The following is a 53216-nucleotide window of genomic DNA, read 5'->3' as shown; positions in this document are numbered from 1 at the left end:
CCACCAGGCGCGAATTGACCCGGCTTTGCAGCAGGAACTGCGTGTACTGGTCAATGCTGTCATGGTCCATGCCGCCGCCCGCATGGCGGCCGTTCTGGTAGCGCAGGTAGAGCTGGTAATGCTCTGGCATGAAGCAGAGCTTGAGGATGCGTGCGTGCAGCGTGTGATGCCGGTTCCAGGCGCGGCGCTGGCTGCGGTCCGGGCTGAACAGCTCGACGGGCACCCTCAGCGGCACGCAGGCCTGGCATCCATCGCAATAGGGGCGGTAGGTGAACATTCCGCTGCGCCGGAAGCCGTTGGTCACCAGGTCCGAGTAAGCGTCGTTGTGAATCAGGTGGCTGGGCGTTGCGACCTGCGAGCGGGCCTGTTTGCCTGGCAGGTAGCTGCAGGGATAGGGCGCCGTTGCATAAAACTGCAAGGTTTGCAGAGGCAGGTCTTTGAGGTGCGTCACGGTAGGTCTGTCATTCCCGTCGTCAGAAGCTGATTCCAGTATACGGGTTTGAACTCCCAAAGGGGAGCGGTTTTGCCCACGTTCCGGGCAAGATGGGCGACAAATTCCTGCCGGGTGATTTCGCCCGCCCCCAGCGACGCCAGGTGCCGGGTATTTTGCTGGCAATCGATCATGGCCATCTCCTGGGCGCGGCAAAAAGCAACGAGTGCCGCCAGCGCGACCTTGGAGGCATCGGTCTGGTGGGCGAACATCGATTCGCCGAACACCATGCGGCCCAGGTTGACGCAATAAAGGCCGCCGGCCAGTTCGCCGTCCACCCAGGTTTCCACGCTGTGGGCATGGCCCGCCCTGTGAAGGTTTGCATAGGCCTGCACCATGTCGGGAACAATCCAGGTGCCCGGCTGTCCGGCGCGCGGCTTGCTCGCGCAGGCATTGATGACGCGCTCGAAGGCGCTGTCAAAGCGAATTTCGCAAGCGGGCTGCGCCTGAAAGCGGGTCAGCGTTTTGCGCAGCGAGTGATGCAGTTTGAAATGCCGGGTCTGCAAGACCATGCGGGGATCGGGACTCCACCAGAGCGGGGGCTGGCCCAGGCTGAACCACGGGAAGATGCCGTGGGAATAAGCCTCGATCAGCGTGGGCACGTCCAGCGCGGCGCCAGCCGCCAGCAGGCCGGGGGCAGGGTCATGATGGCCCCAGGCTTCTTCCAGCGGCGGAAAGTTTTCGCCGGCGGCAAGCCAGGGCACGGGACGCGGTAGTTTCCCCATGGCTTAAAAGCGCATCGGCATGAAACGGTGGAAGCGGCGGGCCGGGAAGGGCATGCGCCATGGTAGCCGAGCGGATTTTGGTGGCAAGGCCGGCGAGCGATGGCGCGACCTGAGGCTCGGCTTCGCATGTTCCGGCAGCACAAAAAAATGGGCACTACAAGAGTGCCCATTTTCGGAATTAACTGGCTCCTCAACCTGGGCTCGAACCAGGGACCTACGGATTAACAGTCCGGCGCTCTACCAACTGAGCTATTGAGGAATACAGCCTTAGATTATAGCGTTAATTTTTGCGCTTTTTGAGCCCAGGACATTTCCTCTGATGGCTTCTTGTCGGTCGGGGCATCCCGGTAGCGAGCGTGGAGGTGCAATGGCACTGCCCGACGCCGAGGGCAGAGTGACGTTCTCATTGGTGATAACCTCATGCCTTACTATGCGACCCAACCAGATCGACACTCCGAGCCAGGCCCGGGTAAGCCGCAAAATCACCCATGCGATAACTTTGGCTTGTTGTACGCTCGCACTGGCTTCATGGTCGCTTTGGCAGCGATACCTGGTTGGTGCAGTCATCCTCGCCGGACTTTGCCTCATAGGGGGCGTTTTCCTTGCGATTGTCCATCGTGCAGGAAATCGCCAAACCTCGGCCACCGCTAACGGTGGTGTTGGACGCAATGGGGCGAAGACGGATTCATTGATCTCGGTCATCATCTGCAGCATTGATCCCGTCAAATATGAGCTGGTCTGCGCCAATCTCAGAGATCGTTTTGGTGATTCACCGTATGAGCTGATCGGCATCCATGATGCCAAGTCCTTGTGCGAGGGTTACAACAGAGGTGTCGCGAAAAGTCGGGGCGAGATTCTGATTTTTTGCCATGACGACATCGAGATTATTTCGCCGAGTTTTTCCGGCCTGGTTCGCAAGCATTTACAAGCCTTTGATGTCATCGGGTGCGCTGGTACGACCAAGCTGAAGGACAGCAAGTGGATGAGCAGCGGCGACCCTTATCTCCATGGAGTGATTGCCTACCCGGTCGCCGGCGCGTGGCCCAGCGACCTCTTCCATCTGTCGATGTGGGGGGGCATACAGCTGACGCAGATTAAAGGCGTGCAGGCATTGGACGGAGTTTTTATCGCAGCCAACCGCCATGTCGTCGAGTCAGTGCGATTCGACGAAGAAACTTTTGATGGTTTTCATGGCTACGACACGGACTTTAGCTATTGCGCTTTTTTGCGCGGCTTTGAGCTGGCGGTATGCAAAGACATTTTAATTGCCCATAAATCAACGGTCGGAGATTTTGAGGGAATCTATAAAACCTATGCGAACAGATTCTGGGAAAAATACAAAGATCACCTGCCGGAAAGAGAAAGTGACGGCATGACCGAACAGGCAAATTTCCCCTATGTAAACCGTGCCCAAATGTTGAAGGCCTGGTTTTAGCCATTCGCCAGCGTAACGTTATCGGGGGACGGCGCTGACCACGTATTGAAACGGCATGGCATCATCCACCGAAGTTTGTGGATTTGCACCCGACAGCTTTGCCAGTTGCTCAATAACAGGCAGAAACAGCTCCCTAGGGGGTTCGTAAAAGATTCGGGGGATACAGGCCGCGACAGTGAACCCGGCGTCGTTAAACATTTCCAGAATAGTCTGCCTGGAGAAAAACCGCAAATGGGTTCTGTCCAGAAGGCCGGTGTCTTCGTAGCGAAAATCGCCAATGCTCAATTTGGCTTGTAAGGACCAGTGCTGCGCATTGGGAATGCAAGCGGCAATGCACGCGTTTTTCGGCATGACACTGCGAACCTGACGCAGGACCTTCCAGGGGTCCCTGAGGTGCTCGAGGGTGTCACCGAAGATCCAGCAGTCCCTGTCTGTATTTTCCTTCCAGAAGGCGTCGCCTGCGGTTTCGATGTCAAGGACCTGGCTTTGGTCGCAGTAGCGTAGTGCAAGCTCTGCGTAGGCTGGATCTATCTCAATGCCAAGGTAGTGGCAGTCTGGCGATAGTTTCTTGAACTCCCTTGCCAGGGCGCCCGAACTGCACCCCACCTCAATCAACTTTTTGGCTCCCCAAGGAATAATATCCAGAAGGTCGGGGTTATGGTTTTCGTGAACCGGAGTGTGATTCATAAGTATGGGCTCTAAGTGCGATCAGCTAGCTGGAGGCGAGTTGCGAACAAGCTTTGAAAAGCATAACGCAAAGCCTGGAGGATGTTCATTCTATGTTTTCCTCTCGTGGCTCCACGACGGGATGCAAGCTGTATCCGCAAAAAAAAGACATGCATATTCTCGGCGTTCGTGATATCAACCGGAGCGCATCGCGATGGCCGCAGCCCGCCGAGGAGACAAGCGCCCGCATAACTTGTGGGTCATGCCGCGATAATCGACGGCGCATAGCCTTCATCGGCGCGGCCAGTCACGCAGTACACATGATGTAGCTGGCACGCCTCAACCCGGCTTGAGGCCATGGACAAACGAATGACCGACTCTCTTTTTGACCACGAATATCCCCGCGTTCTGAGCATCGCAGGTTCCGACAGCGGCGGCGGGGCTGGCATCCAGGCCGACCTCAAGACCTTCGCCGCGCTGGGTTGTTACGGCATGACGGCCATCACCGCATTGACTGCTCAGAACACGCGCGGGGTGCGCGCCATCCATGGCGTGCCGCCGCAAATGCTGCGCGACCAGATAGATGCCGTCATCGAAGATATAGGCGCGGACGCGGTGAAGATAGGTATGCTGCATGCGCCCGACATCGTGTTGACGGTGGCCGAGGCGATTGACCGCCACGCACTGCCGAACGTGGTGCTGGACCCGGTCATGGTCGCGACCAGCGGCGCGGTGCTGATCGACAACCCGGCGATTGCCGTCCTGGTGCGCGAGCTGTTTCCGCGCGCCGTCCTGATCACTCCCAATCTCGATGAAGCTTCGCTGCTGGTCGGCCGGCCGCTGACGAACGAAGAGGCTATGCAAGCCGCGGCGCAGGAACTATTGGCCAAAGGCGCGCGCGCCGTGTTGCTCAAGGGCGGGCACTTGCCCGGCGACGTGGTGAGCGACCTGCTGGCCACCCAAAGCGGCGAGCTGCACTGGATGCGCGGGCCGCGCATTCCCAGCCCCAACACCCACGGGACCGGTTGCACGCTGTCGTCCGCGATTGCCGCGCACCTGGCGCTCGGAAAGCCCCTGCTGGAGGCCGTGCAGCTGGCGCGCGACTTTGTGCGCGCGGCGATGGCGGCCGGCGCCAGGGTGCGCACGGGGGCCGGTAGCGGGCCGCTGAACCACGGCTACGCGCCCATCGCGATGCGGCTCAAGCCGCTGCGGTAATTCCTTGGGAATTGGCGCGGGTGAATCGCGCCAAGGCAAAGGTCAACACCAGCGTCGGCAATGCGGCGCCCCAGTCCGGCGCGAACTTCGCGCACAGGTGGTAGCAGGCAATGCCCAGCAGCCAGATCGCGACGGCGCTGACATTCACCTTGCGACCGGCCACCAGCGAGGCGATCTGCGGCGTGCCGGCCAGGCGCGCCAGGATCACGCCGTACAGGGGCACGAACACCGAACTGAGCATCAGCAAAAACGGCTCCAGGCTGTGCATGGGCAGCACCAGCGCCAGCGCGGTGCACAGCAGGGCCAAGCCCACGCCCCAGCGGCGCACGCTCCAGGCCGGCTTCAGGCTGTGGCCGGCCACCGAGCCCGAGTACAGGTCACCGTAGGCGTTGTCGACCTCGTCGATCAGAATCAGTCCCAGCGCGACCAGCCCGCCTTGCGCCAGCAGCAGCGCGGCGACCAGGTCGGTGCTGGGCGCCGTGATGGCCACCAGCAGGCCCAGCGCGTAACACCAGATATTGGCGATGGCATAGCCCAGCCAGGTGCCGCGCAGGGCGCTGTTGCCGTCACGGCCATGGCGCGCGAAATCCGCCACCAGCGGCAGCCACGAGACCGGCATCGCGATTACGAGGTCCAGCGCCGACAGCGTGCTCATGCCGCCTTCGCCGGGCCGGTTCCAGAGCGCTGCCAAGCCCTGCGCATCGGCTTTGGCCAGGAACTGCCAGCTTAGCCACAGCAGCGAGGCAATGACCAGCGGCAGGCCGTAGCGGCCTATGAATTTGCGCACCAGCCTGACCATGGAGCCCGACAGCAGCGCCAGCAGCACCGCGCCCCAGAGCAAGGTCGCCAGCACAGGCCAGACTGCCCCCGCAAAGCTGCCGGACTGGCGCGCAATGGCAACGGTGCCGTCGCGCATCACCACGAGCTCGAAAGTGGTCCAGCCTATGAGTTGCACGATGTTGAGCAGCACCGGCAGGCGCGCAAAGCTGCTGCCGTAAGTGGCGTGCATCAGCCCGGCGCTCGAAAGCCCGCTGTCGCAGCCGATCTTGGCCGTCCAGGCCAACAGGCCCGCGCCCAGGATGGAACCGCAGACGATCACCGCCAGCGCCGTCTGTGTGCCCAGGGCCGGCACCAGGTAGGCGCCTATCTGCATGACCAGCAGGCCCACGCCCAGGCTGAGCCAGAGCGCGGCATGGTCGCTCCAGCCGAACAGGCGGTCGCCCGCGGGCAATGGCGAAAGCGCGGTGTTGCCGGCGGCAGGCGTGGAAAGAGAAGGCGCGGTCATCAGCAGCTCCGATCAACGATGCGAGGTCGGCCTGCCTGAAGCCCGCAAGAACAGCGGGCCTTTGGAACATGCTTCCCTGCGCGAGGATTACCTCAATCAGGTTCAAAGGGACTTTCTCAGCCACCGCCGTTCGCGCTTGCGAACCACAGCAACACCCCCAGCGAAAGCGCCCTTGCGGGCACTGCGTAAATTGTAGGCGGATTCATCCAGGTGGTCTTGACTACGCCCCGGCACGCCACGGCCGCGTGGACAATCAGGCCCATGCATTTTTGCCAATACATGCCATGGCCCCGGTGAACCGCCAGCCTCCGGTGCCGGGCCGGTTTCGCCCGCGCCTCACGCTGCAGACCCTCACGCGCGGCGACGGCCTGCTGGGCATGAAACCCGCCGGCCCCTTCGGCCCGCGAGGCGACAGTGTCACCGTCGCGCGCGTGGACTGGACCTATGCCACCGAAGGCGGCCTGCGCTGGGAAATGCCGGCGCCCAACACCGTGCTCAACAGCCGCGCCGCACCCCTCCAGGCCCTGGAAGACGCGCAGGGCAGGGAAGTGCTCATGCAGCGCGACCTGGCGGCCGAGGCCGAGGCGCTGGACAGCCTCTGGACACTGGGCCTACATCCCGTGCCGGCCGGCAGCCTGCAATGGCGCAGCGAGGAGGCCGCCATCGGCCACGAGCACCTGTGGTCGCTGCTACAGGAAGATTTTTTTGGTGATTTCTGGGCGGATCAACTGCCCGCCCTGCAGGCGCAAGGCTGGGCTGTGGTGGTCCGGCCCGGCTTTGCGCATGAGAGCGTGCCCGTGGACGCCTGGCGCCTGATCGTCAGCCCGGACACCGGCGAGGTGCTGGGCAAGGAGGTGGCGGCGCCCCTGCGCGGCCGCGCGCCCGCCGTGACCGCGCTGGGCCTGCCGGCACGTGAAGGCTCATGGTTGCTGACGCTGGGTGTTGAGGTCGACGGCCAGACCCTGGACCTCGCGCCCATGTTGGCCGACCTGCTGCGGCGCGACCAGCGCTGGCTCAATGCCCGCCAGGTCTTTGCGATCGATGACACGGCCGTGATCCTGCTGCGCGCGCCTGGCGGCAAGCGCATCGAGGCGCCGGCCGCCCTGCTCAAGGCCATTGTGGGCGCCATGCTGGATTTGCTGACCGACCCGCAACGCGGACACGGGGACGGGCCGCTGCGGCTGTCGCCTTGGGACGCCTGGCGCCTTGACGCTGTGGACACTGGGGCCGGGCGTGCCGGCTTGCAGGGCGCCTGGCAGTGGCAGGGCGATGCCGGGCTGCGCACGCTGGCAAAGCGGCTGCAACAGGCGGGCGCGCCGCAGTCCGTGCCGGCACCGGCAGGCCTGGGTGTCAGCTTGCGGCCCTACCAGATGGAAGGCCTGGCCTGGCTGCAATACCTGCGCGCCCAGCAGTTGGGCGGCATCCTGGCCGACGACATGGGCCTGGGCAAGACCGCGCAGGCCCTGGCGCATTTGCTGCTCGAAAAGCAGGCAGGCCGCATGACGCAGCCCTCGCTGGTGGTGGTGCCCACCTCGCTGGTCTTCAACTGGCAGGCCGAAGCCGCCCGCATGGCGCCCGGCTTGCGCCTGCTGGTCTTGCAGGGCCCAAGCCGAGACACGGCGTTTTCACGCGTGGCCGAATACGACGTGGTGCTGACGACCTACCCGCTGCTGTGGCGCGACGTGGAGGCGCTGGAACACCAGCGCTTTCACTTGCTGGTCGTCGATGAAGCGCAATGGGTGAAGAATGCTGCCGGCCGCAGCGCGCGTGCGCTGCGCCGGCTGGACGCCCGCCACCGCCTGTGCCTGACGGGAACGCCGCTTGAAAACCACCTGGGCGAACTCTGGACGCAATTCGATTTCCTGATGCCCGGCTTCCTGGGCGATGCGCGCAGCTTTGCGCGCCAGTGGCGCAAGCCGATAGAAACCAACGGCGAAACGCTGCGGGCCCAGTTGCTGGCGCAGCGCGTGCGTCCCTTCATCCTGCGCCGGCGCAAGGAAGACGTCGCCGCTGAACTGCCCCCGCGTACCGAAGTCATCAAACGCGTGCAGCTGCAGGGCCGCCAGCGCGAGCTGTACGAGAGCGTGCGGGTGGCGGCAGACATCCAGGTGCGGCGCGTGCTGGCGCGCAACAGCTTTGCCGGCGGGCAGATCACCATCCTGGATGCGCTGCTCAAGCTGCGCCAGGTCTGCTGCGACCCCTACCTGCTCAAGGGTGTGAAGCCCGCCAGGACCATGACGCGCGCCAAGCTCGAATTGCTGCGGGGCATGCTGCCCGAACTGGTCGCGGAAGGGCGGCGCGTGCTGGTGTTTTCGCAATTCACCGGCATGCTGTCGCTGATTGAGGCCGAGCTGGACACGCTGCAGCTGCCATGGCTTTCACTGACGGGCGACACCTCGCCGCAAAAGCGCGGCGCGCTGGTCCGCAAATTCCAGGCGAAGACCGTGCCCATCCTGCTGGTCAGCCTGAAGGCCGGCGGTGTCGGGCTCAACCTCACCGCCGCGGACACCGTGATCCATGTGGATCCCTGGTGGAACCCCGCGGTCGAGGCCCAGGCCACGGCGCGCGCCCATCGCCTGGGGCAAGACCAAGCCGTGTTTGTCTACAAACTGGTGGTCGAAGGCAGTATCGAGGAGCGCATGCTGGAACTGCAGGCTCGCAAGGCGGCCCTCGCCGAAGGGGTGCTGGGCAGCGACGGCGAGGGGGCCGGCAAGTTCACGCCCGAGGACTTGCAGGCTTTGTTGGCGCCGCTTGATCCGGCCGGTGCCGTGCCGCCGGCCTGACGGCAAAAAGCCCGCGCGAGGCGGGCTTTCAGGCGGGAGCATTAAAGCGGGCTAGTCGTCAAACACTGGCGATTCGACACCCAGCACCTTGTGCAATTTGGGGCTGGTCGTGGTGTATTGCAGGTGGATTTTCTTGTCCGGGAAGATGAGGGGTGCCGCACCGAAGGCCGCCAGCGCGCACTCGTGGAAGCCGCTGAGAATCAGTTTTTTCTTGCCGGGATAAGTGTTGATGTCGCCCACCGCAAAGATGCCGGGAATGTTGGTGGAGAACTTCTCGGTGTCCACCTGGATCTGTTTGCGCTCGATGTCCAGGCCCCAGCCGGCGATGGGCCCGAGCTTGGGGGAGAGGCCGAAGAACACCAGCAGCACGTCCAGCGGCACCACGCGTGTGACGCCGTCCGGGCCGGTGACCTTGGCGCCGGTCAGCCGGCCTTCTTTTTCCTCGTAGCCGGTGACCTGGCCCACGATGAACTGCATCTCGTAGGCATCGCACAACTCGCGCATTTTGGCCACACTGGCGGGCGCCGCCTGGAAGCCGTCGCGGCGGTGGATCAGGATCACGCTCTCGGCCTTGTTCGGGCCTTCGGCGGCGAAATTCAGCGCCCAGTCGAGCGCGGAATCGCCGCCGCCTACGACCACCAGGTTTTTGCCGGCAAAGTCGGCCGGGTTCTTGACGCGGTAAAACAGCTGGCTGTCGTCAAATTTTTCCAGGCCGTCGACGCGCAGCAGCTTGGGCTGGAAGGCGCCCACACCCGCCGCGATAAAAATGGTTTTGGTCAGGAAGCGCGTGCCCTTGGAGGTCTCGACAAAGAAGCGGCCATCCTGCTGCTTTTCGACAACGCCGACTTCCTGGCCGAAATGAAAGGTCGCGCCGAAGGGTTCGATCTGCCGGAGCAGGTTGTCGGTCAGTTCCCTGCCTGTGCACATGGGCACGGCGGGGATGTCGTAAATCGGCTTGTCGGGGTAGAGCTCTATGCACTGGCCGCCGGGGTAGGCCAGCGAATCGATCACATGAGCCTTGATCTCCAGCAGGCCCAGTTCGAACACCTGGAACAAGCCCACAGGCCCGGCGCCCACGATGACCGCATCGGTTTCGATGGGGCCGTCGTGCTGGGCTGCGGTGTTGATCACTTCTTGGTTCAGTTGGGGTTCCATGGTTCCTGGGGCGCCTGGCAAAGCGCGTCGCGGCCCGGGGAGGGCCTGGGCTGGCTTAGCGGACCAGTTCGGACAGTTTGCCCGTCTTGTCTTTCCATTCCTCGGCGTCCGGCAGGGCGTCCTTGCGCTTGGTAATGCTTTTCCAGCCCTCGGCGCGGCTCAATTCGACATTGAGCTTGATGAAGGCGAGCTGGTCGGCCGGCACGTCTTCCTCGGCATAGATGGCGTTGACCGGGCATTCGGGAATGCAGACCGCGCAGTCTATGCATTCGTCCGGATCGATCACCAGCATGTTGGGGCCTTCACGGAAGCAGTCCACCGGGCAGACGTCCACACAGTCGGTGTATTTGCAGCGGATGCACGATTCGGAGACGATGTGAGTCATGTTTTTCTAGGCTAATCGGTGGAAACCCTTGATTTTAAGAGGTTTCCGCCAACAGGGTTATCAAAGACGCGAAGCGACGGGCGCCCCGCATGAAGACCGGCTCAAATGACCAGCGCGGCGCCCGAGGTCCTGTGCGAGGCGGTATCCACCAGCACCAGCGAGCCCAGGATGCGCGAACGCGCGTAAGGCAGGGTGGCCAGCGGCTCCTGCAGGCTCAGTTCGATGTGGCCAATGGCATTGGGCGGCAGCTCGCTGGCGTCTTCCTCGGCCAGGGTGTTCACGTCGAGCTTGTGCACGATGCGCTTGACCTTGGCCTTGACCCAGCGGTGGCCGTGCAGCGTCCAGTAGACGCGCCCGGCGACCAGCGGCTCGTCGTCCATCCAGGCCACGGTGGCCGAGATTTCGCGCGAGGGCTCGAAGGTGTCCACCGCCAGCAGCCAGTCGCCGCGCGACACGTCGACTTCGCGGTCCAGCACAATGCCCGCGCTGTGGCCGGCCAGGATGGTCCGGGGCTCGCGGGTATGGTCCAGCACCTGGGCCACCACCGCCGTCTTGCCGCTTGGCAGTATGGTCACGCTCTGGCCCGGCTGCACGCCACCGGTGGCGACGCGCCCCCAGAAGACGCGGCGGCCTTGCGAGGTGTCGGACGAGGACGAGAACTTCTCGACCCACTGCACCGGGAATGAAAAGGCTTCGGTGCTCTCGGCGCTCGTGGCCGGCAGGTGCTCCAGCAGCTGCAGCAGCGACAGGCCTTCATAGCCGCACCAGCCGGGTTTGGCGTCGACCACGTTGTAGCCCTTGAGGGCCGACACCGGCACGGTGGCCTTGACCGGGATGCGCGCGGCCTGGGCGAAAGCCGCCAGCGCCGCGGCGATGTTCTTGAAGGCCAGCACCGGGTCTTCCACGGCGTCGAGCTTGTTCACCGCGAACACGATGGACGGCACGCGCAGCAGGTTGACCAGCAGCGAATGGCGGCGGGTTTGCTGCAGCAGTTCCAGCGCGGGGTTTTTCCAGTCGAGCTTGGTGGCATCGACCAGCACCACGGCGGCGTCGGCGCTCGAGGCGGCCGTCACCATGTTGCGGGTGTACTGCTCATGGCCGGGTGCGTCGCCGATGATGAACTTGCGGCTTTCGGTGGCGAAGTAGCGGTAGGCCACGTCGATGGTGATGCCCTGCTCGCGTTCTGCGGAAAGCCCGTCGGTCAGCAGGGCCAGGTCGGTCTCGCCGCCGCGCTGCACGCCGGCCAGGTGGTCCTGCAGCACCGCGCGGCTGTCCACCAGCAGGCGGCCGATCAGCGTGCTCTTGCCGTCGTCGACCGAGCCGCAGGTGATGAATTTCAGCGCCGGCTTCAGGTCGTTCTGGCCGGGAACCGTTACGAGCTTGGCGTCGCCGGCGATCAAATCAGTCGTGCTCATCAGAAATACCCATCTTTCTTGCGCTTTTCCATCGAAGCGTCGGAAGTTTTATCGTCCATGCGCGTGGCGCCGCGCTCGCTGACGTCGGCGGCCAGCGTTTCGATCACGATCTCAGCGGCCGTGGCGGCCGGGCTATCGACCGGGCAGGTGCAGGTGATGTCGCCCACGGTGCGAAAACGCACGGTCTTCTCGACCACCTGTTCACCGTCGCGCGCGGGCGTGAGGTCGGTCACCGGCACCAGCAGGCCCTTGCGTTCGACCACCTTGCGCTGGTGTGCGTAATAGAGCGACGGCAGGGCAATCTTCTCGCGCTCGATGTATTGCCAGACGTCGAGTTCGGTCCAGTTGGAAATCGGGAACACCCGGAAATGCTCGCCGGGCTGCAGCCGCGTGTTGAACAGCGTCCAGAGCTCAGGGCGCTGGGCCTTGGGCTGCCACTGGCCGAAGCTGTCGCGGTGCGAAAAGATGCGCTCCTTGGCGCGTGCCTTTTCCTCGTCGCGGCGAGCGCCGCCAATCAGCGCGTCAAAGCGGAATTCGTCAATCGCCTCCAGCAGCGTGACCGACTGGTGCACATTGCGCGATTCGCCGGGATGGGCCAGGCGCACGGTGCCGCGCTTCATCGAGTCTTCGACGTTGCGCACGATGAGTTCGGCGCCCAGTTCCTTCGCGCGCAGGTCGCGGAAGTCGGTCACTTCATGGAAGTTGTGGCCGGTGTCAATCATCAGCAGCGGGTAGGGGATGCGGCCCACGCCGAAGGCTTTTTCCGCGCACTTGAGCATCACCAGCGAGTCCTTGCCGCCCGAAAACAGCAGGGCCGGGCGCTCAAAGGCGGCGGCCACTTCACGCAGGATAAAGATGGTTTCTTCTTCCAGCGCATCGAGGTGGGAGTTGGACAGCCGCGCGATGGAGGTCGCCGGGTCGGCTGGCAGCAGGTGGGAGGGTGTGCGGGCGTTCATAGGTCAGTCAGTGCGCAAGGTGCAGGCCGCATTCGCGGTTGTCTTCGCCCTTGGTAGGGTCCACATAGTCGAAGTTGTTGGGCAGGCCGTTGATTTCACAGTACTGGTAAAGGTCCTTGGACGACCAGTGCAGCAGCGGCGCGACCTTGATCAGGCCATCGGGGTTGACGCTGACCGGGTCCATCTGGGCGCGCACCGCGGTGTCGGTGGCGCGCAAGGCCGTGAACCAGACCTGGGGCGCGGTTTCACGCAGGGCGCGGGCAAAGGGCTCGAGTTTCACTTCTTCAGTGAAGGCCGCATGGCGTGGATCGTCCAGCGCCGGGGTCGGGCCTTCCACGGCCTCGCGGTGCGCACGGGAGCGGCGCGGCAGGTAAATATGCAGGTCCAGCTTGAGCAGCCTGGTCACCTCATCGGCGAAGCGATAGGTGGCCTCGGTGTTGTAGCCGTTGTCCATCCACACCACGGGAACGCGGGGATTGGCGCGCGTCACCATGTGCAGTATCACCGCCTCGAAGGGACGGAAATTGGTGGTGACGATGGCGGGCCGGCCCAGTCCCACGGCCCAACCCACCAGGCCCTGCGCGTTGTGGCCGAGTTCCGCGTTGATCTTTGCAAGGTCGAGGTTCATGGTGTTCAGGCGGCAGCCGCTTCCTTGAAATGGGGTTGCACGTCTACCGCATCGCCCTGGTATTTGCCCGCGCTGTAACCGGGGTAGGACGCCAGCACACGCTCGGCGATCGCCATATCCTGGTCGGCGCGCAGCACCGCGGTGTCAAAGCCGCTGCGCTCCATCTGCGCCAGCTGGTCCACCAGCACGTCGCCGGTGGCTCGGATTTCACCCTTGAATTCGCGGCGACGGCGCAGCAGGAAAGCCTGGCTGTAGGCGCGGCCGTCGGTGAACTTCGGGAAATGCAGGTCGATACGCGCGATGCCGTCCAGGGAGACTTCAAAGGGATCGCTGTCGTTGGCAAGCACCAGCACGCCGGCCTGGTCGGCTTGGTCTGCGCCAGGGTGTTCGGCGAAAGGCAGTAGTTTCATCGTGGCTCCTTTCAGTGCGCGACGGTGTTGGGGGCAAAGCGCGCGGCCTTGGCGGCGGCCTTGTACGGTTCGATGCCGACGCGGCGGAAGGTGGCTATAAAGGTTTCGCCGTCCTCGCGCAACTGGCGGTAGGTGTCCAGCACCGCTTCGATGACTTCGGGCACTTCGGCGCCCGTGAACGAGGGGCCCACCACCTTGCCGGGCACCGAGGCGCCGCTCAGCGTGGAGCCGTCGGAGCCGCCCAGCGAGACCTGGTACCACTCCAGGCCGTCCTTGTCGACGCCCAGGATGCCGATGTGGCCGCTGTGGTGGTGGCCGCAGGAATTGATGCAGCCGCTGATGTGCAGGTCGATCTCGCCCAGGTCGTGCAGCTCGTCCATGTCCTGGTAGCGCTCGGTGATGGCCTCGGCGATGGGAATGGAGCGCGCATTGGCCAGCGAGCAGAAATCGCCGCCGGGGCAGGCGATCATGTCGGTCAGCAGGTGGATGTTGGGTTTGGCAAAGCCGGCCTTGCGGGCGGCGCGCCAGAGTTCTGGCAACTCGTCGCAGCGCACCCAGGGCAGCAGCAGGTTCTGGTCGTGCGTGACGCGCACTTCGCCGGCGCTGAACTGGTCGGCCAGGTCGGCGGCGATGTCGAGCTGGTCGGCCGTCGCGTCGCCGGGGGCCTGGCCCAGGCGCTTGAAGGACAGCGTCACGGCGCGCAGGTCGGGGTTCTGGTGCGGCGCCACGTTGCGCTGCAGCCAGCGGCCGAACTCAATATCGTCCTCGGCGGCGGCGCGCAGGATGTTGGCGATCTTGGCGTCGGCGCTCTTGCGGTCGCAGTTGAGCGTGGGCGGAACGAAGGAGGCCGTCACGCGGTCGAGTTCTTCCTGCGTGATGGTGTGCGGCGCGCCGTCGTGCTCGAGGATTTGCTTGTACTCGGCCTCGACGTCGTCGATGTAGCGCTGGCCTTCGGCCTTCACCAGGATCTTGATGCGGGCCTTGTAGATGTTGTCGCGGCGGCCGTAGCGGTTGTACACGCGCACCACGGCTTCCAGGTAATTCATGATCTGGTTCCAGGGCAGGAACTCGCGGATCACCGTGCCGATGACAGGCGTGCGGCCCATGCCGCCGCCCACCAGCACCTTGAAGCCCAGCTCGCCCTCGGTGTTGCGCACCAGGTGCAGGCCCACGTCATGCCAGGCCGTGGCGGCGCGGTCTTCGCGGGCGCCGCTGATGGCGATCTTGAACTTGCGCGGCAGGAAGGCGAACTCGGGGTGCAGCGTGCTCCACTGGCGCAGGATTTCGCCGAAGGGGCGCGGATCGGCGATCTCGTCGACCGCAATGCCGGCGCGTTCGTCGCTGGTGATGTTGCGGATGCAGTTGCCGCTGGTCTGGATGCCGTGCATGTTGACGCTGGCCAGCAGGTCCATCACATCAGCCGACTTGTCCAGCGGGATCCAGTTGTACTGGACGTTCTGGCGCGTCGTGAAGTGGGCGTAACCGGTGGTCAGCTTGGAGCTGACCGACAGGCCGCTTTTGAGGTTGACGGGGCCGAGCTGGTCTTGTTTGGCCTGGGCTTCGTTGAACAGCGCGGCATTGGGTTGGTCGTATTCGCGGGCGATCTTTGCCAGCACGCGCACCTGCGCGCTGGAGAGTTCACCGTAGGGCACGGCCACGCGCAGCATGGGGGCGTAGCGCTGCACATACCAGCCGTTTTGCAGGCGCAGCGGGCGGAATTCGTCTTCGGGCAGCTTGCCCGCCTGCCAGCGGCTCAGCTGGTCGCGGTATTGGCCGGCGCGGGCCTTGACGAACTCTCGGTCAAATTCTGTGTATTGGTACATGGCTGTCGGGATTCAAACGTGGGGATTTTTATTGGGAAAAACAGTTTCAGGCGGCTCGGGTCAAGCTCAGATCGAGATCAGTTTCACGCCGGCATAGGCCAGCAGCACCGAAAGCAGTGAGCGGATCACGCGGTCCGGCGTCTTGTGCACCAGGTGCGAGCCCAGCCAGATGCCGGGCAGGGAGCCGGCCAGCAGCTTGATCAGCAACGACCAGTCGACCGACCCGATGGAGGCATGGCCCAGGCCCGCCACCAGCGTCAGCGGCACGGCGTGGGCGATGTCGGCCGCCACGATGCGCGGCAGGGGCAGGGTGGGGTAGAGCAGCATCAGCACGATCACGCCGATGGCGCCCGCACCGACAGAGGTCAGCGTGACCAGCGTGCCGATGACCGCGCCGAACAGCAGCGGCAGCGCCCAGTGGCGCGCGCGCGTGGCCTCGACGATTTGTTCAGGGGCGATGCTGGTGGGGGCGGTCTTGCCGCGCAAAACCTTGTAGAAGGTGGCGCCGGCCGTCAGTAACAGCGCCAGCCCCAGGGTGGTGGTCATGATGGCCTGGGTGCCCGGATTCGCGGGGCCCAGGCGCTGCAACATATAAAGCGTGGCCAGCGAGGCCGGGATGCTGCCCGCGGCGGTCTGGCCGACGATTTTCCAGTCGACCACCCTGGCGCGCGCCAGGCTCACCGTGCCGCCCATCTTGGTGAAGGCGGCGAACAGCAGGTCGGTGCCTATGGCCAGGTGCGGTTTAATGCCGAAAATGAAGATCAGCAGCGGCGTCATCAACGAGCCGCCGCCCACCCCGGTCAGGCCCACCACCAAACCTACGGCAAAGCCGGCAAATACGAAGGCAAATTCATGCATGCCGGAAAATGTAAGTGTGCCGCTTATAAAAACAAACTACACATTTGTTCTGCCGTTATCTGGATAAGCTTATTCGCGAATATTCATGCGGGTTTCCTCGGGATTTGAGGCGTAAACGGCTTAAAGCAAATCCACAATCGCACATCCGGCACCCCGGTATTCACAATGCACTGGTACAGTCCCTGCTTTTCCCGCTGGCCGCTAAGAGCCCGTTTACGGTCTAAAAGGAGCCGCGTTGGGGTGCAATCGGGATGAGTGGGCCGACCGGGAACGCCGCATGGGCTCATGCCCATGCAAGGGCCTGGGTGGCTCAATCGCCCGATTTCACCCCAACCCGGAGGGCAAGCGCCTTCTCGGGCGGTCTGCAGCGTTGCGGCGCTAACCCATAGCTGTGCTATGGGCAGCGCACCGCGCCTTGCATCCCATCCCGAGAAGGGGCTTGCGCGGCCCCTTTTAGACCGTAAACGGGCTCTGGCGCCGGCTCGACGGATGGCATCGCTCACTTTTTGGAGAAAACCGTGAAATTTGCGAAATCTGCCCTGCTGGGCGGTTTGTTCCTGGCTTTTACGGCCGCCCTGGCGCTGGCGCAGGGTGGCTCGAAAGCGCCCATCAAAATTGGCGAGATCAACAGCTATTCGACCATCCCCCAGTTCACCCAGCCTTACCGCCAGGGCTGGCAGCTTGCCGTGGAAGAGATCAACGTCACCGGCGGCCTGCTGGGCCGCAAGGTAGAGGTGATTGCCCGCGACGACGCAGGCAAGCCCGAAGAGGCCCTGCGCCACGCGATTGAGCTGACCTCCAAGGAAAAGGTCGACGTGCTGGCCGGCGGCTTTTTGTCCAACGTCGGGCTGGCGCTGGCCGACCATGCCCAGAAGAACAAAAGGGTCTTCATCGCCAGCGAGCCGCTGACCGATGCCCTGATCTGGGACAAAGGCAACCGCTACACCTTCCGCCTGCGCCCCGGTACTTATATGCAGGCGGCCATGTTGGTCGAAGAGGCCGCCAAGCTGCCGGCCAAACGCTGGGCCGTGATCGCGCCCAACTACGAATACGGCACCAGCGCCGTCGCGGCCTTCAAGGAACTGCTCAAGGCCAGGCGCCCCGACGTGGAATTCGTCGGCGAGCAGTGGCCCGCGCTCGGCAAGCTGGACGCCGGCACCACGCTGCAGGCCGTCATGCAGACAAAGCCCGATGCCATCTTCAACGTGACTTTCGGCGCCGACCTGGCCAAGCTGGTGCGCGAAGGCAACCAGCGCGGCATCTTCCCGAAAACCCCAGTGGTGTCGCTGCTGTCGGGCGAGCCCGAGTATCTGGACGTGCTCAAGGACGAGACGCCCAAGGGCTGGATCGTGACCGGCTACCCCTGGGACCAGATCGACTCGCGCGAGCACGCCAGCTTCGCCGCCAACTACTACCGCCGCTTCAAGGAATACCCCAAGGTCGGCTCGGTGGTGGGCTACGCCACGATGCAAGCGATTTTTGCCGCCATCAAGAAAGCCAACTCCACCGACAACGAGAAGCTGGTGACGGCGCTGCGCGGCCTGAAGTTCTCCACCCCCTTCGGCCCGGCCGAATTCCGCGCCATCGACCACCAGTCCACCATGGGCGCCTACGTGGGCAAACTGGACCTGCGCGGCAACAAGGGCACCATGGTGCAGTGGCGTTACGCCGACGGCAAGGCCTATTTGCCCAATGACGACTATGTCAAGGCCCGCCGTCCGGCCGAAGCCATGAAGTGACCTTTTGGCAACGCGTACGCCAATTTCAGGGGAATCATGAAAAGGGGCGTGCCGAATCCCCGCATAATCAAGCCCAATGACGAATACGGGTGGTGAGGCTGTCAAGCGGATTTTTGTAAAAGTGTTTGGGTTTGATGACGTCGAGCGTCACGCCCTGAACACGGTGTTTCGCCTTTCCGAAACCAGGCCCACGGCTTACGCTTTGTGGACCGCCGCGGCGCCTGAAGACGCTGGCATGGCCCTGATAGACGGCGACAGCTGGGAAGCCACGCTGGAGCTGGCCAACCCCGCCCACGACGAGCTCAAACTGATCTGGATAGGCGACAACGCGCCGGCCCGAGCCAGCCTGGTGGTCAAGCGCCCGCTGCAATGGGCGGCCGTGATCGAAGGCCTGGACATATTGCTCGCGGCCGATTCGTCGCAAACCCCCGGGGCCGACCTCGACCTGGACCTGCTGTCCGAATCCACCGCGCTGCTGGACCTGGACCTCGACTTTGACTCCGAAGCCCCCACCGCACCTTCGCCGCTGGAAGGGCCCCCGACCGAGCCGCCTGAGCAGGCCCAGGTGCTGGTGGTCGACGCCGACCGCGATGCACGCCTTTACCTGCGCGCCCGGCTGGCCATGGCTGGGATGCTGCTCGTCGACGAGGCCGCCACCGGCACCGAAGCGCTCAAGCTCATGGATACGCGGCTTTACAAACTCGTCATCCTCGACATGGACCTGCCCGACATGGAACGCTGGGAGATGGTCAAGCGCGTGGCAGCCACGCGGCCGCCCGTGGAGTTCCTGATCCTGACCGGCAACAGCCTGTCGCCGCTCGATGCGGTACGCGGCTGGTTTGCCGGCGCGCGCGGCAGCCTCAGCAAACCCCTGCATCCCGGCAAACTCAAATACCTGCTGCGCAGCGCGCGCTAGGCATTAACCGGCTGGCACGCGCTGCGGCGCCAGCGCATCGGCCAGCCGCTGCTCCAGCGGCAAAGGCTCCGCATGCAGCTTCGCGGCCAGCACTTCACCGCACAGCGCGGCAAACGTCAGCCCGCGCGATCCCATGCCGCTGCAGACCCACAAGCCCGGCGCCAGTGGCCCCAGCGCGGGCAGGCGGCTGGGCGTGGCACAGCGCACACCGGCCCAGCTCTTGACCTGGCCCGCCCCAAACTGCGGGGCCAGCGCGTGGGCCGCTTGCGGCAGCAGGGCCTGTAGCCGGCTGAAGTTGTGCTGGTCGTCCTCCGGCCGCGTCTCGGGCCTGGTGTTGTCGCGTTCAAAACTGGAGCCCATGACCCAGGCCAGACCGCCGGCTTCGCCAGGCAAAGGCACGGCGGGCGCCAGGCTGCCGTGGCCGTTCACCGGAAAGGCGGGTAGGGCAGCGGCCATACCGGGCTCGTGACGGCCCCAGCTGACCTGGCCGCGTATGGCTTGCAGCGCGAGCTCGCCGGCCCCCCCATCGGCGTCAGCGGCCAGCGCCCGGCTGGCATAACCGGCCGCCAGCACGACCAGTTCGGCGCGGGCCAGTTCTCGTCCCTGCGCATCCAGAACTTGCCATTGGCCTGCGGCGTGGCTCAGGCGGGTCACCCGCGAGCGGCCCTGCGATTGCACGCCTGGGACGGCCAGCCAGGCGTCGACCAGGGCGGCCGGCCGCACCCAGCCGGCCCGCGCATGCCACAGCGCGGGTGCGTCTGCCGGCAGGCCGCACTGCGCCAGCTGCGCCGCGTCGGCCGGCCGTGACCAATCGCCGGCGGCATCGGCCCACTCCGCTTGCCAGGCCTCGGGCCGCTTGCGCGGGTGCTCCACTTCGTGCTCGAGCACGCCGGTGCGGCCCCAGTCGCCGGCTGGGAGCACGGCTTCCGCTTGCTGCAGTGTGGCGCGTATGCCGTGGCGCGACAGGCGTGAGAGCGGGTTGTCGTCGGGCGAGACATGCGGCGCCAGCAGCCCGGCGGGCAGGCCGGATGCACCGGCGGCCGGTTCTTCGGCCGCATCCAGCACCAGCACCTGCCAGCCCCGGCGCGCCAGGCTGGCCGCCACTGCCGCGCCGGCCAGGCCCGCGCCTATCACCACGCAGCTTGAGGGCGCGCGCCGCTGGGGAGAGGGCTGCGCTTTTTTAGGTTCCCAGGCCGGGTTGAACTCGCCCTGCAAGTTGTCACGCTTGGGCGGTATGCCGGGCACCTTTCGGACCACAAAACCGCATTGCGCCAGCGCGTCGCGCACGCTGCGCGCAATCGTCCAGGTGGCGATGCGCGTGCCGCGCCGGCAGCAACGCGCCACGGCCTTGAAGGTGTGCAGGTCCCAGATGTCGGGATTGCGCTGCGGGCTGAAGCCGTCCAGGTAGACCGAATCAGCCTCGAAGGATTGCTCGCGCAGCATGGCCTTGGCGTCACCTATGCACAGCGTCAGCAAGACCCGGCCGCCTTCAAACACCAGGCGATGAAAACCCGGCAGCAGGCCCCAGAGCTGGGCCCGCAGCTGTTCGGCGAAGGGAATCAGCTCAGGATGCGTCTGCGCGCTGCGCAGCACGTCGGCGGCGCTGGCCGGGAAGGCCTCGGTCGAGACGAAATGCAGCAGCAGCGGGCGATTTGGGTCGGCCTTCCAGGCGGCCCAGGTGACTAGGAAGTTCAGGCCCAGGCCGAAGCCGGTTTCCAGCACCGTCCATTGCGGCTGGCCGTCCCAGGCTTCAGGCAGGCCGCAGCCTTTGAGGAAGACCTCGCGGGCCTGGTCCAGCCCGCCCAGTTCGCTGCGGTAGCGGTCGCCGAAGCGCGGGCTGAAGGGGCTGCCGCCAGCCGTGCCGTCGTCCAGCCACTCAATGCGCTCAGGCATGCCGCCAGATCAGGCGGTGGGTGTGGGGGGAACGTAACCCTGGACGGCATCGGCGCCGTCGCCAAAGAAGTGTTTCTCCATCTGGCGCGCCAGGTACTGGCGGGCCCGGGCGTCGGCCAGGTTCAGGCGGTTTTCATTGACCAGCATGGTTTGCTGCTTCATCCATTCCGCCCAGGCTTCCTTGCTGACCTCTTCCCAGAGGCGTTTGCCCAGCGGGCCGGGGTAGGGCGGAAAGTCCAGGCCTTCGGCTTCTTTACCGAGCTTGATGCATTTGACGAGGCGTGCCATGGCGAGAGTTCTTTCGTGTATCGGGGGGATTTAAGAGGAGTCTAAGGATGTTTACAGAATAAAGAACTGAGTTTTTATTCGTTCCGGTTTTCAAGTGCTGCTTCCAGAATCCATTTTGTTCGCATTTACCTGCATTTTTCTGGAAAAGAGAGCAACCATGACTTCACGCCGCAACTTTATCAATGTTTCCACCCGAACCGCCGCCGCCTTGGGTTTGGGTTTGACGCTGGCAGGGTCACTGCTGACGGCCCAGGCCCAGCAGCCGCCCAAGCCGCCCGTCACGCTGCTCAATGTCTCTTACGACCCGACCCGCGAGCTTTACGTCGAATACAACGCCGCTTTCAGCAAATACTGGAAGGCCAAGACCGGCCAGGACGTGACCATCAAGCAGTCGCACGGAGGCTCCGGCAAGCAGGCGCGCTCCATCATTGACGGCCTGGACGCCGACGTCGCCACGCTGGCCCTGGCCGGCGACACCGATGCGCTGGTCAAAAACGGCGGCTGGCTGTCGGCCGACTGGCAAAAGAAGCTGCCGCACAATTCCTCGCCCTACACCTCCACCATCGTGCTGGCCGTGCGCCAGGGCAATCCCAAGGGCATCAAGGACTGGGACGACCTGGTCAAGCCCGGCATCAACGTGATCACGCCCAACCCCAAGACCTCGGGCGGCGCCCGCTGGAACTACCTGGCCGCCTGGGAATTCGCCAAACGCAAATACGGCAGCGACGCCAAGGCCAAGGAATTTGTCGCCAAGCTCTATAGCAACGTCTCGGTACTCGACACCGGCGCCCGCGGCTCCACCATCACCTTCGCCCAGCGCGCCCAGGGCGACGTGCTGATCGCCTGGGAGAACGAGGCGTATTTGCTGGAGAAAGAGTTCGGCGCCAAGTTCGACGTGGTCGCACCCTCGCTGAGCATCCTGGCCGAGCCCGCCGTCGCCGTGGTCGACAAGAACGTGGACAAAAAAGGCACGCGCGCCGTCGCCGAGGAATACCTGAAGTACCTGTATTCCGAGGAAGGCCAGGACATCGCCGGCAAGAACTTCTACCGCCCGGCCGTCTCGCAAAAAGCCATTGCCAAGTACGCCAAACAGTTCCCCAAGCTCAACCTGTTCACCATAGACCAAGCCTTCGGCGGCTGGACCAAGGCGGATAAAGAGCATTTCGCCGACGGCGGCTCCTTCGACCAGATTTACACCAAGAAATAAGCTCCCCCCGAAGCGGCCTCTGGCCGCCTCCCCCCAGGGGGCGCCCGCTGCGGCCCGGCTAAGCCGGTTCCGCGCCGGCACTGGTAGGGAAGATCTCGCACATGTCGCTTGGCCACTAAGGCAGATCAGGAAGAAAACTCAACAATGTCCGCACAACAATCCATTCTGCTGATTGCCGGCAGCCCATCCGAGCAATCGCGCTCGTCAGCGCTGCTTGATTCAGTCAGCCACCGGCTGGCCCTGCGCGGCGGCCTCGTGGTCGAGCGCCTCAATATCCGCGAACTGCCGGCGCAGGCGCTGCTGCTGGCCGAATGGGGCCACCCGGCCATAGTCAAGGCGATTGAGCAGATCGCCAGGGCGCGCGCCGTCGTCGTGGCCACGCCGGTCTACAAGGCGGCTTACAGCGGCCTGCTCAAGGTGCTGCTGGATTTGCTGCCGCAGACCGCGCTGAAAGAAAAAACCGTGCTGCCGCTGGCCACCGGCGGTAGCCCACACCACATGCTGGCGCTCGATTACGCCTTGCGCCCTGTGCTGCAGGCACTGGCGGCCCGCCACATCCTGCCCGGCGTTTACGCCACCGATTCGCAGGTGCCGCAGTCGGCCGACAAGCGCTACGAGGTCGGCCCCGAGATCGCCGTGCGGCTGGACGACGCGGTGCTGACCCTGCTGGCCGAAAGCTTTCGCCAGCCGGCGACGGCTGGTTTTGAGCCGGTGCACTTTTCCCGGGTGCGATGTAGCGTCTGACGCCTCACCGGAGGGCGCAGGCTGAGGTTGGCCTGCACCTCCGAATTCCCAAGACGCAGATTTTTTAAACCGCCTCGCGGGCGGCCGGGGAGAGGCTTTGCCCTGCCGTCGTCGCGTACCCGGAAAAAGACACCCTTGAAATGGACATGAACATGAGCATTACTTCCGACTACGTATCGAACATTGAGCCCAGTGTTTCACCCGGCATTCCGGATCAACGAACGCCCAAGGTACGCACCTGGCTCGACTTCGGCCTGACCCTGCTGCTGGCCGCACTGCTCGCAGGCGTCATCACCTTGCTGAGCCTGCCCGTGGCCCATGCGCAAGAGAAAGTCGAACTACGCATCGGCTACCAGAAGGCCGCCAGCCTGTTTGTGCTGCAAAAAGCCCAGGGCACGCTTGAAAAACGTTTGCTGCCGCTGAACGCCAGCGTCAAGTGGGTGGAGTTCCCGGCCGGCCCGCAACTGCTCGAGGGCCTGAATCTGGGCTCGGTCGACGTCGGCTATGTGGGGGAAGCGCCGCCCATCTTCGCCCAGGCCGCCGGCGCCAAGTTCGCCTACATAGGCTACGACCCGGCCGCGCCTGAGGCCGAAGCCATCGTCGTACCCAAGGACTCGGCCATCAAATCGGTGGCCGAACTCAAGGGCAAAAAAGTCGCCCTCAACAAGGGCAGCAATGTGCATTACCTGCTGGTCAAGCTGCTTGAGAAAAACCAGCTCAAGCTCAGCGACGTCCAGCCCGTCTACCTGCCACCCGCCGATGCGCGCGCCGCCTTTGAAAGCAAAAGCGTGGACGCCTGGGTGATCTGGGACCCCTTCACTGCCGCCGCTGAAAAAGCCATAGGCGCGCGTGTGCTGGCCGATGGCAAAGGCGTGGTCAACAACTACCAGTACTACCTGGCCGAACGCAACTTCGTCGCCAAAAACCCCAAGGTCATCCAGGCCCTGTTTGACGACTCGGTGGAGCGCGGCGCCTGGCTCAAGGCCAACCTCAAAAAGGCGGCCGAGCTGATCGCGCCGCTGCAGGGCCTGCCGGTCGACGTGGTCGAACTCAGCCTCAAGCGCTATGAGTTCAAGGTCCAACCCGTGCCCGCCAGCGTGATCGCCGACCAGCAAAAACTCGCCGACACCTTCTTCGAACTCAAGCTGATCCCCAAGGCCATCGCCGTCAGCGACGCCGCCTACAAACCGGCTCCCTGAAACCAGGACACCGCAGCATGAACACCTCCACACCACTCCAACTGCGCCGCCGCTTTCTGCAGATCGTCGCCACCACCGCCTCGCTGTGGGGCCTGGGCTTTCCGCGCGCCAACGCGCAGTCCGCCGCCAAGGCCGAAAAAGCCCCCGAGCAACTGCGCATCGGCTACCAGAAGTCCGCCGTCAACCTGGTCATCCTCAAGCAGAAAAGCGTGCTCGAAAAACGCTTTCCCAACACCAGGATCACCTGGGCCGAATTTCCGGCCGGGCCGCAGCTGCTCGAAGCGCTGTCGGTCGGCAGCCTGGAGTTCGGCCTGACCGGCGATTCCCCGCCCGTGTTCGCGCAGGCCGCCGGCAAGGACCTGGTCTATGTCGGCGTCGAGCCGCCCAAGCCCGACAGCTCGGCCATCCTGGTGCTGGGCGATTCACCCATCCGCAGCCTGGCCGGCCTCAAGGGCAAAAAAATCGCGCTGCAAAAAGGCTCCAGCGCCCACTACCTGCTGGTGCGTGCGGTCGACAAGGCCGGCCTCAAGTGGGACGACATCCAGCCCATCTACCTGGCGCCCGCCGACGCGCGCGCCGCGTTCGAGCGCAGAAGCGTGGACGCCTGGGCCATCTGGGACCCGTTCTACGCCGCGATCGAACTCGCCATCAAGCCGCGCGTGCTGGCCACCGGGCGCGAGCTGTCGAGCAACAACTCCTTCTACCTGGCCTCGCGCCCCTTTGCCACGCAGCATGTGCAGACGCTGTCCGCCTTGTTTGAAGAGCTGAGCCGCGCCGACGCGCTGGTGCAAAGCGACCGAAAAGAGGCCATCAAGCTGGTGTCGGAGTTCAGCGGGCTGGACGCCGGCGTGGTGAGCCTGTTCATCCAGCGCCGCCCGGTGTCGCCCGTGGGGCCGCTCAACGCGATCGCCATCGCCGACCAGCAGCGCGTGGCCGATGCCTTTCTGCGCCTGGGCCTGATCCCGCGGCCTGTGAAAGTGGCCGACATCGTGTGGCGGCCTGAAGCCACGCAGGTCGCGCGCAAATAAGCCCCCCACAAGACGCAGCACACAAGGAGTTTTTCATGCAGGTTTTCTGGTTCATTCCCACCCATGGCGACAGCCGCTACCTGGGCACCGGCGAAGGCGCGCGCGAGGTCAGCCACGACTACCTCAAGCAGGTCGCCACGGCCGCCGACACCCTGGGCTACGAAGGTGTGCTGATTCCCACCGGCCGCTCCTGCGAAGACCCCTGGGTGGTGGCCTCCAGCCTGTTGCCCGTCACCAAAAACCTCAAGTTCCTGGTGGCCGTGCGGCCCGGCCTGCACCAGCCCAGCCTGGCCGCGCGCATGGCCGCCACTTTTGACCGGCTCTCGGGCGGGCGCCTGCTGATCAACCTCGTCACCGGCGGCGACCAGGCCGAACTCGAAGGCGACGGCGTCTACCTGGACCACGCCCAGCGCTACGAACAGTCGGCCGAATTCATCCGTATCTGGCGCGAGATCCTCGCGCGCAGCCATGCCGGCGAAAGTTATGACTTCCAGGGCGAACACCTGAGCGTCAAAGGCGCCAAGCTGCTGTACCCGCCGCTGCAAAAACCGCATCCTCCGGTGTACTTCGGCGGATCCTCCGCTCCAGCCCATGAGTTGGCCGCCGAGCAGGTGGATACCTACCTGACCTGGGGCGAGCCGCCCGCCGAAGTCTCCAAAAAAGTCGCCGACGTGAAGGCGAGGGCGGCCAGGCACGGCCGCACGGTCAAGTTCGGCATACGCCTGCACGTCATCGTGCGCGAGACCGACGATGAAGCCTGGCGCGCCGCCGAAAGCCTGATCAGCAAGCTCGACGACGACACCGTGGGCCGTGCGCAGGCAGCCTTCTCTCGCATGGATTCCGAAGGCCAGCGCCGCATGGCCGCGCTGCATGCGGGCGGTGGCAAACGAACCAGGGCAGAGCTCGAGATAAGCCCCAACCTCTGGGCCGGCGTGGGCCTGGTGCGCGGCGGCGCCGGCACCGCGCTCGTCGGCGACCCCAAAACCGTGGCCGCGCGCATCGAGGAATACGCGGCGCTGGGCCTGGACACCTTTGTGTTCTCGGGCTACCCGCACCTCGAAGAAGCCTACCGCTTCGCCGAGCTGGTCTTCCCGCTGCTGCCGCGCAAGCTGCGCCAGAAGCTGCCGGGCCGCGTGCTCAACGGCCCCTTCGGCGAAGTCGTGGCCAACGATTACCTGCCGCGCGTCTCGCAAAGCTGAAACCGGAGCCTCGCCATGACAGATTCCCTTCGTGAACTTCAGGTGACCCCGGTGCCCGACACCGTGGACGCCCCCGGCCTGGGCTTTTTGCCGCTGGGTTCGGGTTTTGTATTGCCGCGCTTTCAATGGGCCGCCGTGTTGCGCGACCTCGGCCAGCGCCTGCTGCCCTGGGTGGTGCCGGTCGGGCTGGTGGCCTTGTGGCAGATTGCTTCCTCGCTGGGCTGGTTGTCGACGCGCGTGCTGCCGGCACCATCCGAGGTCCTCAAGGCCGCCTGGACGCTGTCGGCCTCCGGCGAGTTGTGGACGCATGTGAAGGTCAGCGCGGGCCGGGCGCTCGCGGGCCTGGCCATAGGCGGCGGGCTGGGCCTGGCCTTCGGCCTGCTGACCGGCTCCGTGAAGTTTTTTGAAACTTTGCTCGATTCGACCATCCAGATGGTGCGCAACATCCCCGCGCTGGCGCTGATCCCGCTGGTGATCCTGTGGTTCGGCATCGACGAGACCGCCAAGCTCTTCCTGATCGCGGTCTCGGTGTTCTTCCCGATCTATATCAACACCTTCCACGGCATACGCAATGTGGACCCCGGGCTGATCGAGATGGGCCGAACTTACGGCCTGTCGCGCTGGCAGCTGTACCGCGAGGTCATCCTGCCGGGCGCACTCTCGTCCATCCTCGTGGGCCTGCGCTTTTCGCTGGGCCTGATGTGGGTGATTTTGATCGTGGCCGAAACCATCTCGGCGCAGGCCGGCATCGGCTACCTGACCATGAACGCCCGCGAATTCCTGCAGACCGACATCGTGCTGGTCGGCATCCTGCTCTATGCCTTGCTGGGCAAGCTGGCCGACGTCTTCGCCCGCGGGCTGGAGCGCTACTGGCTGCGCTGGCACCCCGGTTACCAATCGGTTGCAGCCTGAACCGGCTGAGGAAACACCATGCTGCATCCCCAAGTCTCTTTTGAATCTTCCCAGGCCTACCTCTCGGCGGAATCCGGGCGCGCCATCACAGCGCCTGACACGCTGCCGCCGCAAGCATCGCTTTCATCGCAAGACCGCGGCGTGCGCCTTGAAATACGCGGCCTGTCCAAACGCTATGGCAAACGCCAGGTGCTGCAGCACACCGAACTCGTGATCGAACCCGGCGAGTTCGTCGCCATCGTGGGCCGCAGCGGCTGCGGCAAGTCGACCTTGCTGCGCCTGGTGGCCGGGCTGGAGGCCGCCACGCAAGGCAGCATCCGCCTGGACGGCCAGGACGTGACCGGCCTGCGCGAAGACACCCGCATCATGTTCCAGGATTCGCGCCTGCTGCCCTGGCGCCGCGTGATCGACAACGTGGCGCTGGGTTTGCCGGCCGACGGCCATGCGGCCGCGGCCGACGTGCTGGCCCAGGTGGGCCTGGGCGACCGCCAGCCCGACTGGCCGGCGCGCCTCTCGGGCGGGCAGCGCCAGCGTGTGTCGCTGGCCCGGGCCCTGGTGCACAACCCGCGCCTGCTGCTGCTCGATGAACCGCTGGGCGCGCTGGACGCGCTGACCCGCATCGAAATGCACCAGCTCATCGAAGGCCTGTGGCAGCGCAACGGCTTCACCGCTTTGCTGGTCACGCACGACGTGCAGGAAGCCGTGGCGCTGGCCGACCGCGTGATCCTGATCGAGGACGGCCGCATCGCGCTGGACGAGCGCGTGCGCATCGCCAGGCCGCGCGAGCGCAGCAACCCGCTGTTCGGCCAGATCGAGAAAAAGATCCTGGACCGCGTGCTGCAACAGCCCGGCGAGGCGATTTCACCGAGCGAGCCGCTGTGGCCCAGCACGCCGGTGCACGGCGTGCGCTGGGCCGTCTGAGTTTTTACCCATTCAACGATTTTTCAACCCAGTTCCAGGAGAACCTTTATGTCCATCCAAGCCATCAACGTCCGCAACCAGTTCCGCGGCAAGGTCAAGGAAATCATCCGCGGCGACGTCGTGTCCGAAATCGATGTTGAAACGCCCTGGGGCATCGTGACCTCGGTGATCACCACGCGCTCGGTCGACCAGCTGGAGCTGGCTGTGGGTAGCGAAGTCGTGGCGCTCGTCAAGTCGACCGAGGTGTCCATCGCCAAGCTGTAGGCAAGCCGCGCAGGCATGCGGGAGGCAAGGCCTCCCTGCCTGGCGGTGCTGACTGGGGATGTCTGATGCTCAAGCCGCGAGCGTCGGATAGTCCGTGTAGCCCTTCGCACCGGGCGTGTAGAACGTGTCCGGGGCAGGCGCGTTCAAGGGCGCGTCCTGGCGCCAGCGCTCGACCAGGTCGGGGTTGGCGATGAAGGGCCTGCCTATGGCGATCAGGTCCGCACGGCCGTCGCTCAGTGCCTGTTGTGCGCTGGCTTTGTCCTGTCCGCCGGCAAGGATAAAGGGGCCGTCGAACGCAGTTCTCAAGTCGGCCTTCAGCTTTGCCGGGACAGGCGGGGCGCCCATGGCTGAATGGTCCAGGACATGAACGTACATGAGGCCGAGTCCGGAGAGTTGCTTCACCAGCGCGAGGTACTGTTCGTCCACGCCTTCGAATGTACCGGTGCTATTGACCACGCCGTGAGGCGACAAGCGGATGCCGATCCGCTCGGCGCCGATTTCCTTCACGACAGAACGGGCGACCTCCAGTACCAGCCGGTTGCGCGCTTCGGCCGTGCCGCCGTAGCCATCGGTGCGGCGATTGACGTTGGCGTTCAGGAATTGCTCAAGCAGGTAACCGTTGGCCGCGTGCAACTCAATGCCGTCAAAGCCGGCCTGGATGGCAAGGCGCGCGGCCCTTGTGTACTCGCCGATCACGGCCTGGATGTCGGCCTCGGTCATGGCGCGCGGCGGCGAGTGCGGCTGGCTGCCTTGCGTATCGGTCCACATCTCGCCGGGGCAGGTCTCGGGTGAAGGTCCGACCACTTCGGCGCCGGCCGGCAGATTGGCCTGGTGGGTTACGCGGCCGGTATGCATCAGCTGCACGACGATCTTGCCGCCCTTGGCATGGACGGCGTCGGTCACCAGCTTCCAGCCTTGCACTTGCGCGTCATTGAACAGCCCCGGGATTCGTGCGTAGCCCAAGCCGTTGGGTGAGGGTGAAGTTCCTTCCGTGATGATGAGGCCGGCGCTTGCACGCTGGGCGTAGTAGGTGGCCATCAGGCTGTTGGGCGTGTTGTTGTCGACCGCGCGGCTGCGCGTCAGCGGTGACATCACGGCACGGTTTTTGAGCGGGATCGCGCGCAGGGGAAATGCATCGAAAAGCATGGGCTGTCCTTGGGGAAATCGAGAAGGGGATAGAAATGGAAGAGCAGCAACGGTCAGCTGGCTGGAGTCAACCGATCTTGTAACGAGGGGCCGGCGCTCCGGCTTGGGTGCCCGCGAACAGTTCGGCGCGGGCCGCATCGTATTTCTCCCACAGCGTTGCATCGGCGACTGAGGGCCACGTGATCGTTTCGCCCTGGTCCAAGCCCGCGAGCGCCGCATCGACCATGTGCTCGGTCGTCATCAAGGTCTCCTTGTTGAGGGCCGCCAGCGGGACGCCGGACAGATCCCAGATCTCGGTGGCTGTCGATGCCGGCAGGACCAGCTGAACCTTCACCCCGGTGCCGGCCAGCTCGTCCTGCAGACCTCGGCTGTATTGCAATACGAAGGCCTTGGTGCCGCTGTAGATCGCGCTGATTGGCAGTGAGTGGATGGCCAGGGCGGAAGCGATGTTGATGATCAGGCCCTGCTTCCTCGCCACGAAGGCCGGCACTGCAGCTTGCGTCAGGCGCGTCAGCGCGGTGATGTTGAGGGCGATCTGCGACAGCGCGTCGTCCGCGGATCTCTGGGCAATGGGCCCCAGCCGCGCAAGACCGGCATTGTTCACCAGGACGCGCACATCGGCACGGGTGGACAGGATCGTCTCGATCCGCGCCAGATCCTCGTCTTTGGTCAGGTCGGCCACGATAGGTTCGGCCTTGATACCGTGCGCTTTTGAGACCTGTGCGCAGAGCGCTTCCAGGCGGTCAGCGCGCCGGGCGACGAGAATAAGATCGTATCCACGCGCGGCGAGGCGGTCCGCATAGACGGCTCCGATGCCGGAGGAAGCCCCTGTGACAAGAGCGACTTTCTTGGAGTTGGGATTTGTCATTGATGGTTTTCCAATAAAATTGAGTACTCAACTAAAAGGTTGAGGGCTCAAATGTATGATTGATTGCATGAAATCCATCAATGGTCTAGTACTCAACCATTTTTCTAGTATGGGAATTACCACAAGCGTCGTTGATACGAAAAGTAGCCCGGATAGCTCCGCCGCAGATGAGCTGGACATCCTGGGTGGACGGGCCTGCACGGTCACGCCACTGCGGCTCGCGACTCGCAGGCTTGAGCAGCTGTATGACGAAGCGCTGGCGCCGTTGGGCCTCAAAGCCACGCAACTCGCGCTCATCGCCGGAATACACAGGCTCACGGGCGCCGATCAACAAGGACCGACGCTACAGGAGCTGGCAGCCCTGCTCGCCATTCAACTTTCCGCGCTGACCCATGCGCTAAGGCCTCTGGTGCGCGACGGAATTGTGGAGTTGCGCCAGGACGCCCAGGACCGCCGGACCAAACACAGCGTTCTCACTTCGCTTGGCAAGGCAAGGCTGTCAGAAGGCATAGTGCATTGGGCAGCAGTCAACGACCAGGTGGAGCTCGTTTTGGGGTCTGCCTCGGCTGCGAACTTGAGGGCTCTGGCCGATCAGGTGGCTTCCGACGCGTTTCTGCTTGCCTATAAGCAGCTATAAAAATATAGCGATTGCAAGTTTGCTCGGCCAGGTTGGCGTTGCCGAAAGAGGTGAGAGGGCAGCCGCGCGCAGGCCTTACTGCAGTTCGACGCCCGCCTTTTTCACCAGTTGCGCATACTTCACCAGTTCGCTGCGAAAGTACTGCGCTGCGACTTCCGGGCTGCCGGGGTTGATGGTGTTGCCCTGCTTTAGCATGGCTTCCTTCACCTCGGGCGTGGCATAGGCCGCTGCCACCGCGGCCTGGATGCGCTTGACATCGGCCGCGGGCAGCTTCGCAGGGCCGATCACCGCGAACCAGCCTTCCATGTTGTAGTTGGGTAAGCCCTGTTCCGCAATGGTCGGGATCTCGGGTGCCGCTGCCGAGCGACTGCTTCCGCCGACACCGATGGCGCGCAGGGCGCCGCTTTTCAGGTGCGCCTGCACGGCGGGGAGCGCCAGCACGCCCATGTCCACCTGCCCGCCGATCATGTCGGCCACCATGGGACCCACGCCCTTGTAGGGAATGTGTTTGGCCTTGACCTGGGCTTCGTCGAGAAACATCTGCGCGGCCAGGTGCAGGATGGTGCCGTTGCCGGACGAGGCGTAGTTGTAGGCATCGGGTTTGGCCTTGAGCAGCGCGACCAGTTCCCTCACATTGGCGGCCGGCAGTTTGGCGGGGTTGACCACCAGCACCATGGGCGTGGTGCCGATCACGGTGATCGGGGTGATGTCGTTGATCGGGTCAAACGGCAGCGACTTGTAGACGCTGGGGTAGATCACGTGGTTGTTGGACACCACGCTCAGCGTCATGCCGTCAGGCGCGGATTTGACCAGCGCCGAGGTGCCGACAATGCCGCCCGCGCCGGGCTGGTTTTCAATCACCACCGGATGGCCCAGCGTCTTGCCCAGCGCAACACTCGCCGCGCGGACGATGGTGTCCACGCCCGAGCCCGCGCCCACCGGCAGGATGAAGCGCAGCACTTTGTCGGTGGTCTGGGCCAGCAAGCTTCGCGGCGAAGCCAGGAAGGTACCGCCGACGAAAAGGGCGCCCAGCCCCCAGAGGGCCTGGCGCCGGGTCGCGGATTTATGGCTCAAGGCCGAGGTATCGCGGATCATCTGTTGGGTCATTTTGTCTCCTTCGTTGTCGTAAGTCGCGCAAATCGGCCGGCAGGTTCAACTCACTGCAGCCTGCCGGTGCAGGTCATCCACTTCAGCGGCGCCGTAACCCAGCCCGGCCAGCAACTCGCGCGTGTGCTCTCCCAGCGTAGGCGGGTGCAGGCGAACCCCCAGCCGCTGGCCCTGCAGGGTGATGGGGAACAGCGTGGTCTTGACCGTCTGCCCGGCTTTCGGGCCGTCGGGCAGGCGCACATCGGCCAGGCCGCCGGTGGCCAGCAAATGCTCATCATCGAACAGGTCTTCGGGCCTGCGGATGGGCGCAAACGGCAGGCCGGCTTCTTCCATCACGGCCGACAGCTCGGCCGCGCTGCGTGTGGCCAGCCGTGCGGTGAGGTCTTTCAACAGGGCCGGGCGCAGCACCACGCGCTGGTTGTTGGTGGCCAGCGCGGCATCGGCTTTCAGGTCGTCGAAGCCCAGCACGGTGCAAAAGGTCTGCCACTGCGCATCGCTGACGGCGGCCAGGAAGATCTGCTCGCCGTCCCGGACCGTGAAGACGTCGTACACCGCCCAGGGGTTTTCGCGCGCCGGCATGGGGGCGGGGTGTTTACCCGTCATGGCGTACTGCAGCATGTGCTGGCCCATCAGGAAGACATTGTTTTCATACAGCGCGGACTGCACTTCCATGCCCTTGCCGCTGATGCCGCGCTGGATCAGCGCGCCCAGCGCGCCAATCGCGCCAAACAGGCCGCCCATGATGTCGTTGACGCTGGTTCCGGCGCGCAGCGGGTCGCCGGGCCGGCCGGTCATGTAGGCGAGGCCGCCCATCATCTGCACGACTTCATCCAGCGCGGTGCGGTGGTCATACGGGCCGGGTAAAAAGCCTTTGTGGCTGACGTAGATGACGCGCGGGTTGACGGCGTTCAACGCGGTGTAGTCCAGGCCGTATTTCGCCATGGTGCCGGGTTTGAAGTTCTCGGCCACCACGTCGGCGCTGGCGCAGAGTTTGCGCGCCACCTCGGCGCCCACCGGGCTGTGCAGGTCAATGCCTATGCTTTTTTTGTTGCGGTTGAACAGCGGGAAAAAGCCGGAGCCGGCGCCCAGCAGGCGGCGCGTGCGGTCGCCGTCAATAGGCTCGACCTTGATGACCTCGGCGCCCATGTCGGCGAGCACCATGCCGCAGGTCGGCCCCATGACCATGTGGGTGAACTCCACGACGCGCAGGCCGGCCAGCGGCTGGGGTGGGGTGGAGGAAGCGGTGTTTTGCATGCGGTGTTCAGGTGAGAAAAACAAGGCGCCGGCCGGATGGGCAAGCGATGAGTTTAGGCCGTGGCGGCGGCCCTTTCAGCCGGCCGCATGGTTTTGGGCAGGCCCGCGCGCCACAGCGTGCCGTGCAGGCTTTCGCCTTCAAGCCAGCCCGCGACCTGGCCGCGCAAGGCCATCAGCTTGTCGAAGTCAATGCCGGTTTTAATGCCCATGCTCGCGAACATATAGGCCAGGTCTTCGCTGGCCACGTTGCCGCTGGCGCCGGGCGCGTGCGGGCAGCCGCCTATGCCGGCCAGGCAGGCGTCGAAGCGCGTGATACCGGCTTGCAGGGCCGCATAGACATTGGCGATGCCCATGCCGCGCGTGTCATGAAAGTGGCCGCAGTTGAGCCGCTCGCCGGCGACAAGGAGGGCCTGCCCGAACAAGGCGCGGACCATTTCCGGGTCGGCGTAGCCCACGGTGTCGGCCAGGCCCACGCAGTCGGCGCCGGCGTCCAGCACCGCTTGCAGCAGCCGCAGCACCTCGGCGGGTTCGACGCGGCCTTGCAGCGTGCAGCCGAAAGCGGTGCTGAAGCCCACTTCGATACGGATGGCGCTGCCCGAGGCATCGCGCAGGTCGCGTATCCGGGCGATCTCCGCAACCACCTCATCGGGCGTCTTGCGCAGGTTGGCCAGGCTGTGGGCGTGGCTGGCCGAGATCGGCAGCAGCATCAGGTGCGCGCCGGATTCGATGGCGCGTTCGGCGCCCTTGAGGTTGGGCACCAGCACCGAGGTCGTGAGGCCGGGCAGCGTTTTCGCAAAAGCCACCAGCTCGGCGGTGTCGGCCAGTTGCGGCAGCAGCCGCGCGGGCACAAAAGAGCCGACCTCGATCTCGCGCTGGCCGGCGTCGTAGGCCTGCTGGATCCACTGCAGTTTGTGGGCGGTGGGCATGACGGCGGCAATGCTTTGCAGGCCGTCGCGCAGGCCGACTTCGCGGATGCTGACGCGCTGGGGCAGGGTGGGTGCGGTATTCACGGGGGCTTGTCTCCGAAGAATTCAGGGGTTCTGCAGGGGTTCTGGCTCGGTGCCTCAGTTTAGAATTTCCCGAAACGTTTGGTTTGGCATTTTTGGAATCAATGGTGTTCCTGTTGGGAATATCTGGCCACCACAAACACCACAAACATCATCAGGAGACAAGGCATGAGAGACCTCGACATGACCACTCTGCGCCTCTTTGCCGCCGTGTGCGACGCCCGCAGCATCGCCCGCGCGGCTGAGCAGGCCAACATCGTCGGCTCGGCCATCAGCAAGCGGCTGGCCCAGCTTGAGGACACGGTCGGCACGCCGCTGCTGCTGCGCCGCCGCCACGGCGTGGAGCCCACACCGGCCGGCGAGAGCCTGCTGGAGCACGCGCGCGCCATTCTAGCCAGCGCCGACCAGATCGAGCGCGACATGGGTGCTTATGCGCTGGGCGTGCGCGGCCAAGTGCGCATCCTAGCCACGGCGTCCGTCATGGCCGAATCGCTGGCCGACGACGTGGCGGCTTTTTTGCAGGTCCAGGCGCACCACGACATCCGCGTCACCATGGAAGAGCGCGTCAGCCCCGAGGTGATAAGCGGCATCAAGGAGGGCGTGGCCTCCGTCGGCATCTGCTGGGACGCGGCCGACCTCTCGGGCCTGCAATCCTGTGGTTACCGCCATGACCACCTCGGCATCGTGCTGCACCCCTCGCACCCGCTGGCCGGCCACGAGAGTTTGAGCTTCGAGCAGACGCTGGACCACGAGCACGTGAGCCTGCCGGCGCACAGCGCGGTGCAGGTGCTGCTGCAGCGCGCGGCCGCGCTGAAGGGCAGGGTCGTGGTGCATCGCGTCATCGTCTCCAACTTTGAGGCGGCGCTGCGCGTGGTGCGCGCCAACCTGGCCATCAGCGTGGTGCCGCGCGAGGTCGCCGAGCCCTATGCAAGCACCTACGGCCTGCGCGTGCTGCCGCTGACCGATGCCTGGGCCAGGCGCCGTTTCGCCATCTGCTTTCGCGACGAAGCGGGCCTGTCGGCCGCGGCCAGGCTGCTGGTCAGGCACCTGGCGGATACCTCGGCGGCCTGAGCGGCGCAGGCCCTTAAAACCCCCTCTCGAGGGGCGGTGAAAGCGGCCGGCCTTCTTTTGCGTTAAAATAAGCCTCCAACCCACGGCAGACAAGCGTCATCAGCTATAGAAAATATAGCGTGCAGGGCTGATCCAGGCTAGGCCCAAACGGGTCCGGCAGCCGCCGCAAGGCCGGCGTCCTGGCCAGCCACGGCGCTTGATTTTGGGGAAGGAAGCCCCAAATTCACTGCATGAACGCCACCCATTCCCATCCCCACAAGACCGACCTCACGGTCACCCACGTGCTGGCCGAGTTGCTCGAGCGCCTGGAGCACAGCGCGGTGCCTGTAGGCGCCGAGCAATACCGCTCCGTCGTGCTGCACCTGGTCAGCGAACTGGGCGACGTGGAGCCGGGTACGGCGCTGGGCGCGCTGCTGGACACCCATCCGGCCGCCGCCGAGCTGTATGAAAACGTGAACTACCAGTACGCAGGCCTGTGCCGGTCCGCGCTGGATGCCTCGCTCGCCGCCGAGCAGCAGGCCAAAGCGGCCATCGACAAGGCCATGAACCGTCCAAACCCCCAACCGAAGGAAGATCCACACCATGGCAAGAGCTGACGCCAAAACCGCTGTCCTCGCAGACGGCCTGCGCTACAAGTCCAAGGTCTCGGGCTCCCCGTTCGCCGCCACCACCTCGTTCGGCGCGGCCACCATGTCGTGCTTTATGTGCGGCAAGCACCGCGCCCGTTCCCTGATGGGCACGCGCAAGGTGCTGGGCAAGTCCCAGGCCGTGTGCTCGCCCTCATGCAAGGCGCTCGACGAAGCCCTCGAGAACGCGGCCAACCAGGGCTGAGCTACACAGACTGTTTCACCGCTTCCTGCCTTTGGCCGGCGTGGCGCCTTGATCACGCCGCGGCCCGGGGCCATACTGTGCCAATACTCCATTGAACAGTTGAAGAAAGGTGATTCCATGGCCTCCCTGCCCACGCCGGACCCGGTACTTGAACCCGACGAAGCCATAGACCACATCCGCGGACGCGCGTCCGCCCCGGTCACGCTGGTCGAGTACGGCGACTTCGAGTGCCCCTCCTGCTTCCAGGTGCACTCGGCCCTCAAGGTCATGCTGCCGCACTTCGGCCAGCAACTTCGTTTTGTCTTCCGGCACTTTCCGCTGCGCGAGGTGCACCCGCACGCCGAGCTCGCCGCCGAAGCGGCTGAGGCCGCCGGCGCCCAGGGCAAGTTCTGGCCCATGTACGAGCTGCTGTTCACCCACCAGCAGCACCTCAAGGACAAAAACCTGCTCGACTACGCCACCCAGGTCGGCCTCGACATGGCGCGCTACCAGAACGAGATGAGCGACCACGTCTACCTGCAGCGCGTGCAGGAGCACATGCAAACCGGCCGCCACCTGGGCGTGCGCTCAACGCCGGCGTTTTACGTCAACGGCGTGTTTTGTGACGTGTCTTTCGGGCTGCAGCATCTGCATGAGGCCATCGACAAGGCGCTAGGGCAGCAAGCCAGCGCTTAGCCGTCGACCGGCTGCAGAGGCGTCGCCAGCGTCTTTTGCAGAAACGCCAAATCCAGCCAGCGGCCGAATTTAAAAGCCGCCTGTTTGATCGTGCCGCAGTGCTCAAAGCCCAGGCGCTTGTGCAGCTCCATGCTTGCCGTGTTGTCCAGGTCTATCGCGCCCACCAGGATGTGCATGCCTTGCTCCTCGGCCTTGGCGACGATGGCCTCCAGCAGCCTGCGCCCCAGCCCCTGGCCTCGGTAGCTTTTTTCGACGTAGACGGAATGCTCCACCGTGTACTTGTAGGCCGGAAACGCGCGAAACGTCCCATAGCTCGCAAAGCCCAGCAGCTTGCCGCCGTCGTCCTCCAGCCCTATTACCGGAAAGCCGTTCGCGCGCTTGGTGGCGAACCAGGTAACCATGCTTTCGGGCGCGCGCGGCTTGTAGTCGTACAGCGCCGTGGAGTTCACGATGGCCTCGTTGAAGATAGCCAAAATCTGGCCGGCATGGCGTTCTTCGGTGCACAGGACGGGATGCATGGGAAGCTCCTTTCGGAAAGAGGGGATCAGGATTTGTCTACTATAAGAGATTATTTGTCCTTTATGATAGACGAATGCTTTTACTCAAGGACCGCCATGACGATTGACGCCCTGATCGCCTCCCGGCTGCTGGCCCTGCGCCAGGCCAAAGGCCTGAGCCTGGCCGCACTGGCCGAAGTCTCGGGCGTCAGCAAGGCCATGATCTCCAAGGTCGAGCGCGCCGAAAGCAGCCCCACCGCCATGATCCTGGGCCGCCTCGCGGCCGGCTTGGGCGTGCCGCTCGCGCAGCTGCTCACGGAAGAAGACAAGGAAGCTGGCCGCCGGCTGCGCAAAAAAGCCGATCAGGAAGTCTGGCGCGACCCCGAAGCCGGCTACCTGCGCCGCCAGGTCGCCGAGCGCGGGGCCGGGCAGGGCGCCGAAATGGTCGAGGTTGAACTGCCGCGTTCCACCCGCGTCGCCTACCCGAGGTGGACAGGCCAGCCCTACCGCCAGCGCCTCTGGCTGGTCGAAGGCGGGCTGCGCATTGATTACGGCGACGAGGTCTTCGAGCTCGAGCCCGGCGACTGCCTGGACTTTGGCGTGGACCGCCCGCTGGTCTTTAAAACTTTGGGGCGCAGCGGCTGCCGCTATCTACTGGTGATCAGCCCTGGCGCTTAAACGGCGGCCGATCCCGGCAAGGAAACCGCCTGCGCCGCGTTCCGCGCCCGTATGCGCCGCACCTGCAGCGTCGCGCCAATGATGTAAAGCAGCAGCAAGACGCCCGTGGCCGCCTTGAGCTCAGGCGCCTCGGGGCTGGCCAGCAGCGGCGCACCGAGTGGCAGGCGCGTCGAGGTCTCGGTGATCGCCGGGATCATGTGGAACAGAAAGGTGATCGAATAACTGAGCGTCTCCACATACGCCGATGCACGGCCCAGCACCTTGGTGGTGCCCGCCACCCAGGCAATGCCCAGCACCAGCAAGGTGATGATGCCCAGCGCATGCGGCTTGCCGAAGCCGCCATGCTGGAAGATGCCGAAGCTCGTGAGGCAGGTCAGCACCGTGGTCCAGATATAGACTTTGCCCAGGGTGGATGCGGCGATGATTTCCTTGTCGCGAAAAAAGGCAATCAGCGCGGCCGCGACGGCCACCAGGCTGATGGCGGTGTGGATCACACCGAGGTAGGTCAAGCCATAGATCATTGGAATCTCCTGGTGCCCCGGCAAGGCCAGGGCCGTGGGTTGAACAAGCAGGCGTCCCTGACAAGCAAACGCCATGCCGCGCAAATTGTGGCGCGCGGCACTGCTTTTGCCTACGGTTTTGCAGGCCATGTGGCTACGGCCCGATAATCGGTAGCAAGCGTGGCCACAACAGGCCGCGCACTGACACCAAAGTACTATGAAAAAAACTTTTCAATTGAAGGTCGAAGGCAAGAACCGCGAGCGCCTGCTCGAAGCCGCCAAACACGACATCCGCAAATACCTCAAACGCGAACGCGCCAAGGCCTTGCCCAAGGGCATCGATTTCTGGGACTTCGATTGCAAGTCCGGCTATAGCGAAGCCTCTGCGGCCGTGGTCTCCGTCGCCGACCTGATCAAGTCCATCGACGAGATCGTGAAAGACGGCGGCGAGCAGTTTTATGTGGAGGTGCTGGCCAAGGGCGGGGTCAAGGTCCCGCGTGCGCGCAACGAGGGCGAGGACGATTTCGCCGACGTCGAATAAGCATGCGCAGGCTCTTTGTGCTCCTGCTGATGATGGCATTTGCCACGGCGGCGAATGCGGACCCGAATCTTGTCGGCCAGTGGAAGTCTGACTCCGATATCAGCATGCGCTTCAATAACGAGCGCGCAAAGCTGGACAGCAAGACGGCCTTGTTTCTCTCCCAGATAATGGGTCATCTCACCCTGACCTTTACGGCAGATGCCATGACTTCCGAGCTGCCGGATCTGGAGACGCGAACGCAGGAAGGCCGAAAGAGGCCATTGACCGGTTTTCGCGAAACCCATCCCTATCGTGTCCTGGGCGTTGCGTCGGATTCGGTTGCCGTCAAAACTATTGCGCCAGTGACCGGCAGGGACGCCATCGTTGTCTATAACTTCATCAGCCCAGACATGCTGTGGGTGTACGCAGGCGGCGAAGACAACTCGGCGAGTCTTCATCTGCGTGAATACTATGTGCGGGTGAAGGATGTGCCCAAGCCGGATGCGCCTAAAGACGCCCGTCCCTAAGCCGCTCCCGCAGGAGGGCGAAGTCCGCTCACGGCGGGCCGGAGTTTTTGTGGAAGTGGTGGTGAAGGGTGGGGTGCGGGTCGCGAGGGTACGCAATGAGGGTGATGATGATTGGGATGACGGGGAATAAGCCAAGCTCTATGAAGGCAACTGCCGCAGCGCTCTTGCTGGCAATGCTGCCGGCCTTTGCACGCGCGGCGGATTTGTCGGGTGCGTGGATTTCCTGTGACCCTGCATCACCTTGGGGCCACACGCTGCTATCAGTGGACCGTGAGGGCGGCGGCTACCGGTGGACGGCCGAGTGGGGATCTTCTTACGCTGCCAGCGGCGCTGCGGACTTGAAGAAGGGCGTGCTGGTACTTCGCGGCTGCAGTTCTTATTCAGGTGACCTTGCTTCCGGATGCGATGAGAAGAACCCACCCGTGTTTGCCCGGCTGCACAAGGAAGATTTCGCGCGTGTCCGAACCTCTTTCGGTGAGGCCGATTTGCGCGGAGCCAGGTGGGTGCGTGTCGCCGGCGACGGCGCTGCCTGGCAGGCGCTCGCCGGGAAGTGTGAGGCCGTCGTCGCAAAAAAGAACGCGCTCAAGGAACGTAAAAGCCAATAGGCGCCCCAGCCCTCGAAAGCAGAAAATGTTGACCCCATTGAGCCGTAGTCAAAAGTGCCTGCAGCGATTCGTGTTTTTGCTGTTGGGCCTGTTTTTCGCATCCGTAGTCGCTGCGGCCGACAACTACGATTTGATGATGCGAGCCATAGAGCGCAATGATGTAGTGCAAGTCAAAGCGCTGATTGCCGGCAAGATTGATCCCAATCTGCGCAAGGACAGCCGCGCATCGCCCACCTTCATGACCTTCGCCGCTTCCCACGACCGGACGGAAATACTTCAGCTTCTTCTGGGTGCGGGCGCCGACGTGAACAGTGCGGATGGGGACATGCAGACGCCCCTGATGCAGGCAAGCCGCCACGGCCATGTTCGCGCGGTGAAGCTGCTTCTCGAATCGGGTGCCCGCCTCAATGAGGTCTCGAGGTGGGGCGACACGGCCTTGACCCAGGCGCGGGAAGCCGGCCACGGTAGGGTGGCCAAACTGTTGATCAAGGCGGGGGCGACTCCTTGATGTCGGGCCGCATCGCCTGAAGCCGCGGACGTCCGCGTTGAGAAACTACGACCTTATGGACAGAGACCCCGAAGCCCCTTTAGGCCCGTTCCCCGACACCTTCAAGCAGGGCGATGTGTTCTGGATAGAGCCCGACCCCTCACGCGGTTCCATCCCAGGCTCCCCGCATCCCCACGTCATCGTGCAGGACGACGTTTTCAACCGCTCTCGCATCAGCACCGTGATTGTTTGCGCACTGACCTCTAAGCTGAGCCGCGCGACGGAACCGGGCAATGTCTTGCTGGAGCCTGGCGAGGGGAACCTCGAGAAGCAGAGCGTGGTGGTCGTGTCGCAGCTGTCTTCGGTTTACAAGACGCGATTGGGCGCGCACATAGGGGCGTTGTCGGATGAACGGGTTCAGCAGATACTGGCGGGGATGCGATTTTTGCAGGCGTCTTTTCTCAACCGTTAGTCCCCCGTCTCACCCTCCTGATGAGTCCCGCCGCCTGCATCCATACCTGACACCTGAAGGCCAACACCATGCCAGCACCGGGTTCCTCCACCATCACACTGCTTGTGTTGCTTCCGCTGGTCGCGTGGCGTGTCTATGCCCGTTTTCGGCGCATGGTGGGGCGCCAGCGCCTGTCGAGGATTCGCCCCTGGATCACGCTGGCAATCTTTCCCGTCTTGATAGTCCTGCTGGGCTTCGCCGCACATGCGCATCTAGACCGGCTGCTTTGGCTTGCCGGCGGGCTGGGCCTTGGCGCTTTGCTCGGCACCTTCGGGCTGCGCAAGACGCGCTTTGAGCCGACGCCCGAAGGCCTGTTTTACACGCCCAATGCGCATCTGGGCATTGCGCTTTCACTGTTGTTCGTCGCGCGCATTCTTTATCGCCTGTTCGAGGTCTACGTCATCGCACCGGGGATGCCGAACGGCGTCGGTGATTTCGCACGGAGTCCGCTCACGCTGGCTGTTTTTGGCCTGCTGGCGGGCTACTACATCCGCTACGCCATCGGCCTGGTCCGCTGGCGCGTGGGTGTTCTGCGGGCCAAGAGGGAACGTGAGGCATTGGGGCGGGATGCTTAGATTTGCCAACCTCGTAGATTGACTCGGACACCACTTTTAAGAGCCGTTGCAATTCGTCCCCTGCAATCGCAGACGTAAGGATCATCAAAGCGCATTGCCTCAGGCCCCTCGCCGTAAATCAAAGACCACTGTTAACAGCGTCAACGAGAACGCCAACATCACAAGCGTACACGCCCGCAGAGTTTGCCGAGTTCAACTCAATGATCTTCATCTGTCCGCCAGTGATCGCAACATCAATAGTGAAAGCCTTGTTGGGCATCCAATCATCTACACAAGCTTGTGCGAATTCCCTGATGGCAGACGGTACTTCGCTGGAGACCGAGAGGTGTTCGCCGACCTTGTAGCGTGATCCAGTCACGATTACTCCATCGATAGCAAAGAGGCGGAATTCGGCCTCGATCTCGGTCAACGGAGCCATCACCACGCGGTCGCCTGGAAAGAGCGTTACGTCAGGAGCATTGGAAACTCGCGTCACACCGTCGCGAAATTCTTCCAGCTCTTGCCACGTCATGACTGTGCCTGCGAAAGACTTGCTGTCCAACGTTGGCCGAATGAAAAATCGATCCCAAGTGCGCGGCAACTCGGCTAGTGAAGCGCAAATAGCCGACGAGTTTAGAGCTCGGGAACCGTACATGTTCAGCATGAGTTCATAGTCCAGGTTCGCGTCGAAGTAACCAGGCTTCCATCCGCGCGCTTTCGCCACGTTGCCAAGCCCTGTGCTGCCATATACAAAAATCCCTTCTTCAGGAAGGTGGCCCGGTTCGGAGACGAGTTCGTGAAAAAAAGGAACCAAGCTAACCAGGCTATAGGCCGTGCCGCGGGCCTGCAGTGCGCGCTCGAAGCGACTGAGATCTGCTGGGTTGATGAGGTTCCGCTGTAGTATCCAATGCATGAGTCGCTAACGATGTGACGAGATGGTTGCTGCGATCGATTCTAGACTCGTGCTACCGCGCGCTGTGCCAAGATGATTTCGTCAAAGGCATACGAGCTGTGCAGGGACGGCGATGGGTCTGCCATTGCAGCTTGGGCTTATTTGCAGGCCATTCGAACCGAAACCGAGTCAATTTTGGCCGCGGGCGTGGAAAGCGCCGGGATCGTGCTTTGCGGATACGTGCTGATAAGGAGCCGTTCACCTTCGAGCCGATATTCATAGTCGCGGCTTCCTCCCACAAGGTCCGGGCGGGAGCTGTGAGAGACCATGGTGGCGGTATATGTGCCTGGCTTCGTGATGCGGTAGGTGTAGTCGATAAGGGAGTCCCCGGCCGGTAGGGGACAGCGCATGGAGATGCGATCCGACGTGACCTTGAAGGAGCAGCCGCCGGCCTGGGTTCTGCTGTTTCCATCTTTGAGATATATGACAACGCTTTCGCCTTGCCAGCAACCCTGGAGATCCGGACCCGCTGCGGACACCGATGAAGCTGCAAGCAGCGCAAGCGTCATGCCGAAGAGCGCCAGTGGCATTCTGATGGTTTGCACTATTTTCATAAAGTGTCCTTTGCCGCCGCAGCCCGCAACTTATCTTTCTTGCTAGGCCGTTTCCCCTTGACCCCACCCGTCCCCGCTGGATCGACTGGGTTCATCGCCGCCACCTCCACCCGCTCAAAACCCGCGACCTGCTCGCGCGCGACTTTGATGCCCAGGCGTTTTTCGATGAGTTTGAAATGCGCCTCGGTGTCCGCGCTCACAAAACTCACGGCCACACCCGCTTCCCCGGCGCGGCCGGTGCGGCCTATGCGGTGGGTGTAGTCGGTGACAGAGCGCGGCAGGTCGTAGTTCACGACGACCGGCAGTTGCGCGATGTCTATGCCGCGCGCGGCGACGTCGGTCGCGACGACCACTTGCACGGCCTTGATCTTGAAGTCCTGCAGCACCTGGGTGCGTTTGCCCTGGCTCAGTTCGCCGTGGAAGGGTTCGGCTTCGATGGCTACCTTGCGCAGCTTGTCGGCCACGATTTCGGCGGCGTGTTTGGTCGCGACGAAGACCAGCACACGTTCCCACTTTTCGGTCTGGACCAGGTGGCGCAGCAGCTGGGTGCGGCGAGGCGCGTCGACTTCGATGGCGCGCTGGGCGATGTCGGGCACGGCCTGCACCACGGGTGCTACTGCGATGCGCAATGGGTCGCGCAGCAGGCTGGCTGCCAGGGCTTCAATCGCGGGCGGGAAGGTTGCTGAGAAGAACAAGGTCTGGCGTTTGGCCGGCAGCAGGGCCAGGATGCGATTCAGTTCCTCGCCAAAGCCCAGGTCCAGCAGGCGGTCGGCTTCATCCAGCACCAGGCTTGCTGTGCCTGCCAGGGTCAGGGCGTTGTGGTCTATCAAGTCAAGCAGGCGGCCCGGTGTGGCGACCACGATGTCGGCGCCGCCGCGCAAATTCATCATCTGCGGGTTGATGGAGACACCGCCGAATACCACAGCGACCTTGATGCGCTGCGGCAAAAACTTTGCGAATCCCACAGTGGCCTCGCCGACCTGCGCAGCCAGCTCGCGTGTGGGCACCAGGATCAGCGCGCGCACGGGCCGGTGGCCGGCGGGTGCGGCCGTGGTGGCCAGGTGCTGCAGCAGCGGCAGCGTAAACGCGGCCGTCTTGCCGGAGCCGGTCTGGGCCGAGGCCACGAGGTCGCGGCCTTGCAGGACGGCCGGGATGGCGGCCTGTTGGATGGGCGTGGGGGCGGTATAGCCTTTTTCGTCCAGGGCGCGCAGGAGCAGGGGCAGCAGCGCGGGCGAAAAGCCCAGTGAAGAAAATGGCATGGGTGGGTGTGGAGGTGGGTGGGAAGACGCGGTGTTGGCGCGGTGTGGGCCGCGTGGGGCGGGCCCGGCAGGGCCGCCTGAAGCCCCAAGTTTAAGGCCGCGCGCTTTTGGCCCTGGCCGGCGCCAGAAACAGCAGCGCGCAGGCCGAGGCGCCCAGCGCGCACAGCACGCAGCCCAGCACCACCCAGCGGAAGGCCGCGACCAGCAGTTCGGGCGGGGCCGATTGCACCGGCCCGCGCAGCGCGGCGGCAAACACCACGCCCAGCAGGGCCACGGCCAGCAGGCCGGCGACGCGCGCGACGGCGTTGTTGATGCCCGAGGCGATGCCGGCATGCGTGGCGGGCACGGCGTTCATGACCGTGGTGGTCAACGGCGCGACGGCAATCGTCATGCCCAGGCCCAGCACCAGCATGGCGGGGAAAAAGCCGGCCCAATAAGGCCAGCCCACGCCGGGCAGGGCCAGCAGCGCAAAACCCGCGGCGGCCAGGGCCGGCCCGGCGATCAGCATGGCGCGCGCGCCGAAACGCTCGGTGAATTTGGCGGTGGCCGGCGACAGGAAACCGAGCAGCAGCGAGAAGGGCAGCAAGGTGGCACCCGCGGCGGTGGCCGAATACTTGAAAGCGCCTATCAGCACAAAGGGCAGGAAGAAGAGCGCGCCGCTGAGCGCGAAATACAGCAGCAGCGTGAGCAAATTGGTGCCCACAAAATCGCGCGACTTGAACAGGCCCAGCGGCATCATGGGCGCGCGCGTGCGGGCCTGCACATAGACAAAAGCCAGCAGCAGCACCGCGCCCCCCACGATGGGGCCCAGCACGCTCGCCGCCTGCCAGCCGCGCTCGGGCGCCAGCGTGAGGCCGTAGGTCAGGCCGCCCAGGCCGCCGGCCACCAGCAGCACGCCGGGCCAGTCAAGCTGCTGGGGCGCATCGGGGTCGCGGCTGTCGGGCACGGCGTAGAGGGCCAGCCATACAGTGGCCACGGCCATGGGCACGTTCAAAAAGAAGATGGAACGCCACGACACCGCATCGACCAGCCAGCCGCCCAGCACTGGTCCCGCGGCACCGGTGATGGCTGCCCAGGCAGCCCAGGTGCCGATCGCCTTGCCGCGCGCCTCGCCTTCGAACACATTACCGATGATGGCCAGGCTGGCCGGCACCAGCAGCGCCGCGCCCACGCCCTGCAGGGCGCGCGCCGCGATCAGCGCCAGCGGCCCGGGCGCCAGGCCGCAGGCCACCGAGGCGGCGGTGAACAGCGCAATGCCGATGATGAAGATCTTGCGCCGCCCGAAGCGGTCGCCCAGCGAGCCGCCCACCAGCACCAGCGAGCCCAGCAAAAGCAGGTAGGCATTGATGACCCATTGCATCTCGGCCAGCCCGGAGGCCGAATCGCCGGCCAGGTCGCGCTGGATGGCGGGCAGGGCGATGTTGACGACGGAGCCGTCGATAAAGGCCATGGAGGAGCCCAGCACCGTGGCGGCCAGCGCCAGCTTGGGATGGGCCGTCTGGCCACAGTCGCCGGCCTGGGCGCGGATGATGCCTTCGTCACAAGGGGCGTGTGGGCTGGCGGGCATGGGGTCTCCTGCGGTCGTGGGTGTGGAGTTGATTCGGTTGTTTGACAAATTGTCTGATAATGGATAATATTTCCAGATGACGACACCTAGCGCGCAGCCACCCATGCCCCATCCTGCCAGTTCCCCGCCCTCCAAGGCAAGCAGGCCGGCCGATGCCCAACTGCTGCTGCTGCTGGACAAACACGCGGTCGAGTCCATGCTGCTGCCCGCCGACGTGCTGGCGGCCGTGCGCGAGGCCTTTGTGCTCCACAGCCAGGGAGAGGGCCGTGTGTTCTCCCTGGTGCGTGAAAGGCTGGCCACCGGCGGCGTGTTCGGCATCAAGTCGGGCGACGTGGGTGCGCAGTCCTTACTGGGCTTCAAGGCCGCCGGTTTCTGGCCCGGCAATCCCGCGCGGGGCGCCGACGCCCACCAGGCCACCATCATGCTGATAGACCCCGCCACCGGCCGGCCGACCTGCCTGATCGACGGCAACGCCGTCACCACCGAGCGCACCGGCGCCGCCGGCGGCCTGGGCCTGGAACTGGCGCGGCCCGACAGCCGCACCGTGTGCGTGTTCGGCACCGGCGTGCAGGCCCAGGCGCAACTGCGTTTTGCCCTTCGCCAGCTGCCCGGGCTGCGCCAGGTGTTTTACGCCACGGCTGACGGCCAGCCCCAGGCCGCGTTTGAAGCCAGGTTTGCCGGCCAATGCGCCATCACGCACGCGGCGGATGTGAATGCCGCCGTGACCCAGAGCGACGTGGTGATCACGGCGACCACCGGCAAGGGCCCGCTGTTCGATGCGGCCGCCGTCCAGCCCGGCACCCATATCAATGCGGTGGGCAGCGACACCAAGGGCAAACGCGAGCTGCCCGAGGGCCTGCTGGCCAGGGCGCGCGTGTTTGTGGACGATGCCGCCCAGTCGCGCGGCATAGGCGAGCTGCAATGGGCGCCTGAAACCGTTTGTACTGAAATCGGCGACGTGCTGTCGGGCAAGGCCGCCTTTGCGCGCGGCGCCGGCGACATCACAGTGTTCGACATGACCGGCATCGCCTTGCAAGACCTCACGGTCGCGCGCATGCTGGAGCAGCGCGCACGCCGGGACGGCAAGGGCCAAAGCATTTCCTGGCCCTGGTGACCCGTTTAAAGCCTTTGACTACAGTTCTGGAGATTCCCTTGACCGCCACCACCCAATCCCACCCCCTGGCCGCCCTGGACACGCCGGCCGCCGTGATCGACCTGCCGCGCATGCAGCGCAACATCGAGCGCATGCAGCAGCGCATGAACGCGCTGGGTGTGCGCTTCCGCCCGCACGTCAAGACCAGCAAATGCACGCCGGTGGCGCGCGCGCAGCTGGCAGCCGGCGCGCAGGGCATCACGGTTTCGACGCTCAAGGAGGCCGCGCAGTTTTACGCCGACGGCTTCACCGACATCCTGTACGCGGTCGGCATGGTGCCGGCCAAGCTGCCGCAGGCGCTGGCGCTGCGGCGCCAGGGCTGCGACCTCAAAATCATCACCGACAGCGTGGCCTCGGCCGCGGCGATTGCCGCTTTCGGCCGCGAGCACGGCGAAAAATTCGAGGCCTGGATAGAAATCGACAGCGACGGCCACCGCTCCGGCATCAAGCCCGGCGAGGCCGCCTTGATTGACGTGGCGCGTGCGCTGCACGAAGGCGGCATGTTGCTGGGCGGCGTGATCACGCATGCCGGCTCCAGCTACGACCTGCACACGCCCGAGGCGCTGGCCGCCATGGCCGAGCAGGAGCGCGCCGCCTGCGTGCAGGCGGCCGAACGCGTGCGCGAAGCCGGCCTGCCTTGCGCGGTGGTCAGCGTGGGCTCAACGCCGACGGCGCTGTCGGCGGCGCAGCTCGAGGGCGTGACCGAAGTGCGCGCCGGCGTGTATGTGTTCTTCGACCTGGTGATGCACAACATCGGTGTCTGCGCCACCGACGACATCGCGCTCAGCGTGCTGACCACGGTGATAGGCCACCAGGTGGAAAAAGGCTGGGCCATCGTCGACGCCGGCTGGATGGCCATGAGCCGCGACCGCGGCACGCAGAAGCAGGCCCACGACTTCGGCTACGGCCAGGTCTGCGATGCCGAGGGCGAGGTGCTGGCGGGTTATGTGCTCAGCGGCGCCAACCAGGAGCACGGCATTCTTTCGCGCGAAGGCGCGCCCGACACCGACATCGCCACGCGCTTCCCGGTCGGCACGCAGCTGCGCATTTTGCCCAACCATGCCTGCGCCACGGGTGCGCAGCATCCTGAATACCATGCGCTCTCCGAGACTGGTGAAGTCGCGACGTGGCCTCGGCTGTACGGCTGGTGAGACCTTCCTAGCGGCACATGCTGTAGCCGCCCGTTTCTAAATGGAAATGGTCTTTGTGCACCGCGTTGTAGTCGGGGCCCAGTACACCCTTGAAATATTTGCAGGCGCCCTCGTGGGCCTCGCGCAGCAGCATCTCTTTAGGCTTGAGCGGTGTGGCGGCGTCTTCGCCGGCCCAGTCCTTGAGCACCGTGATGCGCTGGCCATCGGCCAGGGTGAAGGCTGAGATGTCCAGTGCATTGGCCGTGGCGTGGCGGCTGCGCGCGCGGGCCGGGGCATTGGGCTGCGCGCCTTCGCCGCGGTTCACGTTGCGGCAGGCATAACTGCCCAGGTGGTCCACGCCGGCCACGCGCTGGCCCATGTGCTTTTGCGCCGCGGGCTGCAGCGCATGCCTTTCCCACATGAAGAAGCTCAGCGCCATCGGGCAGCTGAGCGGAAACGGCGCGCCCATGCGCACCGCCGCCGTGCGCAGCCGCACCGCGTTCTGGAAACCGCAACCGTCGCCGGTGCTGCGGTCGGCCACGATGTCGTACTGCATGCCTGTGGTTGCCAATGCGGCTTGGCAGCGCTCCGGGTCGTTGCGCGCACGCGAGAGTTTGTAGCGGGTCAGCAGGCCGGGCTGGGCCATCACGTCCAGCGGCGCCCAGGGATTCAATTGCGGGGGGATGTGGATCACGTCGGTGTAGACGCCGTAGACACCGGTGGCGAGGGCGCTCCACAGCAGCAACGCGAGCCAGCGGCCCCAGCGCAGGGGCCTGGCTGGCGGTGGGGGTGTCGGGTCTTGCGTGGGGAACGGCTCCTGGGGCATGCCTGTTTATAGCTGAGGCGCCTCGGGGCGCTTCGCCGTACGAAAAAATTTGTAGCAATCGCCATGCATCTCGCCAATCCCTGGCTTGATCCGGCATCATGCGGGCATAAGCATTGCATCCCCTCATGTTCCCCTTCGCAACGGAGTTTTGATGGCTGACGACCCAACCCCCACACCGCCACCGCTGGCCGAGAGCCGGCGCCACCAGATGTTCCCCGTGCTCAGCGCGGCGGAGATCGCGCGCATCCACCGCTTCGGCACGGTGCTGCATTTCCGCAAAGGCGACAGGCTGTTCGCCGCCGGCGAGCCCGGCCCCGGCATGTTTGTGATGCTCAAGGGCTCGGTCACCATCACGCAGCGCGACGGCCTGGGCAATGTGGTGCCCATCGTCACGCAGGGCCCGGGCCAGTTCCTGGCCGAGGTCGGCCAGCTCTCGGGCGCACCGGCGCTGGTCGACGGCCATGCCGAAGACGACGTAGATACCCTGCTGGTGCCGCCCGGCCAGCTGCGCGCGCTGATCATTGCCGAGGCCGACCTGGGCGAGCGCGTGGTGCGCGCGCTGATCTTGCGGCGCGTGGCGCTGATCGAGGCCGGCGCCAGCGGCCCGGTGCTGATAGGCCGGCCGCAATCGGCCGCCGTGGTGCGGCTGCAAAGCTTTTTGAACCGCAACGGCGAACCGCATCACGTGGTCGACATCGCGCAGGACACCGATGCCGCGGCGCTGATGGAGCAGTACGGCGCCGCTGCGGGTGACGTGCTGGCGGTCTGCCCCGACGGCTCGGTGCTGGTGAACCCCGGCGAAAACCAGCTGGCCCGCTGCATGGGCATGGTCGATACGCTGGAGCACCCCGAACTCTTCGACGTGATCGTGGTCGGCGGCGGGCCCGCAGGTCTGGCAACCGCGGTGTATGCGGCCTCGGAAGGCCTGCAGGTGATGGTGCTGGATTGCAGGGCCTATGGCGGCCAGGCCGGCGCGAGCGCGCGCATCGAGAACTACCTGGGCTTTCCGACCGGCATCTCGGGCCAGGCGCTGGCCGGCCGCGCTTACGTGCAGGCGCAGAAGTTCGGCGTGGAGATGCTGATCCCGGCGCAGGCCCAGTCACTGGACTGCGCGGCCAAGGCCATCAAGGGCGAGCTGCATGTGAAGCTGACCGACGGCCGGACCCTGCGCGCCAAGACCGTGGTGGTGGCCAGCGGCGCGCGCTACCGCCGGCCCGAGGTGCCGCGCCTGGCCGAGTTCGAAGGCCGCGGCGTCTGGTACTGGGCCTCCGCGCTCGAAGCCAAGATGTGCAGCCAGACCGAAGTGGTGCTGGTGGGCGGCGGCAATTCAGCCGGCCAGGCGGCGGTCTTCCTGTCGCAGCACGCGGCCAAGGTCAACATGCTGGTGCGCGGCCCCAGCCTGGCGGCCAGCATGTCGCGCTACCTGATAGACCGCATAGGCGCCACGCCCAATATCGAACTGCTGCCGCAGACCGAGGTGGTCAAGCTGCACGGCGACGGCAACGCCGGCCTGAGCGCCGTCACCTGGCGCCACCGCCAGCGCGGCACCGAACATGACGCCGAGGTGCGCAACGTGTTCCTGTTCGTCGGCGCCGACCCCGAAACCGGCTGGCTGGACAGCTGCGGCGTGGCCATAGACGCGCACGGTTTTGTGCGCACCGGCGAGAGCGTCACCTGCAAGCATTCCGACTACAAACCCGCGCCGCTGGAAACCAATATCCCCGGCCTGTTCGCCGTGGGCGACGTGCGCAGCGGCTCCGTCAAACGCGTGGGCGGCGCGATAGGCGAGGGCGCCGCGGCGGTCGCGATGATTCACCAGCACCTGGCGGCGATGGAACGCGCCGCCGCTGCCGCCTGAAAGGAAACCCCATGCGTATCAAACCCTGCAGCCATGTCCCCGCTGAAATCCATTCACCGAATTCAAGAGGCTGCGAGGAGTGCTTGAAGACGGGCGACACCTGGATGCATCTGCGCTTGTGCGTGCATTGCGGCCACATCGGCTGCTGCGACGACTCCAAGAACCAGCACGCGAGCAAACACCATGCGGCGACGGGGCACGCGGTGATCCAGTCCTTCGAGCCTGGTGAAAGCTGGATGTGGTGTTACGACCACCAGCTGCAAGTGGGTTAGGGCGCCTCTAAAGACTCGCGGGCGGTGGCGCCGCCTTGGTGGCCTTGGTGAACTCGGTCGTAGCCACCATCACCGGACTGGATCGCGGGCTGCGCTGCCAGTGCTCGTCAGCGGCTTTCTGCACCGCGTCCTTGTCGTAGTTTCCCTTGGACAGGTCGGCCCAGACATGGACATAGGTACGGCACCAGGCATCCCGAGCCTCGTTGATTTTTTCCTCGGAAAGCTCGGGGGTGGGTTCCGGGTCGGGGATGGGATCGGAGGCCATACGTCATCCTAGCGGGATGGGGCGGGCGAGTCCACTGCGGCAACTTCAGTTGGCAGCTATTTGCACCATTGCTTCTCGCAGGGAGTGCCGTCGTTGTTCCCATCCATCTTGGTACCAGGGCAATTTTTCAGGAAAAAGGTTGCCTCAGCGCATGAAGTCATCTGTGAGCAGTAGGTCCGGCCGTCGCACTTGAACGGGCTGGCCGCCGCGGGTGATGCCGGCGCGCCTGTAAACAGGGGCGCGGGCTGGGTGGTGATGGCGGGCAGCTGTTCTTTTGTCACGGACAGGTGCTTCGCCTGATACCTGACGAAGCCCTGCCATCCCAGCAGGCAGAGAAGGGCGAGGACGAACAGGCGTTTCATGTGTCCGCCATGTTGCCGGATTTTCAGGGATTCCGGTAGGTTTTGTCGCTGTGCGACGCCGCCGCGAACGCAGGCAACTGCTCGGCCCGCGCCGAGAACTCACGCAAGGCCGGGTAGTCCGCCGCGTTGACCACCTCGGGCAGCATGGCCTGCGTGAAGTGCCAGGTGATGCCCGCGGTGACACCGTCCTGCCCCATGGTGTCGCTCGCCACGGCCAGAGGTTTGCGCTGCAGCTGCGCTTCAAGCTCGCCATAGGCCGCCAGCAGCTGGCCGGTCACACGCGACACCCAGGGCTGGTGCAGTTTTTCAGCGGGACGCAGGTGGCGCTCATAGACGATCTGCACGCTTTTTTCGCAGGCGGCCAGGGCCAGGCCGATCACGCGCAAGGCCTGTTGGCGCTCGGCCAGGGTGGCGGGCATCAGGCTTCTGCCGGCCGGCGCCTGGGCCGCCAGTGCTTCGGCGTAATCGATGATCAGGGTGGAGTCCATCAACACCGTGCCGTCGTCGCAGACCAGCGAGGGGGCTTTGACCACCGGGTTGATGCTGCGGAATTTCTCAAAGGTGCTGAACACCGAGAGTGATTGGTGCTCGAAGCGCAGGTCTAGCAGTTGCAGGGAGATGGCTACGCGGCGGACGTAGGGGGAGTCGAGCATTCCGATCAGTTTCATTTGGGGTCCTTTTGAGGTGCCGTGCCTCGGGCGGGTGGGGGCTCATCGTATCAAGGGTTAGGGATGTTGGTTGGGGCCTGCGCCGGCGGGGCGCTGCCTCTGTGCTCTTTGCTGAGGGTTGCTGGCCGGGGTCGCCCGGCGGCGACTCACTTTTCTTTGCTTCGCCAAAGAAAAGTAAGCAAAAGAAAGGCGACCCTGGTTGCTGCGTCCCTCCGCTTCGCTACGGGCAACCTGCGGTGCTCGGTTCAGGCGGGGTCTCGCTAAACTCGCCTTCGGCTCAAACAACGCGATCCCTGATCCGCCTGAACCTCCGCTCCTCGGCGCATCCACAAGGGG

At 64.6% G+C, this 53216-nt stretch carries 58 protein-coding genes and 1 tRNA gene (1 of these 59 running past the window's edge); 29 read left to right on the top strand and 30 right to left on the bottom strand.

Going from position 1 to position 53216, the window contains the following annotated elements; genetic code table 11:
• The 3 genes from AC1D1F_RS09830 to AC1D1F_RS09820 all read right to left on the bottom strand — a co-directional run.
• A protein-coding gene (locus AC1D1F_RS09830; RefSeq protein ID WP_477696145.1) for an arginyltransferase crosses the window boundary here: on the bottom strand, positions 1 to 451 show its 5' portion. 335 nt of this gene lie to the left of the window's left edge; only the first 451 of its 786 coding nucleotides appear in the window; it begins with the start codon at positions 449 to 451; its stop codon lies beyond the left edge, outside the window.
• The gene (aat, locus tag AC1D1F_RS09825) at positions 448 to 1215 is read right to left on the bottom strand and encodes a leucyl/phenylalanyl-tRNA--protein transferase (RefSeq protein ID WP_477678743.1); all 768 of its coding nucleotides are present in this window, start codon (positions 1213 to 1215) and stop codon (positions 448 to 450) included. The genes AC1D1F_RS09830 and aat overlap by 4 nt, the downstream gene beginning before the upstream one ends.
• Positions 1216 to 1398: 183 nt before the next feature.
• Positions 1399 to 1474: transfer RNA gene (locus AC1D1F_RS09820), tRNA-Asn, on the bottom strand.
• A gap of 108 nt (positions 1475 to 1582) precedes the next feature.
• Between AC1D1F_RS09820 and AC1D1F_RS09815 the strand changes: the two genes are divergently transcribed.
• Positions 1583 to 2650: a glycosyltransferase gene (locus tag AC1D1F_RS09815; protein WP_477678744.1), complete on the top strand. Its 1068-nt coding sequence runs from the start codon at positions 1583 to 1585 to the stop codon at positions 2648 to 2650.
• 18 nt (positions 2651 to 2668) lie between these two features.
• Here the strand turns inward: AC1D1F_RS09815 and AC1D1F_RS09810 are convergent, their stop codons facing one another.
• Positions 2669 to 3337, bottom strand: a complete 669-nt coding sequence (locus tag AC1D1F_RS09810) for a class I SAM-dependent methyltransferase (protein ID WP_477696143.1) — start codon at positions 3335 to 3337, stop codon at positions 2669 to 2671.
• Between the two features lie 348 nt (positions 3338 to 3685).
• Between AC1D1F_RS09810 and thiD the strand changes: the two genes are divergently transcribed.
• Complete coding sequence (thiD, locus tag AC1D1F_RS09805; RefSeq protein ID WP_477678746.1) at positions 3686 to 4531, top strand: bifunctional hydroxymethylpyrimidine kinase/phosphomethylpyrimidine kinase; 846 nt, start codon at positions 3686 to 3688, stop codon at positions 4529 to 4531.
• On the opposite strand, the gene AC1D1F_RS09800 is transcribed toward thiD, so the two are convergent.
• The gene (locus AC1D1F_RS09800; protein WP_477696142.1) at positions 4515 to 5816 is read right to left on the bottom strand and encodes a purine-cytosine permease family protein; all 1302 of its coding nucleotides are present in this window, start codon (positions 5814 to 5816) and stop codon (positions 4515 to 4517) included. The two genes, thiD and AC1D1F_RS09800, sit on opposite strands and share 17 nt — an antisense overlap.
• 284 nt (positions 5817 to 6100) lie before the next feature.
• Between AC1D1F_RS09800 and AC1D1F_RS09795 the strand changes: the two genes are divergently transcribed.
• Positions 6101 to 8599, top strand: coding sequence for a DEAD/DEAH box helicase (locus AC1D1F_RS09795; protein ID WP_477696141.1), 2499 nt, complete (start codon positions 6101 to 6103; stop codon positions 8597 to 8599).
• Positions 8600 to 8650: 51 nt separating this feature from the next.
• Here AC1D1F_RS09795 and AC1D1F_RS09790 read toward each other — a convergent pair whose 3' ends face one another.
• The 8 genes from AC1D1F_RS09790 to AC1D1F_RS09755 form a co-directional block, all read right to left on the bottom strand.
• Positions 8651 to 9754 (bottom strand): NAD(P)/FAD-dependent oxidoreductase, encoded by a 1104-nt coding sequence (locus tag AC1D1F_RS09790; protein ID WP_477678749.1) that lies wholly within the window; start codon positions 9752 to 9754, stop codon positions 8651 to 8653.
• Between the two features lie 55 nt (positions 9755 to 9809).
• Entirely contained in the window at positions 9810 to 10139 is a 330-nt protein-coding gene (gene fdxA, locus AC1D1F_RS09785; RefSeq protein WP_477651621.1) for a ferredoxin FdxA, read from the bottom strand.
• 101 nt (positions 10140 to 10240) lie between these two features.
• Complete coding sequence (locus AC1D1F_RS09780; protein ID WP_477696140.1) at positions 10241 to 11554, bottom strand: sulfate adenylyltransferase subunit 1; 1314 nt, start codon at positions 11552 to 11554, stop codon at positions 10241 to 10243.
• Positions 11554 to 12510 carry a sulfate adenylyltransferase subunit CysD gene (gene cysD / locus AC1D1F_RS09775; protein ID WP_477696139.1) on the bottom strand — a complete coding sequence of 319 codons (957 nt, stop codon included), beginning with the start codon at positions 12508 to 12510 and terminating at the stop codon, positions 11554 to 11556. Before cysD ends, AC1D1F_RS09780 begins: the two co-directional genes overlap by 1 nt.
• A 7-nt stretch (positions 12511 to 12517) precedes the next feature.
• Positions 12518 to 13138 carry a phosphoadenosine phosphosulfate reductase domain-containing protein gene (locus AC1D1F_RS09770; protein ID WP_477679135.1) on the bottom strand — a complete coding sequence of 207 codons (621 nt, stop codon included), beginning with the start codon at positions 13136 to 13138 and terminating at the stop codon, positions 12518 to 12520.
• A 5-nt stretch (positions 13139 to 13143) separates the two neighbouring features.
• Positions 13144 to 13548, bottom strand: a complete 405-nt coding sequence (locus AC1D1F_RS09765; RefSeq protein WP_477696138.1) for a DUF934 domain-containing protein — start codon at positions 13546 to 13548, stop codon at positions 13144 to 13146.
• A gap of 11 nt (positions 13549 to 13559) precedes the next feature.
• Positions 13560 to 15371 carry a nitrite/sulfite reductase gene (locus tag AC1D1F_RS09760; RefSeq protein WP_477696137.1) on the bottom strand — a complete coding sequence of 604 codons (1812 nt, stop codon included), beginning with the start codon at positions 15369 to 15371 and terminating at the stop codon, positions 13560 to 13562.
• 66 nt (positions 15372 to 15437) lie between these two features.
• Positions 15438 to 16229 carry a sulfite exporter TauE/SafE family protein gene (locus AC1D1F_RS09755; protein ID WP_477696136.1) on the bottom strand — a complete coding sequence of 264 codons (792 nt, stop codon included), beginning with the start codon at positions 16227 to 16229 and terminating at the stop codon, positions 15438 to 15440.
• Positions 16230 to 16747: 518 nt separating this feature from the next.
• Here AC1D1F_RS09755 and AC1D1F_RS09750 point away from each other — a divergent pair.
• Together AC1D1F_RS09750 and AC1D1F_RS09745 are read left to right on the top strand one after the other, a co-directional pair.
• On the top strand, positions 16748 to 17968 hold the full coding sequence (locus AC1D1F_RS09750; protein WP_477677662.1) for an ABC transporter substrate-binding protein: 1221 nt from the start codon (positions 16748 to 16750) through the stop codon (positions 17966 to 17968).
• A 163-nt stretch (positions 17969 to 18131) separates the two neighbouring features.
• Positions 18132 to 18884, top strand: a complete 753-nt coding sequence (locus AC1D1F_RS09745) for a response regulator (protein WP_477683952.1) — start codon at positions 18132 to 18134, stop codon at positions 18882 to 18884.
• Between the two features lie 3 nt (positions 18885 to 18887).
• Here the strand turns inward: AC1D1F_RS09745 and mnmC are convergent, their stop codons facing one another.
• Together mnmC and AC1D1F_RS09735 are read right to left on the bottom strand one after the other, a co-directional pair.
• On the bottom strand, positions 18888 to 20777 hold the full coding sequence (mnmC, locus tag AC1D1F_RS09740) for a bifunctional tRNA (5-methylaminomethyl-2-thiouridine)(34)-methyltransferase MnmC2/FAD-dependent 5-carboxymethylaminomethyl-2-thiouridine(34) oxidoreductase MnmC1 (RefSeq protein ID WP_477677660.1): 1890 nt from the start codon (positions 20775 to 20777) through the stop codon (positions 18888 to 18890).
• 9 nt (positions 20778 to 20786) lie between these two features.
• Positions 20787 to 21065 (bottom strand): oxidative damage protection protein, encoded by a 279-nt coding sequence (locus AC1D1F_RS09735; RefSeq protein ID WP_477677659.1) that lies wholly within the window; start codon positions 21063 to 21065, stop codon positions 20787 to 20789.
• 157 nt (positions 21066 to 21222) lie between these two features.
• On the opposite strand from AC1D1F_RS09735, the gene AC1D1F_RS09730 reads away from it, so the two are divergent.
• The 8 genes from AC1D1F_RS09730 (at position 21223) to AC1D1F_RS09695 (ending at position 28539) form a co-directional block, all read left to right on the top strand.
• Positions 21223 to 22272 carry a sulfate ABC transporter substrate-binding protein gene (locus AC1D1F_RS09730; protein ID WP_477700713.1) on the top strand — a complete coding sequence of 350 codons (1050 nt, stop codon included), beginning with the start codon at positions 21223 to 21225 and terminating at the stop codon, positions 22270 to 22272.
• 144 nt (positions 22273 to 22416) lie between these two features.
• Positions 22417 to 23016: an NADPH-dependent FMN reductase gene (ssuE, locus tag AC1D1F_RS09725; RefSeq protein WP_477677657.1), complete on the top strand. Its 600-nt coding sequence runs from the start codon at positions 22417 to 22419 to the stop codon at positions 23014 to 23016.
• Between the two features lie 152 nt (positions 23017 to 23168).
• Complete coding sequence (locus tag AC1D1F_RS09720; RefSeq protein ID WP_477697188.1) at positions 23169 to 24215, top strand: sulfonate ABC transporter substrate-binding protein; 1047 nt, start codon at positions 23169 to 23171, stop codon at positions 24213 to 24215.
• 17 nt (positions 24216 to 24232) lie between these two features.
• On the top strand, positions 24233 to 25243 hold the full coding sequence (locus AC1D1F_RS09715; RefSeq protein ID WP_477677655.1) for a sulfonate ABC transporter substrate-binding protein: 1011 nt from the start codon (positions 24233 to 24235) through the stop codon (positions 25241 to 25243).
• A gap of 35 nt (positions 25244 to 25278) precedes the next feature.
• Positions 25279 to 26442 (top strand): FMNH2-dependent alkanesulfonate monooxygenase, encoded by a 1164-nt coding sequence (gene ssuD, locus AC1D1F_RS09710; RefSeq protein ID WP_477651635.1) that lies wholly within the window; start codon positions 25279 to 25281, stop codon positions 26440 to 26442.
• A 15-nt stretch (positions 26443 to 26457) separates the two neighbouring features.
• Positions 26458 to 27354 carry an aliphatic sulfonate ABC transporter permease SsuC gene (gene ssuC, locus AC1D1F_RS09705; RefSeq protein WP_477678580.1) on the top strand — a complete coding sequence of 299 codons (897 nt, stop codon included), beginning with the start codon at positions 26458 to 26460 and terminating at the stop codon, positions 27352 to 27354.
• A gap of 18 nt (positions 27355 to 27372) precedes the next feature.
• Positions 27373 to 28275 (top strand): ATP-binding cassette domain-containing protein, encoded by a 903-nt coding sequence (locus AC1D1F_RS09700; protein ID WP_477697190.1) that lies wholly within the window; start codon positions 27373 to 27375, stop codon positions 28273 to 28275.
• Positions 28276 to 28323: 48 nt separating this feature from the next.
• The gene (locus tag AC1D1F_RS09695; protein WP_007869745.1) at positions 28324 to 28539 is read left to right on the top strand and encodes a TOBE domain-containing protein; all 216 of its coding nucleotides are present in this window, start codon (positions 28324 to 28326) and stop codon (positions 28537 to 28539) included.
• A 69-nt stretch (positions 28540 to 28608) separates the two neighbouring features.
• Here AC1D1F_RS09695 and AC1D1F_RS09690 read toward each other — a convergent pair whose 3' ends face one another.
• Together AC1D1F_RS09690 and AC1D1F_RS09685 are read right to left on the bottom strand one after the other, a co-directional pair.
• Positions 28609 to 29685: an alkene reductase gene (locus tag AC1D1F_RS09690; protein ID WP_477678582.1), complete on the bottom strand. Its 1077-nt coding sequence runs from the start codon at positions 29683 to 29685 to the stop codon at positions 28609 to 28611.
• A gap of 67 nt (positions 29686 to 29752) precedes the next feature.
• Positions 29753 to 30553, bottom strand: coding sequence for an SDR family NAD(P)-dependent oxidoreductase (locus tag AC1D1F_RS09685; RefSeq protein WP_477697192.1), 801 nt, complete (start codon positions 30551 to 30553; stop codon positions 29753 to 29755).
• A gap of 67 nt (positions 30554 to 30620) precedes the next feature.
• Between AC1D1F_RS09685 and AC1D1F_RS09680 the strand changes: the two genes are divergently transcribed.
• Positions 30621 to 31190 carry a MarR family winged helix-turn-helix transcriptional regulator gene (locus tag AC1D1F_RS09680; RefSeq protein WP_477678583.1) on the top strand — a complete coding sequence of 190 codons (570 nt, stop codon included), beginning with the start codon at positions 30621 to 30623 and terminating at the stop codon, positions 31188 to 31190.
• Between the two features lie 75 nt (positions 31191 to 31265).
• Here the strand turns inward: AC1D1F_RS09680 and AC1D1F_RS09675 are convergent, their stop codons facing one another.
• The 3 genes from AC1D1F_RS09675 to AC1D1F_RS09665 are packed head-to-tail and all read right to left on the bottom strand — an operon-like array spanning position 31266 to position 34561.
• Positions 31266 to 32297, bottom strand: coding sequence for a tripartite tricarboxylate transporter substrate binding protein (locus AC1D1F_RS09675; protein WP_477678584.1), 1032 nt, complete (start codon positions 32295 to 32297; stop codon positions 31266 to 31268).
• A 45-nt stretch (positions 32298 to 32342) separates the two neighbouring features.
• Positions 32343 to 33551, bottom strand: a complete 1209-nt coding sequence (locus AC1D1F_RS09670; protein WP_477678585.1) for a CaiB/BaiF CoA transferase family protein — start codon at positions 33549 to 33551, stop codon at positions 32343 to 32345.
• Positions 33552 to 33604: 53 nt separating this feature from the next.
• Positions 33605 to 34561 (bottom strand): hydroxymethylglutaryl-CoA lyase, encoded by a 957-nt coding sequence (locus AC1D1F_RS09665; RefSeq protein ID WP_477697193.1) that lies wholly within the window; start codon positions 34559 to 34561, stop codon positions 33605 to 33607.
• A gap of 165 nt (positions 34562 to 34726) precedes the next feature.
• Here AC1D1F_RS09665 and AC1D1F_RS09660 point away from each other — a divergent pair, with 165 nt between their 5' ends.
• The 4 genes from AC1D1F_RS09660 to AC1D1F_RS09645 all read left to right on the top strand — a co-directional run bounded on the left by AC1D1F_RS09660 (position 34727) and on the right by AC1D1F_RS09645 (position 37135).
• Positions 34727 to 35629 (top strand): LysR family transcriptional regulator, encoded by a 903-nt coding sequence (locus AC1D1F_RS09660; protein WP_477700712.1) that lies wholly within the window; start codon positions 34727 to 34729, stop codon positions 35627 to 35629.
• A gap of 230 nt (positions 35630 to 35859) precedes the next feature.
• Positions 35860 to 36225, top strand: coding sequence for a hypothetical protein (locus AC1D1F_RS09655; RefSeq protein ID WP_477676636.1), 366 nt, complete (start codon positions 35860 to 35862; stop codon positions 36223 to 36225).
• Positions 36212 to 36460: a hypothetical protein gene (locus AC1D1F_RS09650; RefSeq protein WP_074574576.1), complete on the top strand. Its 249-nt coding sequence runs from the start codon at positions 36212 to 36214 to the stop codon at positions 36458 to 36460. Before AC1D1F_RS09655 ends, AC1D1F_RS09650 begins: the two co-directional genes overlap by 14 nt.
• Positions 36461 to 36577: 117 nt before the next feature.
• The gene (locus AC1D1F_RS09645) at positions 36578 to 37135 is read left to right on the top strand and encodes a DsbA family protein (protein WP_477676635.1); all 558 of its coding nucleotides are present in this window, start codon (positions 36578 to 36580) and stop codon (positions 37133 to 37135) included.
• Here AC1D1F_RS09645 and AC1D1F_RS09640 read toward each other — a convergent pair.
• Positions 37132 to 37653: an N-acetyltransferase family protein gene (locus AC1D1F_RS09640; RefSeq protein ID WP_477676634.1), complete on the bottom strand. Its 522-nt coding sequence runs from the start codon at positions 37651 to 37653 to the stop codon at positions 37132 to 37134. The two genes, AC1D1F_RS09645 and AC1D1F_RS09640, sit on opposite strands and share 4 nt — an antisense overlap.
• Positions 37654 to 37749: 96 nt before the next feature.
• Here AC1D1F_RS09640 and AC1D1F_RS09635 point away from each other — a divergent pair, with 96 nt between their 5' ends.
• Positions 37750 to 38310, top strand: coding sequence for a helix-turn-helix domain-containing protein (locus AC1D1F_RS09635; protein ID WP_477676633.1), 561 nt, complete (start codon positions 37750 to 37752; stop codon positions 38308 to 38310).
• Here the strand turns inward: AC1D1F_RS09635 and AC1D1F_RS09630 are convergent.
• The gene (locus AC1D1F_RS09630; protein ID WP_477676632.1) at positions 38307 to 38831 is read right to left on the bottom strand and encodes a hypothetical protein; all 525 of its coding nucleotides are present in this window, start codon (positions 38829 to 38831) and stop codon (positions 38307 to 38309) included. The genes AC1D1F_RS09635 and AC1D1F_RS09630 overlap by 4 nt on opposite strands.
• Positions 38832 to 39027: 196 nt before the next feature.
• On the opposite strand from AC1D1F_RS09630, the gene AC1D1F_RS09625 reads away from it, so the two are divergent.
• The 6 genes from AC1D1F_RS09625 to AC1D1F_RS09600 all read left to right on the top strand — a co-directional run bounded on the left by AC1D1F_RS09625 (position 39028) and on the right by AC1D1F_RS09600 (position 42035).
• A complete protein-coding gene (locus AC1D1F_RS09625; RefSeq protein ID WP_477676631.1) occupies positions 39028 to 39351 on the top strand; it encodes a DUF6172 family protein in 324 nt (107 codons plus the stop codon).
• A 2-nt stretch (positions 39352 to 39353) separates the two neighbouring features.
• Positions 39354 to 39857, top strand: coding sequence for a hypothetical protein (locus tag AC1D1F_RS09620; RefSeq protein ID WP_477676630.1), 504 nt, complete (start codon positions 39354 to 39356; stop codon positions 39855 to 39857).
• Between the two features lie 104 nt (positions 39858 to 39961).
• A complete protein-coding gene (locus AC1D1F_RS09615) occupies positions 39962 to 40462 on the top strand; it encodes a hypothetical protein (protein ID WP_477676629.1) in 501 nt (166 codons plus the stop codon).
• Between the two features lie 25 nt (positions 40463 to 40487).
• A complete protein-coding gene (locus tag AC1D1F_RS09610; RefSeq protein ID WP_477697124.1) occupies positions 40488 to 40970 on the top strand; it encodes an ankyrin repeat domain-containing protein in 483 nt (160 codons plus the stop codon).
• A gap of 55 nt (positions 40971 to 41025) precedes the next feature.
• Complete coding sequence (locus tag AC1D1F_RS09605) at positions 41026 to 41421, top strand: type II toxin-antitoxin system PemK/MazF family toxin (protein WP_477676627.1); 396 nt, start codon at positions 41026 to 41028, stop codon at positions 41419 to 41421.
• 68 nt (positions 41422 to 41489) lie between these two features.
• Complete coding sequence (locus AC1D1F_RS09600) at positions 41490 to 42035, top strand: CcdC protein domain-containing protein (protein ID WP_477676626.1); 546 nt, start codon at positions 41490 to 41492, stop codon at positions 42033 to 42035.
• A gap of 118 nt (positions 42036 to 42153) precedes the next feature.
• On the opposite strand, the gene AC1D1F_RS09595 is transcribed toward AC1D1F_RS09600, so the two are convergent.
• From AC1D1F_RS09595 to AC1D1F_RS09580, 4 genes are all read right to left on the bottom strand, one after another.
• Positions 42154 to 42927: an ATP-grasp domain-containing protein gene (locus tag AC1D1F_RS09595; RefSeq protein ID WP_477676625.1), complete on the bottom strand. Its 774-nt coding sequence runs from the start codon at positions 42925 to 42927 to the stop codon at positions 42154 to 42156.
• 137 nt (positions 42928 to 43064) lie between these two features.
• Positions 43065 to 43520 carry a hypothetical protein gene (locus AC1D1F_RS09590; RefSeq protein WP_477676624.1) on the bottom strand — a complete coding sequence of 152 codons (456 nt, stop codon included), beginning with the start codon at positions 43518 to 43520 and terminating at the stop codon, positions 43065 to 43067.
• Positions 43517 to 44779, bottom strand: coding sequence for a DEAD/DEAH box helicase (locus tag AC1D1F_RS09585; protein ID WP_477676623.1), 1263 nt, complete (start codon positions 44777 to 44779; stop codon positions 43517 to 43519). The genes AC1D1F_RS09590 and AC1D1F_RS09585 overlap by 4 nt, the downstream gene beginning before the upstream one ends.
• Positions 44780 to 44870: 91 nt before the next feature.
• The gene (locus AC1D1F_RS09580) at positions 44871 to 46346 is read right to left on the bottom strand and encodes an MFS transporter (protein ID WP_477676622.1); all 1476 of its coding nucleotides are present in this window, start codon (positions 46344 to 46346) and stop codon (positions 44871 to 44873) included.
• Between the two features lie 103 nt (positions 46347 to 46449).
• Here AC1D1F_RS09580 and AC1D1F_RS09575 point away from each other — a divergent pair, with 103 nt between their 5' ends.
• Together AC1D1F_RS09575 and AC1D1F_RS09570 are read left to right on the top strand one after the other, a co-directional pair.
• Positions 46450 to 47460 carry an ornithine cyclodeaminase family protein gene (locus AC1D1F_RS09575; protein ID WP_477697125.1) on the top strand — a complete coding sequence of 337 codons (1011 nt, stop codon included), beginning with the start codon at positions 46450 to 46452 and terminating at the stop codon, positions 47458 to 47460.
• 38 nt (positions 47461 to 47498) lie between these two features.
• Complete coding sequence (locus AC1D1F_RS09570) at positions 47499 to 48650, top strand: DSD1 family PLP-dependent enzyme (RefSeq protein ID WP_477697126.1); 1152 nt, start codon at positions 47499 to 47501, stop codon at positions 48648 to 48650.
• Positions 48651 to 48657: 7 nt separating this feature from the next.
• Here AC1D1F_RS09570 and AC1D1F_RS09565 read toward each other — a convergent pair whose 3' ends face one another.
• Positions 48658 to 49455 (bottom strand): extensin-like domain-containing protein, encoded by a 798-nt coding sequence (locus AC1D1F_RS09565; protein WP_477676619.1) that lies wholly within the window; start codon positions 49453 to 49455, stop codon positions 48658 to 48660.
• Positions 49456 to 49606: 151 nt separating this feature from the next.
• On the opposite strand from AC1D1F_RS09565, the gene AC1D1F_RS09560 reads away from it, so the two are divergent.
• Both AC1D1F_RS09560 and AC1D1F_RS09555 read left to right on the top strand, forming a co-directional pair.
• Positions 49607 to 51313, top strand: a complete 1707-nt coding sequence (locus AC1D1F_RS09560) for an FAD-dependent oxidoreductase (RefSeq protein ID WP_477651664.1) — start codon at positions 49607 to 49609, stop codon at positions 51311 to 51313.
• An 11-nt stretch (positions 51314 to 51324) separates the two neighbouring features.
• Positions 51325 to 51585 carry a UBP-type zinc finger domain-containing protein gene (locus AC1D1F_RS09555; protein ID WP_477651665.1) on the top strand — a complete coding sequence of 87 codons (261 nt, stop codon included), beginning with the start codon at positions 51325 to 51327 and terminating at the stop codon, positions 51583 to 51585.
• 7 nt (positions 51586 to 51592) lie between these two features.
• Here the strand turns inward: AC1D1F_RS09555 and AC1D1F_RS09550 are convergent, their stop codons facing one another.
• From AC1D1F_RS09550 to AC1D1F_RS09540, 3 genes are read right to left on the bottom strand one after another with little or no spacing between them, the layout of a single operon-like run.
• A complete protein-coding gene (locus tag AC1D1F_RS09550; RefSeq protein WP_477676617.1) occupies positions 51593 to 51850 on the bottom strand; it encodes a hypothetical protein in 258 nt (85 codons plus the stop codon).
• 56 nt (positions 51851 to 51906) lie between these two features.
• Positions 51907 to 52212 carry an excalibur calcium-binding domain-containing protein gene (locus AC1D1F_RS09545; protein ID WP_477697127.1) on the bottom strand — a complete coding sequence of 102 codons (306 nt, stop codon included), beginning with the start codon at positions 52210 to 52212 and terminating at the stop codon, positions 51907 to 51909.
• A 23-nt stretch (positions 52213 to 52235) separates the two neighbouring features.
• Positions 52236 to 52880, bottom strand: a complete 645-nt coding sequence (locus tag AC1D1F_RS09540; RefSeq protein WP_477700711.1) for a glutathione S-transferase — start codon at positions 52878 to 52880, stop codon at positions 52236 to 52238.
• Positions 52881 to 53216 lie beyond the last annotated feature (336 nt).

It is taken from the genome of Polaromonas sp. P1_H6 (assembly GCF_056405195.1).
Note: the sequence above shows the minus strand (reverse complement) of the source record. Positions and strands in the feature narration are given on the sequence as shown.

Excerpts from the sequence above, each read along its gene's own strand:
- thiD (WP_477678746.1), top strand. The coding sequence starts at position 3,686 with ATGACCGACTCTCTTTTTGACCACGAATATCCCCGCGTTCTGAGCATC.
- AC1D1F_RS09550 (WP_477676617.1), bottom strand. The coding sequence starts at position 51,850 with ATGGCCTCCGATCCCATCCCCGACCCGGAACCCACCCCCGAGCTTTCC.
- ssuC (WP_477678580.1), top strand. The coding sequence starts at position 26,458 with ATGACAGATTCCCTTCGTGAACTTCAGGTGACCCCGGTGCCCGACACC.
- AC1D1F_RS09810 (WP_477696143.1), bottom strand. The coding sequence starts at position 3,337 with ATGAATCACACTCCGGTTCACGAAAACCATAACCCCGACCTTCTGGAT.
- mnmC (WP_477677660.1), bottom strand. The coding sequence starts at position 20,777 with ATGCCTGAGCGCATTGAGTGGCTGGACGACGGCACGGCTGGCGGCAGC.
- AC1D1F_RS09780 (WP_477696140.1), bottom strand. The coding sequence starts at position 11,554 with ATGAGCACGACTGATTTGATCGCCGGCGACGCCAAGCTCGTAACGGTT.
- AC1D1F_RS09650 (WP_074574576.1), top strand. The coding sequence starts at position 36,212 with ATGGCAAGAGCTGACGCCAAAACCGCTGTCCTCGCAGACGGCCTGCGC.
- AC1D1F_RS09770 (WP_477679135.1), bottom strand. The coding sequence starts at position 13,138 with ATGAACCTCGACCTTGCAAAGATCAACGCGGAACTCGGCCACAACGCG.
- AC1D1F_RS09565 (WP_477676619.1), bottom strand. The coding sequence starts at position 49,455 with ATGCCCCAGGAGCCGTTCCCCACGCAAGACCCGACACCCCCACCGCCA.
- aat (WP_477678743.1), bottom strand. The coding sequence starts at position 1,215 with ATGGGGAAACTACCGCGTCCCGTGCCCTGGCTTGCCGCCGGCGAAAAC.
- cysD (WP_477696139.1), bottom strand. The coding sequence starts at position 12,510 with ATGAACGCCCGCACACCCTCCCACCTGCTGCCAGCCGACCCGGCGACC.
- AC1D1F_RS09590 (WP_477676624.1), bottom strand. The coding sequence starts at position 43,520 with ATGAAAATAGTGCAAACCATCAGAATGCCACTGGCGCTCTTCGGCATG.
- fdxA (WP_477651621.1), bottom strand. The coding sequence starts at position 10,139 with ATGACTCACATCGTCTCCGAATCGTGCATCCGCTGCAAATACACCGAC.
- AC1D1F_RS09630 (WP_477676632.1), bottom strand. The coding sequence starts at position 38,831 with ATGATCTATGGCTTGACCTACCTCGGTGTGATCCACACCGCCATCAGC.
- AC1D1F_RS09640 (WP_477676634.1), bottom strand. The coding sequence starts at position 37,653 with ATGCATCCCGTCCTGTGCACCGAAGAACGCCATGCCGGCCAGATTTTG.
- AC1D1F_RS09670 (WP_477678585.1), bottom strand. The coding sequence starts at position 33,551 with ATGCAAAACACCGCTTCCTCCACCCCACCCCAGCCGCTGGCCGGCCTG.
- AC1D1F_RS09595 (WP_477676625.1), bottom strand. The coding sequence starts at position 42,927 with ATGCATTGGATACTACAGCGGAACCTCATCAACCCAGCAGATCTCAGT.
- AC1D1F_RS09615 (WP_477676629.1), top strand. The coding sequence starts at position 39,962 with ATGATGATTGGGATGACGGGGAATAAGCCAAGCTCTATGAAGGCAACT.
- AC1D1F_RS09700 (WP_477697190.1), top strand. The coding sequence starts at position 27,373 with ATGCTGCATCCCCAAGTCTCTTTTGAATCTTCCCAGGCCTACCTCTCG.
- AC1D1F_RS09540 (WP_477700711.1), bottom strand. The coding sequence starts at position 52,880 with ATGAAACTGATCGGAATGCTCGACTCCCCCTACGTCCGCCGCGTAGCC.
- AC1D1F_RS09720 (WP_477697188.1), top strand. The coding sequence starts at position 23,169 with ATGAGCATTACTTCCGACTACGTATCGAACATTGAGCCCAGTGTTTCA.
- AC1D1F_RS09735 (WP_477677659.1), bottom strand. The coding sequence starts at position 21,065 with ATGGCACGCCTCGTCAAATGCATCAAGCTCGGTAAAGAAGCCGAAGGC.
- ssuD (WP_477651635.1), top strand. The coding sequence starts at position 25,279 with ATGCAGGTTTTCTGGTTCATTCCCACCCATGGCGACAGCCGCTACCTG.
- AC1D1F_RS09645 (WP_477676635.1), top strand. The coding sequence starts at position 36,578 with ATGGCCTCCCTGCCCACGCCGGACCCGGTACTTGAACCCGACGAAGCC.
- AC1D1F_RS09560 (WP_477651664.1), top strand. The coding sequence starts at position 49,607 with ATGGCTGACGACCCAACCCCCACACCGCCACCGCTGGCCGAGAGCCGG.
- AC1D1F_RS09755 (WP_477696136.1), bottom strand. The coding sequence starts at position 16,229 with ATGCATGAATTTGCCTTCGTATTTGCCGGCTTTGCCGTAGGTTTGGTG.
- AC1D1F_RS09600 (WP_477676626.1), top strand. The coding sequence starts at position 41,490 with ATGCCAGCACCGGGTTCCTCCACCATCACACTGCTTGTGTTGCTTCCG.
- AC1D1F_RS09625 (WP_477676631.1), top strand. The coding sequence starts at position 39,028 with ATGAAAAAAACTTTTCAATTGAAGGTCGAAGGCAAGAACCGCGAGCGC.
- AC1D1F_RS09675 (WP_477678584.1), bottom strand. The coding sequence starts at position 32,297 with ATGACCCAACAGATGATCCGCGATACCTCGGCCTTGAGCCATAAATCC.
- AC1D1F_RS09575 (WP_477697125.1), top strand. The coding sequence starts at position 46,450 with ATGCCCCATCCTGCCAGTTCCCCGCCCTCCAAGGCAAGCAGGCCGGCC.
- AC1D1F_RS09680 (WP_477678583.1), top strand. The coding sequence starts at position 30,621 with ATGAAATCCATCAATGGTCTAGTACTCAACCATTTTTCTAGTATGGGA.
- AC1D1F_RS09715 (WP_477677655.1), top strand. The coding sequence starts at position 24,233 with ATGAACACCTCCACACCACTCCAACTGCGCCGCCGCTTTCTGCAGATC.
- AC1D1F_RS09610 (WP_477697124.1), top strand. The coding sequence starts at position 40,488 with ATGTTGACCCCATTGAGCCGTAGTCAAAAGTGCCTGCAGCGATTCGTG.
- AC1D1F_RS09635 (WP_477676633.1), top strand. The coding sequence starts at position 37,750 with ATGACGATTGACGCCCTGATCGCCTCCCGGCTGCTGGCCCTGCGCCAG.
- AC1D1F_RS09790 (WP_477678749.1), bottom strand. The coding sequence starts at position 9,754 with ATGGAACCCCAACTGAACCAAGAAGTGATCAACACCGCAGCCCAGCAC.
- AC1D1F_RS09620 (WP_477676630.1), top strand. The coding sequence starts at position 39,354 with ATGCGCAGGCTCTTTGTGCTCCTGCTGATGATGGCATTTGCCACGGCG.
- AC1D1F_RS09660 (WP_477700712.1), top strand. The coding sequence starts at position 34,727 with ATGAGAGACCTCGACATGACCACTCTGCGCCTCTTTGCCGCCGTGTGC.
- AC1D1F_RS09585 (WP_477676623.1), bottom strand. The coding sequence starts at position 44,779 with ATGCCATTTTCTTCACTGGGCTTTTCGCCCGCGCTGCTGCCCCTGCTC.
- AC1D1F_RS09760 (WP_477696137.1), bottom strand. The coding sequence starts at position 15,371 with ATGTACCAATACACAGAATTTGACCGAGAGTTCGTCAAGGCCCGCGCC.
- AC1D1F_RS09690 (WP_477678582.1), bottom strand. The coding sequence starts at position 29,685 with ATGCTTTTCGATGCATTTCCCCTGCGCGCGATCCCGCTCAAAAACCGT.
- AC1D1F_RS09795 (WP_477696141.1), top strand. The coding sequence starts at position 6,101 with ATGGCCCCGGTGAACCGCCAGCCTCCGGTGCCGGGCCGGTTTCGCCCG.
- AC1D1F_RS09545 (WP_477697127.1), bottom strand. The coding sequence starts at position 52,212 with ATGAAACGCCTGTTCGTCCTCGCCCTTCTCTGCCTGCTGGGATGGCAG.
- AC1D1F_RS09765 (WP_477696138.1), bottom strand. The coding sequence starts at position 13,548 with ATGAAACTACTGCCTTTCGCCGAACACCCTGGCGCAGACCAAGCCGAC.
- AC1D1F_RS09800 (WP_477696142.1), bottom strand. The coding sequence starts at position 5,816 with ATGACCGCGCCTTCTCTTTCCACGCCTGCCGCCGGCAACACCGCGCTT.
- AC1D1F_RS09605 (WP_477676627.1), top strand. The coding sequence starts at position 41,026 with ATGGACAGAGACCCCGAAGCCCCTTTAGGCCCGTTCCCCGACACCTTC.
- AC1D1F_RS09655 (WP_477676636.1), top strand. The coding sequence starts at position 35,860 with ATGAACGCCACCCATTCCCATCCCCACAAGACCGACCTCACGGTCACC.
- AC1D1F_RS09730 (WP_477700713.1), top strand. The coding sequence starts at position 21,223 with ATGACTTCACGCCGCAACTTTATCAATGTTTCCACCCGAACCGCCGCC.
- AC1D1F_RS09815 (WP_477678744.1), top strand. The coding sequence starts at position 1,583 with ATGGCACTGCCCGACGCCGAGGGCAGAGTGACGTTCTCATTGGTGATA.
- AC1D1F_RS09580 (WP_477676622.1), bottom strand. The coding sequence starts at position 46,346 with ATGCCCGCCAGCCCACACGCCCCTTGTGACGAAGGCATCATCCGCGCC.
- AC1D1F_RS09695 (WP_007869745.1), top strand. The coding sequence starts at position 28,324 with ATGTCCATCCAAGCCATCAACGTCCGCAACCAGTTCCGCGGCAAGGTC.
- ssuE (WP_477677657.1), top strand. The coding sequence starts at position 22,417 with ATGTCCGCACAACAATCCATTCTGCTGATTGCCGGCAGCCCATCCGAG.
- AC1D1F_RS09685 (WP_477697192.1), bottom strand. The coding sequence starts at position 30,553 with ATGACAAATCCCAACTCCAAGAAAGTCGCTCTTGTCACAGGGGCTTCC.
- AC1D1F_RS09555 (WP_477651665.1), top strand. The coding sequence starts at position 51,325 with ATGCGTATCAAACCCTGCAGCCATGTCCCCGCTGAAATCCATTCACCG.